Origin of the sequence: Streptomyces roseicoloratus (assembly GCF_004117935.1) — a bacterium.
Classification (GTDB): Bacteria; Actinomycetota; Actinomycetes; order Streptomycetales; family Streptomycetaceae; genus Streptomyces; species Streptomyces roseicoloratus.
The window spans coordinates 1-55,572 of sequence record NZ_SDOY01000139.1; the positions used below are offsets into that span (position 1 = coordinate 1).

A 55,572-nucleotide genomic window follows, 5' to 3' on the forward strand; every position below is an offset into this window, starting at 1 on the left:
TTCCAGGTCTCCCCGACCACGGCCCAGCGGTGGGCCAGCCGCTACCGGCAGCTCGGCGAGGCAGGCATGCGCGACCGCTCGTCCAGGCCGCACCGCAGCCCGCGTCGGACTCCGACCCGCACCGAGCGCCGGATCATCAAGGTCCGTGTCCTGCGCCGCTGGGGACCGGCCCGCATCGCCTACCTGCTGCGACTGAACCCATCCACAGTGCACCGAGTCCTGATGCGCTACAAGCTGGCTCGCCTGGCCCACCTCGACCGCGCCACCGGACGGGTCATCCGCCGCTACGAACGGTCCGAGCCAGGCGCGTTGATACACGTGGACATCAAGAAGCTCGGCAACATCCCCGACGGCGGCGGACACAAGACCCTGGGCCGCCAAGCCGGCCGCAAGACCCGCTCAGGGGCCGGCTACAGCTACCTGCACAACGCCGTCGACGACCACTCCCGCCTCGCCTACAGCGAGATCCTCACCGATGAGAAGAAGGAGACCGCGACCGCCTTCTGGACCCGGGCCCAGGCGTTCTTCGCCCAGGCCGGGGTCACGGTCCAGCGGGTGATGACCGACAACGGTTCCTGCTACCGCTCCCGCGACTGGCGCGACCTGCTCACCGCGGCCGGAATCACCCACAAGCGAACCCGGCCCTACCGGCCGCAGACCAACGGCAAGGTCGAACGCTTCAACCGCACCCTGCTCGACGAGTGGGCCTACGCCCGCCCCTACCACTCAGAGCAGGAACGACGCGACACGTTCCCCGGCTGGCTGCACACCTACAATCACCACCGCGGACACACCGCGCTGAAGGGCAAACCACCCGCCAGCCGCGTCCCCAACCTCACAGGGCAGTACAACTAGGGCGTGTGGCGAAAGGAGCGTCGCCTGCCCGAAGGGCAGGCCCGGTGGTGTCCGATGCGTGCGATCACAAGGCGGAGGGTCGCCCCGATACCTGATGTATCGGGGCGATCCCGACAACGCGGCGTGCGTGCGTGCCGGGCGCCGCCGGGCAGACGGGACTTCCGGCACACGCCCTGGGAGCGTCCGACGTCCGCCGCGCGAGCGGCAGGCCGCCTTCCCCCGGACCAGGAGCTGCTGGCACGCTTCCCCATGTCCAGTGCCCAGCCCTGACCATTCGGGCTCTCATCCCGGGGATTCCCTTTGTCTGCCACCGATCCGTACGTGGTCGCCGTCGCGCCGAACGTCCATGCCTTCGTCCAGCCCGACGGGGGCTGGTGCCTGAACAACGCCGGCTTCGTCGGCGACGGGCGCGAGTCGTTGCTCGTCGACACCGCCGCCACCGAGCGCCGGGCCGGGCTGCTGCGCGCCGCCGTCCTCGACGCGGGCCTCGCCCTGCCGCGCACGATCGTCTCGACCCACCACCACGGCGACCACACCTACGGGAACGGTGTATTCCGGCCCGAGGCCCGGATCGTCGGGCACGAGAACTGCCGCACCGAGCAGCTGGCCGCCGGGCGGCAGCTCCATCTGATCTGGCCGCAGACCGATTTCGGCGAGGTGGAGATCCTGCCGCCGGACCTCACGTACGGCGACCGCCTCACCCTGTACGTCGGGGAGATCGAGGTACGGGTCGTCCACCCGGGTCCCGCGCACACGACCGGCGACTCGATCGTCCATCTGCCCGAGCAGGGCGTGGTGTTCACCGGCGACCTGATCTTCCACGGCGGCACGCCGTTCCTACCGATGGGCTCGCTGGCCGGTTCGCTGCGCGCGCTCGACCTGCTGCGGTCGCTGGACGCGCACACGGTGGTGCCGGGGCACGGCCGGATCACTGACCCGTCCGCGTACGACGCGACCGAGCGCTACCTGCGCTGGGTGAGCGAACTGGCGGCCGAGGGCCACGCCAAGAGCGCCACGCCGCTGGAGACGGCGCGCGCGGCGGAGCTGGGCGAGTTCGCGGCGTGGCAGGAGGGCGAGCGCCTGGTCGCCAACCTGCACCGCGCGTACGCGGAGCTGGACGGTCTGCCGGAGGGTCACCCCCTGGACGCGGCGGCCGTGTTCGGAGACATGGCGGCGATGAACGGCGGCATGCCGGTGGCCTGCCACGCGTAGGCGGCGGCTCGGCGGATCGGGGCGGGGGTGGTCCCGACGCGGGACCGGGGCCCTGTCCGGGGGCCGGCCCGGGGCATGTCCGGGGCCGGCCCGGGGGGGGGGCCAGGCGGCCGGCCCACGGGCGGCGCCGGTCCGGGCAGCTGTCGGGGGCAGACGGAGCTGGCTCGGCGTGGTCGCGTCCCCCAGGCCGGCGAAGAGCCGGGACCGCCGGACGGCCGAGGGCCCGAAAGGCCGAGACCGCCGGACGGCGGAGGTGTCGGAGGACCGAGGGCTTCGGTCGGGCACAGCGCCGCCCCCGGCCCACGCCGCGCGGCCGCAGCGGCGCGCCCGCGCCCGGGTCGGCGTACACCCTGGACGACATACCGACTGGTCGGTCATCATGAGCGGGACGCCGATCCCGGAGGTACGACCGCATGACCACCGCCCCGTCCGGTTCCCCGCCGCCCGGTCTCGACCCCGAGCGGCTGCGCCGGTTCCTCGACCGCGAGCGGCCCGGCCTCGTCGCGGGTCCCCTCACCGCCCGGCTGATCGAGGGCGGGCGCTCGAACCTCACGTACGTCGTGACCGACGGCTCCGCCCGGTGGGTCGTCCGCCGCCCGCCGCTCGGTCACGTCCTGGCCACCGCGCACGACATGCGCCGCGAGCACCGCGTGATCAGCGCCCTGGGTCCCACCGCCGTACCCGTGCCGGAAGCGGTGCTGCTGTGCGAGGACGAGTCGGTGCTCGGAGCGCCGTTCTACGTGATGGACTTCGTCGAGGGCACCCCGTACCGCACCGCCGCCGAACTGGCCCCGCTCGGCCCCGAACGCACCCGCGCCGCCGTCCTCGGCCTGGTCGACACCCTGGTCGACCTGCACGCCGTCGACCCGGCCGCCGTCGGGCTCGCGGACTTCGGCCGGCCCGAGGGCTTCCTCGACCGGCAGCTGCGCCGCTGGGGCAAGCAGCTCGCCGCCTCCCGGGGCCGCGAGCTGCCCGGCATCGACGAGCTGCACGCCGCCCTCGGCCGCGCGCTGCCCGTCTCCCCCGCCGCCACCGTGATCCACGGCGACTACCGCCTCGACAACGTCCTGATCGGCGCGGACGACCGCATCAAGGCGGTCCTGGACTGGGAGATGTCCACCCTCGGCGACCCGCTCACCGACCTCGGCCTGCTGGTCATGTACAGCACGCCGCTGGACGTCCCGGACTCGCCCGTCTCCACCACCGCGACCACCGCGGGCCACCCCGGCACCACCGAGCTGATCGCCCGCTACGCCGAGCGCTCCGGCCGGGACGTCGGCGCCCTCGCCTGGTACACGGCCTTCGCGTGGTTCAAGCTCGCCGTGATCCTCGAGGGCATCCACTACCGCTACACCCTCGGGCAGACCGTCGGCGCCGGCTTCGACCGCATCGGCGAACTCGTCCCCGTCTTCATCGAGCACGGCCTCACCACCCTCCGGGGGTCCGGGGAGTCCCACGCACCGCACGAGCCGCGAGAAGGCCAGGAAGGCTGATCCTCATGCACTTCGCATTCGACGCCCGCACCGAAGAGCTGCGGGCGAAGCTCCTCGCCTTCATGGACGAGCACGTCTATCCGGCCGAGGCCGTCGCCGCGGAGCAGCGGGCCGCGCTCGCCTCGCCCTGGGACACCCCGCCGGTCGTCGAGGACCTGAAGGCGGAGGCCCGCCGCCAGGGACTGTGGAACCTCTTCCTGCCGGACGAGGAGTACGGCGCCGGACTCACCAACCTCCAGTACGCGCCGCTCGCCGAGATCACCGGCCGCAGCCCCCACCTCGCGCCCACCGCCCTCAACTGCGCGGCCCCCGACACGGGGAACATGGAGGTGCTCGCCCAGTTCGGCGACGAGGCGCAGAAGAAGCAGTGGCTCGAGCCGCTGCTCGCCGGCGAGATCCGGTCGGCCTTCGCCATGACCGAGCCCGAGGTGGCCTCCTCGGACGCCACGAACATCGAGACCCGGATCCGGCGGGACGGCGACGCGTACGTCATCAGCGGTCGCAAGTGGTACATCTCCGGCGCGATGAACCCCGACTGCCGGGTCTTCATCGTCATGGGCAAGACCGACCCCGACGGCTCCGACATCCGGCGCCAGCAGTCGATGGTCCTGGTCCCCCGCGACACCCCGGGTGTGCACGTGCGCCGCGCCATGCGGGTGTACGGCTTCAAGGACCACGACCACGGCGGGCACGCCGAGGTGGTGTTCGACGACGTCCGCGTACCGGCCGCCCACCTGATCGGCGAGGAGGGCGGCGGCTTCGCCATCGCCCAGGCCCGCCTCGGACCGGGCCGCATCCACCACTGCATGCGGCTGATCGGCATGGCCGAGCGGGCCGTGGAACTGATGTGCCGGCGCGCCGTGTCCCGGCACGCCTTCGGCAAGGCGCTCGCCCAGCAGGGCGTGGTGCAGAACTGGATCGCGGACGCCCGGGTGACGATCGAGCAGCTGAGGCTGCTCGTCCTGAAGACGGCCTGGCTGATGGACACCGTCGGCAACCGCGGCGCGCACACGGAGATCCAGGCCATCAAGATCGCCACCCCGCGCGCGGTCGTCGACATCATCGACAAGGCCGTGCAGGCGCACGGCGCCGGCGGCGTCTCGCAGGACTTCCCGCTCGCCGAACTGTGGGCCGCGGCCCGCACCCTGCGCCTCGCGGACGGCCCGGACGAGGTGCACCAGCGCTCACTCGCCCGGCGCGAGCTGAAGAAGTACCTCTGACCGCTGACCTGGCCTCTGGCCTCGGAGCGCTGACCGCTGACCTCGGACCTCGGAGCGCTGGCCTCGGAGCGCTGGCCGCCGACCTGGCGGTCAGCTCTCTCGGGTGTGGCTACTGGCAACCGGCCTACGGCAATTGACCTCTGGCAACTGACCTCTCGTGCGGATGTGTACCGGAGTCGACGGGCTACGCGTGCCGGTCGCTCAGGGCGTCGCCGCCCTCCGTGACCCGCACCGCCGCGACCGCGGGTGCCTCCGCGGCGGCGGGCTCCGGGTCGGAGCCGTCTCCCCCGCGTGGGGGAGACGACGTTCCCTTTACGGGCGCAGCGCGCGCAGCAGCAGGTCGGCGAGGTGGTCGGCGACCTGCTGCGGGGTCAGGGGGCCGTCCGGGCGGTACCAGGTCGACAGGTGGTGGACCGAGCCGAAGTGGTAGTCGACCACCAGGTCGGCGGGCGTCGCGCCGGAGAACACGCCGGACTTCTGGCCCTCCTCGATCAGCGCCCGGAACCGCTCGTGGTAGCGGCGCCGTTCGGCCCGTACCTGCTTGTTCTTCTCCGGGCTGAGGTGGTGCATGGAGCGGAAGAAGATCGCCGCGTCGTCGAGGTTCTCGATCGTGGTGACGACCACGTCGGCGGCGGCGGAGCGCAGCCGGTCCTCGACCGGCGCGTCGGCGTCCGCGAAGGCGTCGAGCCGCTCCTGCTGGAGGCGCAGCACGCGGGCGTAGACCTCCTGGAGCAGGTCCTCCTTGGAGCCGAAGTAGTGGTAGAGGGCGCCCTTGGTGACGCCCGCCGCCTCCACGATCTCCTGGACGGAGGTCCGGTCGTAGCCCTGCTCGGCGAAGAGCCGGGTGGCGGCGGCGAGGAGCCTCTGGGGGACGGGGGTGCCGTTCCCGTCCGTCGTCCTGGCCATGCTGGGCCGCCTTTCCTTCACGCTGGTGACGCTCGTGCTGCTGGTGTTCCCCTGCCGGGACCGCGGGTCCCGCCCGAGGATCTTCCCACTTGTCGCCGCGGACGGCTCCGGCAGGACCACGACCCGGTGCGGGGAACGTGCGCGGCGGGCCGCCGTCCGCGGCGGCCCGTACGCCTCGTCCGGCCCGGCCGGAAACCGGCCTCCCGGGTCACGTCATGCGCCGGCGCCTTCCCACTTCCGCTGGATGTGGTTCATGTTGCCGAGCCACCGCTCGGGGTCGGTGGCCCTGGCCCGGTAGTAGTCGGCCACCTCGGGGTGCGGCAGGACGAGGAACCGGTCGTCGGCCATGGCGTCGAAGAGGGCATCGGCGACGTCCTCGGGTTCGATGGCGGTCGGCGCGAGCACGAGCTCGCCCGCCGCTCCGGCCGCGGTGAGCATGTCCGTACGCACGCCCTGCGGGCAGATGGCGTGGACCTTGAGGCCGCGGTGGCGGTAGCTCAGCGAGAGCCACTCGGCGAAGGCGTACGCACCGTGCTTGGAGACGCTGTACGGGGCGGCGCCGACCATGGTGAGCAGTCCGGCGGCGGAGACGGTCGAGACGAAGCGGCCGCTGCCGCGTTCCAGCCAGTCGGGCAGCAGGGCGCGGGCGGCGCGGACGTGGGCCATCACGTTGACGTCCCAGGCGGCCGCCCACACGTCCTCGTCGGCGGAGGCGTCGCCGGGCGAGGCGAGTCCGGCGTTGGCGCACCAGACGTCGACGGTGCCGCCCAGCGCGTCGCGGGCCTCCTCGATGACGGCGGAGGCGTCGCCGGACACGGCGAGGGCGCCGATGTCGTCGGCGACGGCCTTGGTGCGGCCGGGGTCGAGGTCGTTGACGACGACACGCGCGCCCTCGGCGGCGAACCGCCGGGCGATCGCGGCCCCGATGCCGCCGCCCGCGCCCGTGACGACCACTCCCGCACCCCGCACCGCACTCATCCCGGCCCACCTCTCGCTCACGGTTGTGCGGGCAGACTAACCGGTCGGTATGGAGTCGGGGAAGGGTCGCGGTACCCGGGGCGGGGAGCAGGACGCGGGCGGGGTGCCGCGGTACGCCTCGTTCCGTGGGGAGCGTCGCGGCGCTAGCGTGCGTGGGCATGTCACGGAAGGCGATCAAGGAGGATTCTTCATGAGCCTGTCCAGACGGGGCCTGCTGGCCGCGAGCGGTGCGCTCGGAGCGACGGCGGTGACGGCAGCGACGGCGGGGGCCGGGCCGGCCGCCGCCGACGCGCCGCCCGGCCGGGGCCGCCGGGTGCGCACCGGCTTCGAGCGGCTCGCCGCCGAGGGTTACGCGCAGCTCGCCGGCCGGCGGGTCGGCGTGGTCACGAACCCGACCGGCGTCACCGCGGACGCCCGGCACATCGTGGACGTGATGCACGCCGACGCGCGCGTCGACCTGGTCGCCGTCTTCGGGCCGGAACACGGCTTCCGCGGCACCGCCCAGGCGGGCGGTTCGGAGGGCCGCTACGACGACCCGGCGACCGGACTTCCCGTCTACGACACGTACCTGAAGAGCGGTCAGCCGCTCGCGGACGTCTTCACCGCCTCGGGAGTGGACACGGTCGTGTTCGACATCCAGGACGTGGGCGCCCGCTTCTACACGTACATCTGGACGCTCTACGACTGCATGGTCGCCGCCTCGCTCGCGGGCAAGCGCTTCGTGGTCCTCGACCGGCCGAACCCGGTGACCGGGCGGACCGCGCTCGGCCCGGTCCTGGACCGGGCGTTCGCGACCTTCGTGGGCCGCGAACCCATCGCGCAGGCGCACGGGATGACGGTGGCCGAGCTGGCCCGGCTGTTCAACGGCGAGTTCCTGGCGAAGCCGGTGCCGCTGGAGACGGTCGCGGTGAGCGGCTGGCGGCGCCAGGACTTCTTCGACGCGACCGGGCTGCCGTGGGTACCGCCGAGCCCCAACATGCCGACGCCCGACACGGCGCTCGTGTACTCCGGCACCTGCCTCTTCGAGGGCACCAACCTGTCCGAGGGCCGCGGCACCACCCGCCCGTTCGAGCTGCTCGGCGCGGAGGGGATCGACGGCCGGTGGGCGGAGGCGGCGAACGCGCTCGGCCTGCCGGGCGTCCGCTTCCGGGAGGCGTACTTCGCGCCGACGTTCTCGAAGTTCCAGGGCAAGACCGTCGGCGGGGTGCAGCTGATGGTGCACGACCGCGACGCCTTCGACCCGGTCCGCACCGGCGTCGCGCTGCTGGTCACGGCGCGGCGCGCGTGGAGCGGCTTCGCCTGGCGCCCGGACAACTGGATCGACAAGCTGACCGGGTCGGCCCGCGTGCGCACGCTGATCGACGCGGGCGCGACGGCGGACGAGGTGGTCGCCGCCTGGGAAACGGACCTCGCGGCGTTCCGCGCGGTGCGGCGGAAGTACCTGCTCTACCGCTGAGGCGACGGGGAGCGTCCTTCTGCCGCCGGGGACCGACAGGGAGTGTTCGCCTACCGCCGGGGAGCCAACAGGGAGTGTTCACCTACCGCCGGGGGGCCAACAGGGAGGTTCCCTACCGCCTGGCAACAACAGGGAGCGCGTCCCACACCGGCCGGGGAACACCGGAGAGCGCCCCAAACCCGCCCGGGAACAACAGAGAGCGGCCCACACCGGCCGGAGAACAACAGTGAGTGCGCGTCCTACCCCTACGGGATCAAGGGGGCTGGCACCAGGGAGAGATCGGGTGGGACCCCGATGGTCCCGCCCGGTCTCCGGGGCGAAGCTGAGACCATGAAACGTCGCGCACTTCGCTTATCCGTGCCGGGCCTCGTGGCCGCGCTGTGCCTCGGCCTCATGGCGCCGGCCGCCGCGGCGGCGGGTCCCGCCCCGACACCGGCGGCGGCGAGGTCCGCTCCGGCTCCGTCGGCGGCGGGCTCGCTCCCGCCGTCGTCCACGGTCACGGACCCTGCCCGTGAACTCGCGGTCACGGCCCGTCCCTTCGAGCACACCCGCACGCTGGAGAGGATCGTCGGCGACGCCAAGGTCGTCGGCGTCGGCGAGGCCACCCACAGCTCCGCCGAGTTCTTCCGCGCCAAGCACCGGATCTTCGAACACCTCGTGGAGCACCAGGGGTTCACCACCTTCGCCCTGGAGGCGAACTGGAGCACCGGCCTGCTCGTCGACGACTACGTGCGCTTCGGCAAGGGCGACATACGGAAGATCATGCGGGACGAGTTCCGTAACGCGTACGCCTTCTGGAACACCGACGAATACCTCGACCTCTTCCTCTGGATGCGGCAGCACAACCTGCGCCACCCGGACCACCAGGTCCGGTTCATGGGCAACGACCTCGGCTACGCGGGCCCGAACCTCTTCGACGAGGTCACCGGCTACGTGGCACGGACGCGGCCCGCGCTGCTCCCCCGCTTCCACGGGCTGTACCGCGCCTCCCGGCCGTCCGGCGGCGACGTCGACGCCTGGATGAACGCCTACCTGGTCCGGCCGCTCGCCGAGCGGCGGGCGATGGCGGCCGACGTGAACCGGGCACTCGCCCTCCTGGAGCGGCAGAAGCCGCCCGCGCGGGACCGCGCCGCCCGTGAGGCGCACGCCTGGGCCGTGCAGCACGCCCGGGTGATAGCCCAGGTCGGCACGGAGTACGCGTACGACCTCACCTCGGAGGAGCACGTGGGCGAGGCCATGCTCTACCGCGACCGGGTCATGGCCGAGAACACCGTGTGGTGGCAGCGGCACACCGGCGACCGGATGGTGCTGTCCGCGCACAACGCGCACGTCGGCTACGAGACGACGATGCCCGAGCAGTACCCGCGCATGCAGGGCGCCTTCCTGCGGGACGCGCTCGGCCGGGACTACGTGACGATCGGCGCGGCGTTCGGGCGGGGCTCGTTCAACGCGCACGACACGGGGACGCCGGGCGAACCGGTCCGGGTCTTCTCCGTGGGCCCGCTGGGTCCGGACAGCAACGAACACGTCCTGGACCAGGTCGCCTCGCGCCCCTTCCTGCTCGACCTGCGCACGGCCACGCCGGCCGCGCGGGAGTGGCTGGGCGTGGCCCGGCCGACCCGGGCGGCGGGCACCGCGTATCCCTGGGTGGGCGACACGGCGCCCGTACGGCTCGCCACCGCTTACGACGCGGTCGTCTACTTCCCGGAGATATCGGCGGCGCGGCTGCGCGGCTGACGACTGGCCATCCCCCGGCCCGGGCAGAATCCCGGAGCCAACGGCGTACCTCGACGCGGAGGGACGGGCCCATGACGGTGACGAGTGTCGAGCCGTACCGCGAGGTGGACTTCGACAAGGACGGCGACGGCCCGGGCGGCCAGGCGGAGGCGCTCGCCTCCCTGGCCCGCCGGGGATGCACGGACCTGGTGCTCTTCACGCACGGCTGGAACAACTCGCGGTCGGTCGCGAGCGGCCTCTTCGACCGCTTCTTCGCCCCGTTCCCCGGGGTGACCGGCGGCGGGAGGCGGCTCGGGTACGCGGGCCTGGTGTGGCCGTCGATGATGTTCTCGGACGAGCGGACGCCGGACTACGCGGCACTGGCGGCGGTCGCCCCCGGCCGGACGGCGACGGTGTCCCGGATCGCGGAGCTGCTCGCGGAGGAGCCGGCGGACGAGGAGGCCTTCGCCGAGTTCGCGGGCCTGCTCAGGGAGCTGACGGGCATCGCTCCGGCGGGGCAGGCGGATCCGGCGGGACTGGTCGCGGCCGAGGTGCCGGCGTTCCTGGCCGCCGATCCGCTGACGGTGTACGCGATGTTCGCCGACGCCCGGGAGGCGGAGGCGGAGGCGGCGGGAACGGGGGCGGAGGCAGGAGCCCATGCGGCCACCGAGGGCATGGCCGGGGCGGCGGCGGGCCCGGGCGTGGGCGGGCCGGGGGCCGAGTCGCTGTTCGGCGGCGATCGGGTCAAGCGGCTGTGGAAGGGTGCGAAGGAGGCGCTCCGCCAGGCGACGTACTTCACGATGAAGCGCCGGGCGGGCGTCGTCGGGGAACGCGGGCTCGGTCCGCTGCTGGGTGACCTGGGCCGCCGGGCCCCAGGGCTGCGGGTCCACCTCGTGGGCCACAGCTTCGGCGCGCGGCTCGTCGCACACGCCTTACGGGGGCTGCCGGCGGACGTTCGCACCGTGAAGTCGGTGACGCTGCTTCAGGGTGCGTTCTCGCACTACGCCTTCGCGGACCGGCTGCCGCACGACCGGGGCCGGCGCGGCTCGCTCGGCGGTCTCCAGAGCCGGGTCGACGGACCGGTGGTGGCCTGCCACTCGCGCCATGACACGGCACTGAGGGTGTTCTACCCGCTGGCGTCCCGGCTCGCCCGGGACGACGAGTCGCTGCTCGGCGACGACCGGCGCTGGTGGGCCATCGGCTACGACGGCGTCCAGGCCGTCCCTGGCACGACCGTCCGCACGCTCGGGGCCGCGCTGCGGGACGGAGTGCCCGCCGCGGGCTGTGTGAGCGTGGACGCGGCACAGGTCGTGAGCGAGCACAGCGACATATGCCACGCGGACCTGGCCCGCCTGGTGGCCCGAGCGGGCCGCCTCGCCTGACCGCCGCCCCGCCCGCGACGCCCGTCCTGCCCGTCCTGCCCGTCCTGCTCACAACGCCCCTTCCCGCTCACAACGCCCCTTCCCGCTCACAACGCCCGCGTGGCCCCCGCGTCATCACGCCCGCCCGCGGCGCGCCCGGCGGTCAGCTGCCGGCCACGGTGGCCGGATGACCGGTCCTCCGTGTCCCGTGAGCGGGGGCCGGTGTCCGGATGGCCGGGTTCCGCCGGTCGATGGAACAGGAAGCGCCGCTCGTTCGTCCCTCTCATATCGCCGGAGTGCTAGCGACGGAGGTGGCAGACGATGGCCGGGTTCCGGAGTCTCGCGAGACAGGTCCGCGATCCGGGGTGCGACACGGCGTTGCGAAGGTATTCGCTGCGCAAGTGCCTGGAGCGGTTCGCGCCCTACGGTCACCGGGCGACCTGGGACCACCTGTGCCGTAGGCACGGGTTCGGTCCCGAGGACCGGGAGGCCGATCCGAGCCGCCTGGTGGCCGCGCTCGACGAGCTGGAGGCGGCCCGCTCGGTATGGCTCGCGTACGAGAGGGAGTTCGCCGAGCGGCGGCGGCGCGAGAAACACGGCGGACTGCGCCGGCCCGGCGGGCTCGACGAGTGGCACCGCAGGATCTGGGGCGGCAACGGGGTGGCCCGCTGCGACGACCCGGCGCGCCATCCGTCACAGCCACTGCCGGAGGTGGTGCGCCGGCTGGTGGACGCGTTGCGGAACGGGCCGGGCGAGCACTGCCCGGTGTGCGCGGGCCCGCGCATCGAGTGGCGGTCGGAGCTGCGGGACGAGCCGTGGTTCGGGCCGGTGTGCGAGGACTGCGGGGTGCTGATACCGCGGGGTCTGCTGACGGCCCGGGCCCTGGCCAGGACCCGTGGTGACGTGTCGGTCCGGCTGGCCTCGGTGGCCTGATGCTCCAGGTGTGTCTCAACGGGGGCCGCGGGCCCGGGGACGCGGCCGGGGTGCCGATGTCGCCGGTCGCGATGGCCGAGGCGGCGGCCGCGTCGGTCGCCGCGGGCGCGGACGAGGTGCACGTCCACCCGAGGACGCCCTGTGGTGGCGACACGCTGTCGCCCCGGGTGCTCGCCGACACGCTGGCCGCGGTCCGCGCGGCCGTGCCCGCCGGCGTGCCGGTGAGTGTGACGACCGGCGCCCGCGCGGAGCCCGACCCGGTGCGCAGGCTCGCCCGGGTGCGGTCCTGGACGGTGCTGCCGGACCGCGCGACGGTGATCTGGCACGAGCCCGGCGCCGAGGCCCTCGCGACGGCGCTGCTCGACAGGGGTGTGGCCGTGGACGCGGTGCTGCGGCAGGGCACCGACGGCCCGGCGCGCTTCCTGCGTTCCTCCCTGGCCCCGCGTGTGCCGCGGATCGTGGCCGCGGCCGGGTCGGAGGAGGCGGCGCTCGCCCTCCTCGCGATGTTCGCCCGCTCGCCGCACACCCGCCCGGTCCTGCTCCACGGACGCGACGGCGCGGCCTGGCCGCTCTTCCGGCTGGCGCGCCGGCTCGGGCTGGCCGCCCGCACCGGCCTGGAGGACACCCTGCTCCTCCCGGACGGCACACCGGCCCGCTCCAACGCTCAGCTGGTCTCGGCGGCCCTCGGCGAGTCCGCCGCCGCGGCGACCGTCTCGTCGTAGGCGAGCCGGCGCTTCTCGTACGGGGGTGCGCGCAGCGGGAGCTGGGGGTCGAGGTGGGAGGCGTGCCGGAGGAACCGGGTCCGGATCTCGGCGAGCGGGTCCGGGACGCGCATCACGGCCGGACGTTCTCTCGCCTATTCCGAGTTGTTGCCGAACATCAATCGATCACGGGTCGTCTGTAGCTCCCCACGCCAAGCCGGTTCAGGGACGTGCGACCGTGCACTGCATCTGTCCAATGAGCACGGGACTTGTCGCGCTGGGTATTCGAGCTGGCGGGCGGGTTGGCCCTCGTCGAGGCTGAGCGGGTGGGGTCAGAGACGGCGTGAGCGCTGGACCGAAAGGGTTTGGCACGGGGGCGTCACATCGACGATGATCACCTCATGACCACCAGAAAGGGCCATGCCTTCTAAGCGCCCCGCTTCGCTCTCCACCGCTCGCGCACCGCCACCGCTCACCGCAGCGCCCGAACGCCGTGACCGCCCACCCAGGAGAGCCCGCCCGTGCAGAAGACTGCCCTCGTTCCCTACGCCCACCTTCCCCGAGCGCACCACGCCCACCACGTCCTGACCAGCACCGTCGACGTCTTCGGCACCGCCCACTGGCTGCTTGCCGACCGCGCTCCGCAGCCCGGCGGCGATGCCCTGCCCTTCGACGCGCTGGTCGTCTCCGTCCATCCGGGCGGCGAGGTCGAACTCACCGAGCTGAGCGCCGTGCGTGCCCGCTGGCCGCACCTGGACCGCCTGCCTGACGGCGGGTTCGTCGTCGCAGCATCCCGCACCCGCCGGTACGAGGACGCGGACCAGGTCCAGGCCTTCAACGCGCTCGGCCGCGAGGCCTCCTCCTTCTCCGTCGGGGACGCCATCGAGCACCTGCTCGTGGACGAGGCCGGCCACATCTGGGTCGGGCACTTCGACGAAAACCCGGTCGGAATCCGCCGCTGGAGCCCCACAGGCCACATCTACTGGACGTCCGACAGCGCAAGCATCCCTGGCCTCTTCGACTGCTACGCCCTGAACGTGTCGGGCACCACCGCCTGGGCGTGCACGTACACAGACTTCCCGCTCGTCGAGATACGCCCCGACCGGCCCGTGAGGGTGTGGCCGAACCAGGTACGGGGCGCCAAGGCCGTGGCCATCCACGGCGAGCGGGTCGCCTTCTACGGCGGCTACGGCGAAGAGGTGGACCGGCTCACCCGCGGAGAGCTCACCGAAGCATCCGTCGAGCCAACGGACGTCGGCCTGCTCACCCTGCCCGACGGCCACCTGCCCGGCCGCCGCCGTGCCGTCAGCCGAGGAAGCAGGATCTACGTCCAGGCCGAGCCGTTCACCGCGTGGGGCGTGGTTGACCTCAGCAGCTGAGCCCCGAAAGAGGAGACATGCGGCAAGATGCGGACGCATGTCCCTCTCATCGCGTTTCACCATGCCGGGTCAGGTCCGGGCTGTGGCCACATCCGACCCCTCTGGGCCACTGACCGTGACCGGCTACGGCCCGAATCCGCTGGCGACCGTCATCACGAGGGTCGACCTTTCAGGCAACGTGGAGTGGCAGCGGACCTACCCCGGGACAGGCAAGCCGCAATCCCGTCTGGCCACGGACGGCACGCTGTGGCTCGCCTACCCAGACCGCGACGGTCAGCTCCTGGAAGGTATTCTGCCGGACGGTTCCACTGGGCCCACCGCCCGCCCGGAGTGCCGCGCCAATGAGGAGGTCGGCGCATTCGTCCTCCTCGACGACGGGTTCGTCATTTCCTGGGTCAGCGGCTCCCGCATGGTCCGTAGGGAACGAAGCCGACCCACCTCTGTACCGGAGCCTCGCGTGGCCCGGTACACGAGAGAGGGGGAGTGCCTCTGGTCCACGCCGATTGCGCTCGGTGCGGTCTCGTTCCCGGGTGTGGTGGAGATGGGAGACCGGACCGGATGGGAGATCCGGCCGCGTAGACCTTGGGTCTCGGAGGAGATCGGTGTTGATCACTGGCAGCCACTGCTCGTATCGGCCGACCGGATCGCAGCCAGTTTCACCGACACACGGAGTGGCATCGGAAGGACGTTCTTCCTCGACCTGGGCAGTGGCGCGACCATCTCGGTCACCGCTCCCGCTCCCGCAGGCCGAAAGGCGATAGCTGGCCCTGGCCAGTTCCTGCTCGGATCCCAGGGTTACGGTGCCTTCACGACCGGCCGCTTCGGCCGGGACGGTGTCGAAACCGCGCGCTGGGCTAGCCATGGGGCAATGCTCGTCGGCAAGAACGGCGGCGTCTGCGGCCCGGAGCTCCGAAACGGCCGGCCTTCGCGATCACGCTTCCGGCGGCTCGCACCGGACAACAGCCTTGTGGGCGGACCGCCCCTGACGGGTTACTACACGTCCTACCCTGCGATGGACTGCGAGGGAACCGCGGTGTTCTGGCGAGACGGCAAGCTGCTCGCTGTGGACACGGATCTCGCCGGACACGAGCTGTTCGCCATGGATGACAGCAGAGCGGTTATCGGTCGTGCGCTACTGCTGAGCGAAGGCAGTGTCGTCGTCTCCCTGGACAACGAGGTCCTGGTCTTCCGTACACCGCTGGGGTCCCTGGCCGAGGGTCCCTGGCCGTGCGGGGAAGCGAACCTCAGGGGCAATCCTCTCCTGAGTTGAAACTGCCTGCGTGACGGCGGAGGAGACTGAAGCTGAGCATGGAGCTGGCAGGACGGGTCGACTACAAGACTCGTTCGCAGGACGCGCTCAACAGCCATGTCGCCTCGCCCTTCAGGCCCTGGTGGGCAGGCTCCGGACGGGGCTGCGGTGGGTGGTGCTGTCGGTGCGCCTGTCCAGCTCGGTCCGGAGTTCGTGGATGACCTGGGCATAGACGGCGACGCGCTCGCGAAGCCGGTCGTTGTCCTCCCGCAGGGCCTGGGCGGCGGCTTCGGCGTCGATGGCGCGGGCGTGCAGGTGTTGGAACGCGGGCGGGATGCCGTTCGCCTCGGACTTTCGGCGGACGAATTCTTCTTTCAGGTCGACGTGCTTGTGGGTGAGGACCCAGCGCTTGACGCCTGCCTCGGCGGCGAGTTGCAGCGTGGTGAGCGCGCTCCGGTGGACCGGGTGGGACGTCCGTCGAGCAGCCGCTGGATCGCTGCTGTGATGGCGTCGCGGTCAGTGGCCATCGTGGGGTTCTCCGGTGCGGTCGTGGGCGGTGACGATGTGCTCCAGGCGGTCGAGCTCGTGCTGTTCGCGTGCGTGTCGGAACGCGGGGGCTAGCGGGTCGTCGACGAGCGGCCGTAGCTGCTCGATCTGGACGAGGACTTGTTCGATGTCGCGGTCGGTGCGTGCGATGTTGACGCGGTTCGGGCGGCAGTCGTCGAGGTCGGGTGTGCGGCGGGTGCTGTCCTCCTCGCTGCGCAGGCGGCAGGCTGCTCGCTTGGGGTCCAGGACGCAGGTCATGCCCTTGCCGGGGAAGATCTGGAGGTCGGGGTTGGCGAGCATGGTGGTGGCGTGCCGCTTGGTGCGCAGGACTCGGCCGGCGAAGCGAGTGGCGGCTTGGACGCGGTGCCGGTAGGTCTCGGCTGCTGGGGCCTTGTGGTGGCTGGGTCTGCGCGTCTCAAGGGGAGTGAACGTGGCAGGGCCCGGGGAAATCGGGTGCCGCGTGAAGGGCGGACCGCCAGGATGAGGATCATGACTGGCGAGACGCGCGTGGGGAGCCGGCAGGACGTGGGAGAGGCGGGGCGCCCGCTTGCCTTGGTCACGGGGGCGGGACGTTCGGCGGGGATCGCGGCGTGCGTGGTACTGAATCTGGCCCGGGCCGGTTGGGACGTGGCCTTCACGTTCTGGACTCCGTATGACGCGCGGATGCAGTGGGGCATGGAGCCGGGTGCGCCCGAAGAGCTGCGGAAGAAGGTGGCGTCCCATGGGGCGAGAACGCTTGCGGTCGAGGCGGACCTGAGCGACCCGGCGGTGCCGGCTCAGCTTTTCGACAGCGTCGAGCGGGAGCTGGGGAACGTCACGGCGCTGGTGCTCTGTCATTGCGAGTCGGTTGACTCCGGCTTGCTGGACACCACGGTGGAGAGCTTCGACCGACATTTTGCGGTCAACGCGCGGGCAACGTGGCTGCTGATCCGGGAGTACGGGCTGCGATTCCGCGGGCAGCACGGAAGCGGGCGGATCGTCAGCCTGACCAGCGACCACACCGCTGGCAACCTGCCCTACGGGGCGAGCAAGGGGGCTATGGACCGGATCACGCTGGCCGCCGCCCGTGAGCTTGCCCATCTGGGAGTGACCTGTAACGCGATCAATCCCGGGCCGACTGACACCGGGTGGATGCCCGAAGAGCAAAAGGTGGACATGATCCGCTTCACGCCCCTGGGACGCCTCGGTGTGCCGCAGGACTGCGCGAATCTGGTCACGTTCCTCTGCTCGGCAGAGGGCGGATGGATCAACGCCCAGCTTCTCCGGAGCAATGGCGGTCTCGGGTAGCTGAGCGCACGAGGCAAGACTCACGGGCAATTCCGGCTGGCGACGTCGGCGGCGTAGGCGGCCCAGTCCCCGGCCGATGCTTTCTGCCACTGGACGGCAACCTTGATGTGGACGCCGAGCATCCGGGCGAGGATCGCGGCGGGAAGCTCGGTCGCGACTGTGAACAGCGCGGTGGACCGGTCCTGTTTGGGCCGTATCCCGATGCTGTGGAGGCGCTTGCCGATCTGGCTGTCGGTGAGAGGGCGTCCTGGATGGCCGCCCGGGAACAGCCAGGGGGCATCGTCCGGAGTGCCGATCTTGGCCTTGCCGCGGCGGGTCGCAACGAGCTCGCGGACCAGGCTGGCCAGCGGCGCGGGGAGGACGACCGGCGAGCTGCCGAATGTGATCGTGACGGTGTCGCCGTCGATGTGGACGTCGGCAACGGTGAGTTGACTGATGGTGGCGATCTTCTGTGCGTAGAGGATCAGCAGCAGTCCGGCGACGCGGTCCGGGGTCGGCAGTGAGTCGTCGTTGAGAAGGCGCCGTGCATCGTCCCAGCGCTTCTCGCTGTCGATGGTGCTGAGCGGGCCCTTCCAGCGGACGGTGCCGTAGGTCAGGCCGCGGGCGTGCCGGTGCTGTACTGACCAGCGGACGAAGTGGCCCGTCTCGTCCCGGTAGCTGACGGTGGAGTCCGCCATCCATCGTTCCAGATCCGGTTGAGCGCAGGTTCCCAGCGTCAGTTCTTCGCCGGTGAGCCAGGTGAGGAAGTTGTCGGCGGCGTTGACGTGGCAGCGCACCTTCAGATCCTGCAGGCGGGTGGCGTGATGGCGGCGGTCCGGCGGAACAGCCTCTCGCGGGCGGCGGGGTCCAGCGAGTCCAGCGACGCGGTGATCCGCCGGCCGCCTGTGTCCCGCATCTCCAGCCGCTTGCGGGTCCTGCGTTCGACCAGCAGCAGCCCCGGCAACCGCTCGTAGCGGCAAGCGCGCTGAGCCCGGCGGACTGCTGCGGAGCGTTCGCCTTCCTCGTAGGCCAGGACGTCGGCCAGGACGCTGCGCGGCATCCAGAACCGGCGCCCACGGCCGCCCTTGGCGCATGCCTCCGCCAGCCGACAGGTGTAGTAGGTGCGGGTCTCGTCGTCGGCGGGCAGCTCCAGGCGCAGGACGCTGGCCCACTCACTCAGCCGCAGCCCGGTGCCGTAGAGCCCGTCGACGAATGCGCAGTCGCGCTGGCTGTTGCGCCCCCGCCACCCGTCGATCTCCCGACCGCGCAGGTCCAGTCCGCGCAGCCCGACGTCGACCCAGCGGGCGTAGCCGGCCGGGCCCAGCCACTTCACGTCCTTGCTGCGTACGAGATGCGGGCCTGCCTCGAACGATTCCGTCACCGGGCCCGGGTCAGGGCCGGGAACCTGCCGTCGGGCCACCGGATCGCTCACTCCGAACCGGACTCCGGCCCAGCGGTAGAGCGCGCTGATCGCGACCAGGTCGTCCAGCACCGTCCCGCCGGCCACGCGCCGGACGTTAGCCTCGGCGGTCATCCGCCAGAACGTGAAGCCGGCGACGTCCTCTTCGTCGGCGTCGCGCCAGGCCCGGCCCACCGCGTCAAGGAACCCCAGCCAGACGGCTACCGCGAAGGCGTCCTCCTCCGCGTGCCTGCCCTCGCGTTACGCATACGCGCCGAGGCGAAGAACCCGTTGACCTCCGGCACCGACCACCCATCGGCCCGCAGCAGCACCGGCTGCCCCGGCTGCGTACCGTGCATGTGCGCCCACTCCGCCGGCGTCGGCAGGCCCGTCAGCACCGGATCGGCCGCGTACCACGACACCCCCCGCCACGGGTGGCACCAATGCACCTGCCACCGCGCTAACGGCCCGGCTTGCACCTCAAGTTCATCGATCATCAATGAGTGACCACACACCCACTCACAGTCACTGAAATCCCGGCAACAGTTTCTTGTGGCTAGAGACCTCCCGGTCACCGAAGACGCCGGGCGTCTCCCGGCGCATGATCCCCGGACGCCCTCCCCGACGCGGCGGAGACCGGCGGCAAGGGGCGGGAAGGAGCGGCGCGTCGGGCGCGGCCGGGGTCCCCGGACGGGACTCCACCGGGTCGACGGGCGGCGAAGAGAGCGACGCTACCAGGCGATAAACCGTTCGCCCAGCGGAATGAGGAACCGTCAGAGTGGGCGCCGATGAACACCCACGGGAAACCCACCGAGCTGCCGGAGTCCTGAATGTCCACGCTGCGCGTCACCGCCGAGACCCTGACCGTCCACGACCATCCGAACGCCGACGCGCTCGAGCTCGCGCAGGTCGGCCTCTACCGGGCGGTCGTCGCGAAGGGTCGTTTCCGGACGGGTGACGTGGCGGTCTACATCCCGGAACAGGCCGTGCTGCCCGCCCCGCTGATCGAGGAGCTGGGGCTGACCGGACGGCTCGCCGGAAAGGCCTCCGACCGGGTCAAGGCGGTACGGCTGCGCGGGGAGTTGTCGCAGGGTCTAGTGTGCCTGCCGGCGGCGCTCGACGGGGTGGACCTGAAGCAGGCGGCACAGGACGGCACGGACTTCGCGGAGTTGCTCGGGATCACCAAGTGGGTACCGCCGATCCCGCCGACGATGAGCGGGGACGTGGAGGCGGCGCCGGATCTGCTGCCGTGGGTGGACATCGAGAACCTGCACCGCTTCCCGGAGATGTTCGAGCCGGGCGAGCCGGTGGTCCTCACCGAGAAGCTGCACGGCACGGCCTGCCTCGTCACGTATCTCGCCGAGGAGGAGCGGACCGTCGTCTCGTCCAAGGGTTTCGGCGCGAAGGGCCTGGCGCTGAAGGAGGATCCGCGCAACCTGTACTGGCGCGCGGTGCACGGCCACGGCCTGTCCGCGGTCGCGGCCCGGCTCGCCGCCCGGCTCGGCGCCCGGCGGGTCGGGCTGTTCGGCGAGGTGTACGGCGCCGGGGTGCAGGACCTGGCGTACGGGGCGAACGCCCGCTCCGACGGCGGCGTCGGCTTCGCGTTGTTCGACCTGTCCGCCGAGATCGACGGGCAGGTGCGCTGGCTCGATCCGGCCGAGGTGCTGGAACCGGGCGAACTCCCGCTCGTCCCACGGCTGTTCACCGGGCCGTACGACCTGGACACCGTCCTGGCGCTGGCGAGCGGCCGGGAGACGGTGTCCGGGACCGAGCTGCATCTGCGCGAGGGCGTGGTGATCCGGCCGGTCGCCGAGCGGTACAGCCCCGTCACCGGCGGACGCGCGATAGCGAAGGCGGTCAGCCCCGCCTATCTGACCCGCAAGGGCGGCACCGAGTACGAGTGACGCCCGCTTCCCGGACCGAGCGGGGGCCCGCCCACGGGGGTGGCGGGCCCCTGCTCCGTTTTCACCCCGCCGCGCCTTCTCCCGTGCTCCTCCACCCCGTACTCCCCCGCGCCGCACGCCTCCCACCTCGTACTCCTCCACCCCGTACTCCCCCCGCCCCGTACCCCTCCCACCCCGTGCTCCTCCGCCGGCCCGCCCCTACGCGTCCCGGCGTTCCGGCATCAGCCGCGAGCCGGTGAGGCGCTCGCCGAAGACGTCGTCGGGGTTGGACAGCACGCAGTTCTCCAGGGACAGACAGCCGCAGCCGATGCAGTCGCTCAGGTGGTCGCGCAGCCGCCCGAGCTGCGTGATCCGCTCGTCGAGCTCGGCGCGCCAGGTTCCGGAGAGCCGGGCCCAGTCCTCGCGGGTCGGGGTGCGCTCCTCGGGGAGCTGGGCCAGCGCGTCGCGGACCGTGGCGAGCGGGATGCCGACCCGCTGGGCGGCGCGGATGAAGGCGACCCTGCGGAGGGTGTCGCGGCCGTAGCGGCGCTGGTTCCCGCTCGTGCGGCGGCTGCTGATCAGGCCCTTGGTCTCGTAGAAGTGCAGGGCCGAGACGGCCGCGCCGCTGCGCGCGGACAGCTGGCCGACGGTGAGTTCGTGGATCTTCTCGGGAATCTGCGGCACCCGTCCGAGCCTACGTGAGGGAGCCGGTCTTCCCGGCGGCCGGTTCCGTTGACAGGAGCCCGCCCGCCGCACATGCTGAGCAAGCGCTTAGACACGTCCACCTGAGAGGGAGCGGGAACATGGCCGAGCCGAGGATCTTCACGTCCGCCGAGGAGCTGCGCGCCGGGATCGGCGAGCAGCTCGGCCCCAGCGAATGGCTGGAGATCGAGCAGAAGCGGATCGACCTGTTCGCCGAGGCCACGGGCGACCACCAGTGGATCCACGTCGACCCGGAGCGCGCCGCGGCCGGCCCGTTCGGCAGGACGATCGCGCACGGCTATCTGACGCTGTCCCTGCTGCCCGTCCTGGTGCCGCAGATCATGCGGGTCGAGGGCATGAAGATGGGCCTCAACTACGGCACGAACAAGGTCCGTTTCCCCGCTCCCGTGCCGGTGGGTTCACGGCTGCGCGCCACCGCCGTGCTCACCGAGGTGACCGAGGCCGGCGGCGGCGTGCAGGTCACGGCGACGGTGACGGTGGAACGGGAGGGCGGCGACAAGCCGGTCTGCGTCGCGGAGTCGGTCTCCCGCTACTACTTCTGAGCGCCGACCATCCGCAGCACGAGGTCCGCGTAGAGCGCGCCGACCTCGTCGGCGGTGTGGCGGCCCTGGGTGTTGAACCAGCGCGAGACGTCGATGCACAGGGAGAGCACCGCGACGGTGGTGCCGGCCACGTCGGGAACGTCGAACTCGCCCGCCGCCACGCCTTCGTTGAGGATCCGCCGCACGGTCGCCTCGGACTCGCGGCGCAGCGCCACGATCTCGGTGCGGTGCTCGGGGCCGAGGGCGTCGAGCTCGTACTGCACGACCCGGGCGGTGGTGTGCCGCTCGGCGTGCCAGCGGACGAAGGAGCGCACGGCGTCGGCGAGCCGCTCGGCGGCCGTGCCGGGGCCGTCGGCGGCGGCCCGCAGGATGTCCAGGGCCTTGTCGTGACCGATCCGGCTGATCCGGTGGAGCAGCTCTTCCTTGGTCTTGTAGTGGATGTAGAGCGCGGCCGGGCTCATGCCGGCCCGGCCCGCGATGTCCCGGGTCGTCGTGGCGTGGTAGCCGCGCTCGGCGAACGCGTCGACGGCCGCGACCAGCAGACGCCGGGCGGCCTCGGGCGTGACCTCACCCCACGGGATGTCCTCGCCGCCGGGCGTCTCCTCCGCCGCGCTCATCGCACACTCCTCTTCGGGCCGTCCAGGGACGAACACCATACAACGACGGTGAGCAAGCGCTTAGAGACCGCGGAGAGGCAGCGCCCGGGGGACGCTCGGAGAGGGCGCCCCGGGGGACGCTCAGAGAGGGCGGGTGCCGGAGTCCTGCCGGTCGCGGACGACCTTGGCGAGGGTGAAGGCGGACGTGGTGAGGTAGAGGACCGCCACGGCGAGGAAGGCGCGCACCCAGGCGCTGGCATCGAGCTTGTAGATCCCGACGGTCACGGCCAGCAGGGCGAGACCGAAGGAGACCACGGCCTGCACGTAGTAGGCGGCGGTGTTCTGCTGCTGCTTGACGAATGGATCGCTCATGGGGAACACCATCGGGCGGGTGTGGCCCTCGCCACATCCGCCCTCGTACTCAGGGGGTACTCAGAACGCCGACACACCCGTCAGCGCCCGGCCGATGATGAGCTTCTGGATCTGGCTGGTGCCCTCGTAGAGCGTCATGACGCGGGCGTCCCGGAGCAGCTTGCCGACCGGGTACTCGTCGATGTAGCCGTAGCCGCCGAAGACCTGGAGGGCGTTGTTCGCCGCACGCACGGCGGCCTCGGAGGCGTACAGCTTGGCCTGGGACGCGGCGGTGGCGAACTCCTGGCCGCGGTCGACGAGGTCGGCGACCCGCCAGGTGAGCAGCCGGGCCGCGTCCACGTCCACGGCGATGTCGCTGATGAGCTCCTGGACCAGCTGGTACGAGGCGATGGGCCGGCCGAACTGCTCGCGCTCCCCCGCGTAGCGCACGGCCGCGTCGAGGGCGGCCTGGGCGATGCCGACGCAGCCCGCCGCGACCGACATCCGGCCCTTGGCGAGGGCGGACATGGCGACGGAGAAGCCCTTGCCCTCCGGGCCGAGCATCGCGCTCGCCGGCACCCGGACGCCCTCCAGGACCAGCTCGGCGGTGGCCTGGCCGCGCAGGCCGAGCTTGCCGTGGATGGTGCGGCGGGTGAGGCCGGGGGTGTCGGCGGGGACGAGGAAGGCGGAGACGCCCTTGTGGCCGGGCGCGGCGCCGGTGCGGGCGAAGAGCAGCACGACGTCGGCCCAGGTGCCGTTGGTGATGAACATCTTGCCGCCGTCGATCACGTACGCGTCGCCGTCGCGGACCGCCCTGGTGGTCAGGTTCCCGGCGTCGGAGCCGGTGCCGGGCTCGGTGAGGCCGAAGCAGCCGACGGCCTCGCCGGAGGTGAGACGGGGCAGCCAGGCGCGCTTCTGCTCCTCGGTTCCCCAGGCGGCGACGGTCTTGGCGACGAGACCGAGGGAGACGGAGACGATGCCGCGGACCGAGGAGTCGCCGCGGCCGAGCTCCTCGGTGACGAGGCAGTAGGAGAGGTGGTCGCCGCCGGAGCCGCCGTACTCCTCGGGGACGGTCAGGCCGAGGAAGCCGACGGCGCCGAGCTTCCCCACGATCGCCCGGTCGACGCTCTCCGCGCGGTCCCAGGCGACGGCGTGCGGGGTGACCTCGCTGGCGACGAAGTCCCGCGCGAGCCGCCGTACGGCCTCCTGCTCCTCGCTGAGCTCCAGGTTCATCGCGCCGCCTCCCGCCGCTGCCCGGCGGCCGCCCGCCGACGGGTCGCCGTCCGGGCTGTGCCCGCACTTTAATTACCACTGCTAGTTTTATGGCTCCCGCCTACTATGTGCGCCATGGCCCGACCGCGCAAGCCCCTGCTCAGCCGAGACCGCATCGTCGAGACGGCGGGAGCGCTCGTGGACGCCGAGGGGCTCGCCGCCCTCTCCACCCGGCGTCTCGCGGCCGAACTGGGCGTCAGCGGCCCCTCGCTCTACAACCACTTCCGCACCAAGGACGAGATCCTGGACGCCGTCGCCGACGGCGTCAGCGCCAGGATCGACCTGTCGATGTTCGCGCCGGAGGACTCCCGCGACTGGCGAACCGCCCTGCACGACTGGGCCGTCTCCTACCGCGCCGCGCTCACCGACCACCCGAACCTCGTTCCGCTGCTCGCCCAGGGACCGGGCCGCCGCCCGGCCGGCCTCAGGGTCGCCGACGCCGTCTTCGGCGCGATGGTGCGGGCCGGCTGGCCGCCCGCCCAGGCCACCCGCATCGGCGCCCTGATGCGCTACTTCATCACCGGCTCCGCCCTCGGCTCCTTCGCCCGCGGCTTCGTCGACGACGAGGCCGCCTACGACCCCGCCGACTATCCGCACCTCGGCCAGGCCCACCTGCTCGCGGAGCGCCGCGAACAGGTCGACGAGAGCGCCTTCGAGGCGGGGCTGCGGGCACTGCTCGACGGCCTCGCCCTGCAGTACGAGACCCGTGGCCAGGCCGCCGGCCACGACGTCCTCCAGGACGGCGACCGGAACGCCGGCCGAGGCGCCGGCGAGGACCTCGCCCACGATGCCGACCAGCGCACCGGTCAGGACGCTTCGGCCACGACCGAAGCATGAGCGCGGCGCCCTGACGGCATGGCTCCCCGACACCTCGCCGCCCTCGCCGCCCTGTTCGCCGACGAGACCCGCGCCTCCTTCCCGCTCGCCCTCCTCGACGGCCGGGCCTGGACCGCCGGGGAGCGGGCGCTGCACGGGGAACTGGGCATCGAGGCCGCGACGCTCCGCTGACCGGCGCCGACGCGCCACGCGACGCCGCGGGCGACCGTGCGGTGACCGGGCCGGTGCCGCCAGGCGACGCCTCGGGCGACACCGCGGTGACCGCCGAACCGTCCGCGCCCCACGGTCGTGCCATGCCGAACCAGCCGCCCTCCGCCCCCTCTTCCGGTTCCTCCTCCGCCTCCGGACCGTCCTCTTCCGGGTCTGCTCCCGGCCCGTCGGCGAGTCCCCCACGGTGTCCCGGTCCCGGCCGCGCGCCGTCGCCGGATCCCCGGACGCCGCCGGCTGACCCGTACGGTCAGAAGACGACGAGCGCGCGGCCGCCCTTGCCCGCGAGCATGTTCTCGAAGGCGCCGGGGATGCCCTCCAGGGTGATCCGCTCGGTGACCAGGGCGCCGAGGTCGAGCCGGCCGGCCCGGATGTGCTCGGCCAGGACCGGGAGGTCCGCCGCCGGGTCGGAGTTTCCGTACACGCAGCCGGACAGGGTGCGGCCCCAGTGGAAGAGCTCCAGCGCGTTGAAGGTGACCTGCTGGTCCTTGCCGCCGATGCCGACGACCGTGGTGCGGCCGCCGCGCCGCGTGGCGTCCCAGGCCGTGCGGATGGTGGCGGCGCGGCCGACGCACTCGACGGACACGTCGGCGCCGTGGCCTCCGGTCAGCCGCCGGATCTCCTTGGCGGTGGTCTCGGAGGCGAGGACGTAGTCGGTGGCTCCGGCGGCCCGGGCCAGGGCCTCCTTCGCGGGCGAGACGTCGACCGCGACGACGGTCGAGGCCCCGGCGATCCGCGCGGCCTGGAGAGTGGCGAGGCCGACGCCGCCGACGCCGAAGACGGCGACGGACTCGCCGGCCCGCACCCGCGCGGAGTGGTGCACGGCGCCCCAGCCGGTGAGGACGGCGCAGCCGAGGAGGGCGGCGTCGGTGAGCGGTACGCCGTCGGGGACGGGCAGCACGCAGTTCGCCGCGACGACGGTCTCCTCGGCGAAGGCGGCGACGTTGAGCCCGGGGTGGAGCCCGGTGCCGTCCTCGGTGCGGGCGTACACGTTCGCCGCGCCGGTCAGCGCGTTCGCGCAGAGCCAGACCTCGCCGAGGCCGCAGTGGTGGCAGGCGCCGCAGGACGGCGCCCAGTTGAGGACGACGCCGTCTCCGGGCGCGACGTGGGTGACGCCCTCGCCGACGGAGACGACCGTGCCGGCGCCCTCGTGGCCGAGGACGGCGGGCACCGGCACCCGCATGGTGCCGTCGGACAGCGACAGGTCGGAGTGGCAGACCCCCGCTGCGGCGAGCCGGACCCGGACCTGCCCGGGGCCGGGCTCGGGCAGGTGGATGCCGGTGATCTCCAGGGGAGATCCGACGGCGGGCAGGACGGCGGCGCGGATCACGCGTGGGCTCCTTCGGTGCGTACGCGGTCGGGAACGTGCGGTCGGTCGGAACGTCCTCAGAACTGCAGGGACTTGGTCTGGAGGTACTCGGCGAGGCCGTGCGCGCCGAGCTCGCGGCCGACTCCTGACTGCTTCCAGCCGCCGAACGGCGCCAGCGGGTTGAAGCGGCCGCCGTTGATGTCGACCTGGCCGGTCTCCATGCGGCGGGCGAAGGCGACGGCCTCCTCGGGTTCGCCCCACACGGCGCCGGCGAGCCCGTACACGGTGCCGTTGGCGATGGCGAGGGCGTCGGCCTCGTCCTCGTAGCGGATGAGCGAGACGACCGGCCCGAAGATCTCCTCCTGGGCGATGGTCATGTCCGGGGTGACGTCGGCGAAGACGGTCGGCGAGACGTAGTAGCCGGTGTCGCGCGGGGCGTCGGGGCCGCCGGCGACGAGCCGGGCGCCCTCCGCGAGGCCCTTCTCGATGTAGCCGCGGACCCGGTCGCGCTGCCCGGCGCTGACGAGCGGGCCGACGCGCTCGCCGGGGACGTACTTGGCGACGGCCGCGGCGGCGAGACCGACCGCCTCCTCGTACCGGTCGGCGTGCACCAGCATCCGGGTCCAGGCACTGCACGTCTGGCCGGAGTTGGACATGACGTTGGCGATGCCGACGGCGACGGCCTTGCCGAGGTCGGCGCTGGGCAGGATGACGTTGGCGGACTTGCCCCCGAGTTCGAGGGCGACGCGCTTGACGGCGCCGCCGGCCAGCGCGCCGATCTTCCTGCCGACGGCGGTGGAGCCGGTGAAGGAGACCAGGTCGACGCCGGGGTGCTCGGCGAGGGCCTGTCCGGCGACCGTGCCCAGCCCGGTGACCAGATTGAAGACTCCGGCCGGTACGCCCGCCTCGTGGACGACCTCGGCGAACAGCTGGGCGGTGAGCGGAGTGTCCTCGGCGGGCTTGAGGACGATCGCGCAGCCGGCGGCGAGCGCCGGGGCGACCTTGGCGACGATCTGGTGGAGCGGGTAGTTCCAGGGCGTGATCGCGGCGACCACGCCGACCGGCTCGGAGTAGACGGTGGAGTTGCCGACCTTCTCCTCGAAGGCGTGGGTGGCGGCGAGTTCGGCGTACGAGCCGGCCACGGCGATCGGCAGTCCGGTGTGCACGGCGGCGGCGAGCTGCGGCGGGGCGCCGAGCTCGGTGGTGACGGTGGCGGCGATCTCCTCGGCGCGCGCGGCGAGCGCGTCGCGCAGGGCGGCGAGCCGGGCGGCCCGCTCGGCGGGCGGAGTGGCCGCCCAGCCGGGGAGGGCTGCGCGGGCGGCGCGCACGGCGGCGTCGACGTCCTCGGCGGTACCGGCCGGGACCCGGGCGACGACCTGCTCGGTGGCAGGGTCGATCACGGGAACGGTCTCCGTGGAGGCGGCGGGGCGCCACTCCCCGCCGATGTACATCGCGTCGTGGGCCTTCATCCGCCGTCTCTCCTCGCGTGTCGGGCACGGGTACGGGTACGCGCGCGGCCGTGCGGCGCGCACGCCGACCGGCCGGCCGGCCGGGCCGGAGCGCCGGCGCCGGGCGGCCGTTCACGGCTGCCGGGACCGCGCACCGAAGACCCAAACTAGCGCTGTTAGTTTTCCGGCGCCAGGGGGTCCTGCCCTGAGCGTGCTCCCACCCCCGCGTTCCCGATCCCGCACGGCGCTGGACACCGCACGATCCTTGCACCGCACGGTCCTCGGCACCGCACGATCCTCGCCACCGCACGGTCCTCGGCACCGCACGATCCTCGGCACCGCACGGTCCTCGCCACCGCACGGCTCCGGGTACGGCGAAGACCTCCTGCGCGGCGGAGCTCTGCGGCTCCGTCGCGCACGGAGGTCTTCATGACCCGCCGGCCCGGGTCAGATCTGCCGGTCGACGCCCGTGAGGTGGGCGAAGACCACGATGTTGGAGGCGTAGCCCTCCTTGCGGTCGAAGGCTCCGCCGCAGGTGAGGACGCGGAGTTCGGGACGCTTGGCGGGTCCGTACACCTCGTCGCTGGGGAAGGCCGACTTGGCGTACGTACGGACCCGGTCGACGGTGAAGACGGCGACGCGTCCGTCGGCTCGGGCGACCCGGATCGTGTTGCCGGGGTTGAGCGCGTTGAGGTTGATGAAGATCGCCGGTCCGGTGCGGGTGTCGCGGTGGCCGACGACGACGGCGGTGCCGCGTTCCCCCGGCGAGACGCCGTTGGCGTACCAGCCGACGACCCGGGGGTTGTCGACGGGCGGGGTGGCGAGCCGGCCGGAGCCGTCGAGGCCGAGGTCGACGACGGGCGCCTCGACGGTGATCGCGGGAACGGCGAGCGTGGTGGGCCGCGATCGGTTCAGGGGCGCGGGCGGGCGCTGGGGCTTCGGCGCGACGGCCGCGCCACGGGCCCCGGGCCCGGCGGCGGCCGGGGCGGCGCCCGGATGACCGGACGCCCCCTTGCCGTTGCCGCCGTTGCCGTCGGCGGCCTTTCCGTTGGCCGCCTTTCCGTTGGCGGCGCTGCCGCCGGCACCGGGTCCGTCGCCGTTCGCGCCGCCGTTCGTCGTGACGCCGTGGGCGGCGAGCGCCGGGCCCGCCGGCTCCTCGCCCTGGGCCCACCAGACGCCGCCGACGACCAGGGTGACGGTCACGGCGACGGTTCTGGCGAGCCGGAGGAGCCGGCGCTGCCGCCGGGTGGTGCGCCCGCGCCGGGCGGACCCGCGCGGGTGGGGCCGGCGCGGGCTCCGCCCGTACGGGGACGGGGCCGTGGCCCGGCCGGCGGGCGCCGCCGCGCGCGGGAGGTCGGACCTACGCGGCGCCATCGTTGCGGCGGCGCGAACGGCGGATGAGGATCAGGCCGGCGGTGCCCGCGAGACCCGCGGCGATGGCCGATCCGACGCCGAAGGCGGAGCCGTCAGTGGTGGAGGAGGCCGGGTCGGCCGCTCCGCCGCCACCGGCACCGACCGGCCCGTGCGGCGGCTTGTGGTGCGGCGGCTTGCTGGTCGGCGGCGTGGTGGTCGGCGGCGTGGTGGGCGGGGTCACGCACTCGACCCGGAACACCTTGCTCTTCTTGGCGCCCTGCTGGCCCTCCCAGGTCCACTCGACCTTGTACATGCCGTCGGGCAGCGACATGTCGGCGGTGTAGCCGTCGCCGTTCTGGTCGAGGACGATGCTGCCCGTCTTCACGGGCGTGTTGTTGCCTGGCTGGTTGAAGATCTGCCAGTCGACGTCCTGGAGGCCGTCGAAGTTGAAGGCGGCGATGTGGAACTCGCAGACCTTGGGGTCGTTGCTCGGGTCGGGCTCGACCGTGCCCTTCTCGTGGATCTTGATGTCACCGTTGTCGCCGGGCGCGGCGAACGCCGAGGGTGCGGCCACGAGGGCGGTGGAGCTGATCACGAGCGCGGTGGCGGCGGTGGTGAGCAGGGGACGGAGCGCCGGAACGGTCATGCGGGAATCCTCCAGTCGGTCAGGTATCGGATCTCTCGGGCCGATAATCTGACTATTGGTCACCGCATGGCCGCGGAGGGCGACACCGTGCCGTGGCACCCTCCGACTTCCACCCGTCCGGCCCCCGGCGCCCCCCGTCCGGCCCTCTCCTCCGGCTCCGCCCGACCGCGCCCGACCCCGGTCCGACTCCTGTCCGACTCCTGCCCGGCCCTGGTCCAGCCCTTGGTCCGGCCGGTCCCGGCCCGGCCCGCGGGCTCAGATGATCCCGAACAGGATGCCCGCCGCGAGCACCACCAGCGAGGTCAGCGCGGCCCACTTCACCGTGAACCGGGTGTGGTCGCCGAACTCCACCTTCGCCATGCCGACGAGCACGTACACCGCCGGGACGAGCGGGCTCGACATGTGCAGCGCCTGGCCGACCAGGGAGGCGCGGGCGATCTCCAGCGGGGACACGCCGTGCGCCGCTCCCGCCTCGGCGAGCACCGGCAGGACGCCGAAGTAGAAGCCGTCGTTGGACATGAAGTACGTGAGCGGCAGGCTGAGCACGCCCGTGACCAGGGCCATGTGCGGGCCCATGCCCTCGGGGACGGCTCCGACCAGCCAGTCGGCCATGTGCTTCACCATGCCCGTACCGGTGAGCACGCCCGTGAACACGGCGGCGGCGAAGACCATGCCGGCGACGTTGAGGACGTTGTCGGCGTGGGCGGCGAGCCGGGCCTTCTGAGCGGCCGGCCGGGGGAAGTTCACGGTGAGCGCGAGCGCGGCGCCGATCAGGAACAGCACCGGGATCGGCAGCAGTTCCGTGATCATCGCGGTGAGCAGGGCGACGGTCAGGCCGGCGTTGAACCAGTACAGCCGGGGGCGGAGCGTCTCGCGGCGCGGGTCGAGCCCCTGAAAGCCGGCCTCGGTCCCGGCGTCCGCGTCCACGTCCACGTCCGCATCCGCATCCGCGGCCGTGTCCGGGGCACCGGGCCCGCCGCCCGTGCAGCCCCCGCCGCTGCCCGTACCAGCACCGCCAGCGCGGCCCTTGCCCGCGCCCTCGCCACCGTCGGCCGTGCCGCCCTCGGCCGTGCCGGCGCCGGCCGCGACCAGCACGGTCTCGCTCCGCGGCGCGAGGACCTCGTCCAGGCTGAGGTGGCCGATGCGCCTGCGCTCGCGCCGGCCCAGGACGTACGCGAGGACGAAGACGAAGAGCAGTCCGACGCCGAGCGCCGGGATCATCGGGACGAAGACGTCACCCGCGTCGAGCTTGAGCGCGGTGGCCGCGCGGGCCGTCGGGCCGCCCCACGGAAGGGTGTTCATGACGCCGTTGGCGGTGGCGGCGACACCGGTCATGACGACCAGGCTCATCCCGAGCCGCTTGTAGAGCGGATACATCGCCGAGACCGTGATCATGAAGGTGGTCGAGCCGTCGCCGTCCAGCGAGACGATCGCGGCGAGCAGCGCCGTACCGACCACCACGCGTACCGGGTCGGCCTTGCAGAAGCGCAGGATGGCGCGGACGATCGGGTCGAAGAGACCGACGTCGATCATCACGCCGAAGTAGACGATCGCGAACATCAGCATCGCGGCCGTGGGCGCCAGCTTGCCGACGCCCTCGACGACGTAGTCGCCCAGCTGGGCGCCTTGGCCGACGGCGACGCAGAACAACGCGGGAATCAGCACGAGCGCCGCGATCGGCGACATCTTCTTCATCATGATCAGGACCAGGAAGGTCGCGATCATGGCGAAGCCGAGGATGGTCAGCATGGGAGGGACACCTCACGTTCACCCTTGAACTCCCGCCAGAGCGGCGGTGCGGATGACGGTAGGTGCCGCCGTCATCCGTGAACAAGACGTCGACGCGTGAGCAATACGAGCAAAACCCCAGGTCACAGCATGGGTGACGGCCAGGTCACGGTGTGGGCGACGGAACGGGGCCGACCCGCACGGGGAAGCCGTTGAGGACGGCGGTGCCCGACAGGGGGTCGAGCCGCGAGCCGTCGAGCAGCTGGTTGACGTTGACTCCGGGGTCGCCCGCGGCGACGCCGAGCCGGGTGCCGGGACGGTCGTGGCCCCAGCCGTGCGGCAGGCTCACCACACCGGGGCGCACGGCGTCGGTGATCTCCACCTCGGCCTCCAGCTCGCCGCCCTCGCCCCTGACGAGCGCGGGGGCACCGGCCGTGAGCCCGAGCCTGGCCGCGTCGTCCGGATGGACCTGGAGGGTGCAGCGGTTCGAACCGCCGGTCAGCGCCGGGATGTTGTGCAGCCAGCTGTTGTTGGAGCGCAGGTGGCGCCGGCCGACGAGCCGAAGGGTGCCGGACGCGCCGTGGGATCCGGCACGGGGCTCGGCATCGGCGTCCGCGACGGCGTCCGCGACGGCGTCCGCGACGGCGTCCGCGACGGCATCCGCGTCGGCGTCCGCGTCGAGGGCCGCGCGCAGCCTCGGCAGGTCGGCGGCGATCGGCGCGGGCAACAGCTCGATCCGGCCGCTGCGGGTCTTCAGCAGTCCGGGCAGCCGCGGCCGGAGCGGCCCGAGGTCGATGCCGTGCGGAGCGGCGCGCAGCACGTCGAGGGTGAGCCCGTGGGAGCGTGCGTACGGGCCGAGGCGCAGCATCAGGTCGAGGCGCCGCTCGGGCCCGGTGGCTCCGGCGAGACGCGCGGCCACTTCCTTGGGGTCCTCTCCGTACACGGGCGAGTGCTCCTGTGCGACGGCCTTGGCGAGCATGGTGTCGACGGCCAGGTCGTCCACGGCGGACGGCGGGGCACCGTGCATCCCCGAGACGGCGAGGATCAGCCGGGCGTGGATCTCGCACTCGTCCATGCGGCCGTCGGCGAGCGGCAGGGCGGCCGGCGTGTACCGGACCTGGTTGCGTACGGCGAACTGGTTGAAGGCGAAGTCGAAGTGCGCACTCTGCGAGGGCGGCGGCGGGGGCAGCAGGACGTCGGCGTGCCGGGTCGTCTCGTTGAGGTACGGGTCGACGGCGACCATGAAGTCGAGGGACTCCAGGGCGGCGTCGAGGCGGCGGCCGTCGGGCGCGGACAGGACGGGGTTGGCGGCGACGCTGATCACCGCCCGGATCCGCCCCTCCCCCGGTGTGTCGATCTCCTCGGCGAGGGCAGCCAGCGGCAGTTCGCCCTTGGCCTCGGGCCGGCCGGAGACCCGGCTGGTCCAGCGACCGAGCGCGAAACCCTTGCCGGGGCCGGCGGGCCGGGGCGCGGGAGCGGTCGCGGACAGCGGGAAGAGGGCGCCGCCGGGCCGGTCGAGGTTGCCGGTGAGGACGTTGAGGACGTCGACGAGCCAGTTCCCGAGCGTGCCGTACGCGACGGTGGACGCGCCCATCCGCCCGTACACGGCGGCGGTGGGTGCGGCGGCGAGTTCGCGGGCGGTGGTACGGATGGCGTCCGCGTCGAGGTCGCACGCGGCGGCCACCGCCTCGGGGCTGAACTCCCGTACGGCGTCCCGGACGTCGTCGATGCCTTCGACGTGGTCGGCGAGCGCACCCGGGTCCGTGAGGCCCTCGGCGAAGAGGGTGTGGACGAGGGCCGCGAGGAAGAGCGCGTCGGCGCCGGGGCGGATGGCGAGGTGGCGGTCGGCGAGCCGGGCGGTGCGGGTGCGCCGCGGGTCGACGACGGTGAGGGTGCCGCCACGGCGGCGCAGCGCCTTGAGCCGGCCCGGGAAGTCGGGTGCGGTGCACAGACTGCCGTTGGAGTCCAGCGGGTTGGCGCCGAGCATCAGGAGGTGGTCGGTGCGGTCGAGATCGGGCACGGCGATGGCGAAGGCGTCGCCGAAGAGCAGTCCGCTGGAGACGTGCTTGGGCATCTGGTCCAGCGTGGAGGCGGTGAAGAGGCTGCGGCTGCGCAGGGCGCCGACAAGGAGCGGCGGATAGAGGGCGCCGGCGACGGTGTGGGCGTTGGGGTTGCCGAGGACGATGCCGACGGCGTGCGGCCCGTGTTCCTCGACCAGCGGGCGGATCCGGGCGGCGACGACGTCGAACGCCTCGGCCCAGTCGGCCTCGCGGAGGGTTCCGTTCTCGCGGACGAGCGGCCGGGTGAGCCGGTCGGGGTCGGCGTCGATGGCGGGGAACGAGGCTCCCTTCGGGCAGACGAAGCCCTGGCTGAAGACGTCGTCCCGGTCGCCGCGCGCACCGGTGACCCGGTCGCCGTCGAGCGTGAGGGTCAGCCCGCAGGTCGCTTCGCACAGGGGACAGATGCGCAGGGCGGTGGACATGGTGGTCTCCCTGGGGCGGCGGCGACGACGGTGACGCGCGGGCAAGCGCGAGCATACCGACCAGTAGGGACGCCCGACAGACCCCGCGGCGCACCGCTCGGGACCGGACCGACAGGCCGCCGGGGGCGGAGGCGCCGGGCGTCAGACCCCAGGCATCGGGCACGGGCATCGGGCATCGGGCATCGGGCATCGGGCATCGGGCATCCAACGACAGGCGACAGGCGACAGGCGACAGGCGACAGGCGACAGGCGACAGGCAACAGGCAACAGGCGACAGGGACTCCGGCGTCCGCCCGTCAGGCGAGGACCGGGCCGAGATACGCGTGGAGCAGCGCGCGGGCCTCGGCGACGAGGGCGGGATCGCCGGCCGGGTCGGTGCGGAAGGCGAGCCGGAGCAGGGCGTCGGTGGCCTCGACGCAGACGAGGACCTTGCGCGACAGGGTCTCGTCGACGGGGCGGCCGAGCGCCGCGGCGATCAGTCCGCAGATCCGGTCGGCGACACGGAGGTTGGGGTCCTCGTCCCCGGCCGCTTCGCCGGGCGCCGCGGCCGGGATCCCGAAGTCGACCAGTCCGAATCCGGGCACGGTCCGCTTCATCCCGATGTACGCGTCGAGGACGGTGTCGATGACGGCGAGGGCGTCGCCGTCCGGCAGTTCGGCGAGCCCGGCGGTGATGCGGGTGGCGTAGCTGTCGAGGTTGCGGTGTGCGAGGGCGGCGGCCATGGCCCGCTTGTTGCCGAAGAAGCGGTAGACGGAGCCGATCGGGACACCGGCCCGGACCGCGACGGCCCGGGTGCTCAGCTGCTCGTAGCCGGTCTCGTCGAGGAGTTCGGCGCAGGCGTCGAGGATGCGGGCGAGGCGTTCGGCGCTGCGCTGCTGGACGGGGGCGCGGCGCAGCGCCGGCGCCGGGCCCGCGGCGGGCGAGGCGGGTTTCCGGGTGGGCTGGGGCACGGGGACCATCATGCCGCTCCGGACCGCGCGCGGGTGAGGGCGGACGGCATCCGTCGTTTTTGACCCCTCGTTCAGGAACCCGTCGCCCCCGCGGCGCGTCCAAGGGGCCCGGCGCGCGTCCGGAGAAGGGCCAGGAGGGCGGGAAGGACCCGGAAAGTCCCCGTTGACGCGAGCGGGAGCGGAATCCTACGGTCATGCATAGGATTGTTGTGAGCGTCAGGACAGGAGCACGCGATGAGCGCGGAGAGCAACGCGGAACAGGCCAGGAAGACCGCCGCAGCGCTGACCTACAGCACGGGTTTCGGCAACGAGCACAGCTCCGAGGCCGTCCCCGGCGCCCTCCCGGAGGGCCGGAACTCGCCGCAGCGGGCGCCGCTCGGGCTGTACGCGGAGCAGCTGAGCGGGAGCGCGTTCACCGAGCCCCGGGCGCACAACCGGCGCTCGTGGCTGTACCGGATCCGGCCCTCGGCCGCGCATCCGCCGTTCACCCGGATCGACAACGGCGCGGTGCGTTCCGCGCCCTTCACCGAGGCGGCGCCGGACCCCAACCGGCTGCGCTGGAACCCGCTGCCCGACCCGGCACCGGGTACGGACTGGCTGGCGGGCCTGTGGACGCTCGGCGGCAACGGCGACGCGACCCAGCGGGCCGGCATGGCCGTGCACCTCTACCACGCGAACGCGCCGATGGAGCGGGTCTTCAGCGACGCCGACGGCGAGCTGCTGATCGTCCCCGAGCACGGCGGTCTGCTGCTGCGCACCGAGCTGGGCAACCTCGCGGCCCGGCCCGGCGAGGTCGCCCTGATCCCGCGCGGCGTCCGGTTCCGGGTCGAGCTCCTCGACGAGACGGCCCGCGGCTACGTCTGCGAGAACTACGGCGCCCCGTTCCAGCTGCCCGACCTCGGCCCGATCGGTGCCAACGGCCTGGCCAACGCCCGCGACTTCCGGGCGCCGGTCGCCGCGTACGAGGACACCGACGGCCCGGTCGAGGTGGTCAACAAGTACTGCGGCAACCTGTGGTCGGCGACGTACACCCACTCGCCGCTGGACGTCGTCGCCTGGCACGGCAACCACACCCCGTACGTCTACGACCTGCGCCGTTTCAACGTCATCGGGACGATCTCGTACGACCACCCGGACCCGTCGATCTTCACGGTGCTGACGTCGCCGTCCGACACCCCCGGTCTCGCGGGCGTCGACTTCGTCGTCTTCGCGCCGCGCTGGCTGGTCGGCGAGGACACGTTCCGGCCGCCGTACTTCCACCGCAACGTGATGAGCGAGTACATGGGCCTGATCGAGGGCGCGTACGACGCGAAGGCGGAGGGCTTCGTGCCGGGCGGCGGCTCGCTGCACAACATGATGTCCGCGCACGGCCCTGACCGGGACACCTTCGACAAGGCCAGCGCCGCCGAGCTGAAGCCGCAGAAGATCGACGACGGCCTCGCCTTCATGTTCGAGACGCGCTGGCCGATCACCGCCACCTCCCAGGCAGCCGGTGCCGACCACCTGCAGCGCGGTTACGACGACGTGTGGCAGGGTCTGGAGCGCCACTTCCGACCGTGAACACCCGTAGCATCCGGCCGGGTGTCCCGTAGTCGCCGTACGGAGAGAACCGTGACCGCCTTCGCTCCCGACTCGCTGGTCCTGAACCGGAAGCTTCCGCTCTGGTACCAGGTCTCGCAGTCGCTGCGCGCCTCCATACTGGGCCGCACCCCCGACGCCTCGCTGCGGCTGCCCACCGAGGAGCAGCTCGCGGCGCACTACGGGGTGAGCGTGCTCACCATGCGCCAGGCCCTCAAGGAGCTGGAGGAGGAGGGCCTGATCAGCAGGCACCGGCGGCGCGGCACCTTCATCGAACCGGGCGCCCGGCGCTCGAGTCCACGCCGGCTGCTCGGCTCGATCGACGCGATCGTGGCCCAGCAGTCCGGCGAGCGGACCACCGTGCTCGGCCACGGCACCGAGCCGGTCCCCGGCGAGCTCGCCGAGCACTTCCCCGGCACCCCGGAGGTGGCGGTCTTCCGCCGCCTCCGCGCGGACGGCGAGAGCGGCGAGCCCACGAACTGGGCGGAGAACGCGGTGCTGCCGGAGATCGGCGCGGGCATCGACCCGGCGGATCTGGAGCGCTGGCCGATGACGAAGGTGCTCCGTGACGTCGTCGGCGTCCGGATCAGCCGGATCACCGACACCGTCGAGGCCCGCCTCGCGGACCCGGAGACCGCCCACCTCCTCCAGGTCCCGCTGCTCTCGCCGATCCTCCACTACACGGGCGTGACGTACGACGAGGACGGCCGGGTCGTCGACGTGGCCCGCATCCGCTACCGGGGCGACCGCTTCTCCTTCACGGTGACGGTGGAGGCGCAGTAGAGGCCGGTCGGGCCGAGGAAGGGCGCCACGACGCCCACGGACCCGTGAAGCGGACCAGTGAAGCGGACCCGTGGACCGGACCCGTGAAGCGGACCCGTGGACCGGACCCGTGAAGCGGACCCGTGGACCGGACCCGTGGACCGGACCCGTGGACCGGACCCGTGAAGCGGACCCGTGGACCGGACCCGAAGCAGACCCGTGAAGCCGACCCGAAGCGGACCCGTGGACCGGACCCGAAGCGGACCCGTGGAGCGCACGGAGGGCCCTCGTTAGCATGCGGGGCGTGACGGAAGACGCGGCGCTGGTGGACCTGCCCCTGCTCGACGACCTCATGCCGTGGTCCGTGGCGCCGTTGCGGCTCGGGCGTGCCTGGATCGTCGCGCCGGATCCACGGACGCTGCGGGCCCGCTGGGCGCGGCTCGCGGCTGCCGAGGGCGCGGAGCGCGAGGCGCTGTTCCGGCCGAGCCGGGCGCGGACGCCGGAGAGTTCGGTGGCCGCGCTGCCCGGGCAGCGGACCGGGACGGTGCGGCTGTCGCGGGAGCCGGGCCCCTGTCCCGAGCCGGTGCGGTTCGCGCACGGGCCGTTCGACGAGCAGTGGCTGCTGCCCGACCACCGGCTGATCGACACGGCGCGGCCCGAGCTCTGGCGGGTGGCCGACGGGCACCAGCTGTTCGCCGTCGAGCAGGGTCGCGTGCCGGGCGCGGCGGGTCCCGCGCTGCTGGTGAGCGCCGTCCTGCCCGGCGGCCGCTCCCCCGCGGGCCGTCCCGGCCGGATCCGGCCGCTCTTCCGCCGTCCCGGCGGCCTGGAGCCCAACCTGGCACCGGGGCTGCGGGAGTTCCTCGGCGAGTGCTACGGCGGCGAGGTGACCGCGGCCGACGTGTTCGCGTGGGCCGTGGCGGCGGCGCTGCCCTCCGCCGCCGGCTGCCGGGTGCCGCTGCCCGCGGACCCGGAGGTGTGGGCGGCGGGCGTGGCGCTCGGCCGGGAGCTGGTCGAGGTGCAGGTGCGCGGGGCCCGCGGCGGGGCGCGGCCGCGGCTTCCGGGCGGGCGCAGGCCCTACGTACGGGCGGCGCTGCCGGCCCGGCCGTCCGGGCTCGCGTACGACCCGGTGGAGGAGGTGCTGTCCCTGGGCGAGGGCCGGATCTCCCCCGTGCCGGCCGAGGCGTGGGAGTTCGAGGTCGGCGGGGTGCGGATGCTCGAGCAGTGGTTCGCGCACCGGACGGCGCCGGCCGAGCCGGGGAGCCTGGAGGCGATCGGTCCCGCCGCGTGGCCGCAGGAGTGGACCTCGGAGCTGCTGGAGCTCGTCACGGTCCTGGCCCTGCTCGCCGGCCGCGAGCCGGAGCGCGCGGCGCCCGCCGCGCGTGCGGTGGCGGACGGGGTGACCAGGACGGCGCTGCGGGCGGCCGGGGTGCTGCCGGTGCCGGACGGGGCGCGTCGCCCGGCGTCCGTGTTCGACCACCAGGAGGAGGGCCCGGAGGGCCAGTTCGCCCTGCTGTGACGGGGTGCGGCCCGCCTCCCGCACCCGCGGCGGAGCCCGCCCGCCCCGCCGCGCCCGCTCCCGGTCAGTCCTTCACGAACGAGTTCAGGACCCGGTCCAGGGTCCGGGTGAAGACCTCCTCCGCGTCGGGCGGCGGGACCGCGCCGGTCAAGACCGCGGTCAGGTGCGGATAGTCGCCGGTGGCGAGACGGCTCGCCAGATAGGCCTGGCGGACGGCCTGTTCCTCCTCCTCGGACCACGGCAGGGAGCGGGCACGCTCGGCGAGGGCGAGTTCGTTGGCCACGATCGTCATCACGGTGCCGTTGACCGTGGCGATCAGCTCCATCTTGGTGCCGCCGGGCAGGTCGAGCCCGTCCAGGCAGGTCATGCAGTGCTCGAGGAACCGGAGGGCGTGCGGTCCGAAGGCGTACCCGGTGGTCATCAGCCGGATCACCCACGGGTGGCGGCGCAGGATGCCGCGGGCGTCGCGGGCGACGGCCGTCATGTCGGCGCGCCAGTCGCCGCTGGGCCCGTCGAGCGCGTACTCGCCGCTGACCCGGTCGACCATCAGCTCGTACAGGTCCTCCTTGCGCGGCACGTAGTTGTAGAGCGACATGGTGCCGCAGCCGAGTTCGGCGGCGACGCGCCGCATGGAGACCGCGTCGATGCCGTCGGCGTCGGCGATGCGGACGGCGGCGTCCGTGACGTCGTCCCGGCTGTAGGCCGGTTTCGGGCCGCGGCCGGTGCGCTCGGGGCGCGCCCAGATCACTTCGGGTCGGGCCGCTCGGCCTGTCATCACTCATCACCTCGCCGCTCATCGTAGTGACGCCCGCACCGCCCACCCGCTTACGTACACCGTACGTAATGCGCTAGGGTCGCCGCATGACAACAACTACGTACGCTGTACTTAGTGAGGGCCTGTGCAAGCGCTACGGCGACGTCCACGCGCTGAGCGGGCTCGACCTCGCCGTGCCCGAAGGCACCGTCTGCGGGGTGCTCGGGCCCAACGGCGCGGGGAAGACCACGGCGGTCCGGGTCCTCACCACGCTCACCTCGCCCGACTCCGGCAGCGCCCGGGTCGCCGGGCGGGACGTGGTCCGCGACCCGGCCGGCGTCCGTGAGCGGATCGCGGTCACGGGCCAGTACGCCTCCGTCGACGGCGACCTCACCGGCGCCGAGAACCTGCGGCTCTTCGCCGGGCTGCTGCGCGCCCCGCGTTCCCGCGCCGACGAGCTGCTCGAGCGCTTCGGCCTCGCCGAGGCCGCCGGCCGCCCCGCCCGCACCTACTCCGGCGGCATGCGGCGGCGCCTCGACCTGGCCGCGAGCCTGATCGTCCCGCCGAGCGTGCTGTTCCTCGACGAGCCGACCACCGGACTCGACCCGCACAGCCGGAACGGGATCTGGGACGCCGTACGGGGGTTGGCGTCCCAGGGCACGACCGTGCTGCTCACCACGCAGTACCTGGAGGAGGCCGACCGGCTCGCCGACGAGGTCGTCCTCGTCGACGGGGGCCGCGCCGCCCACCGGGGCACGCCGGCCGAACTCAAGGCGCGGATCGGCAGCTACGCCGAGGTGGTGGTCGCCGAGCCCGCGCGGCTGGAGGCGGCCGCGGCCGTGCTCGACCGGCTCACCGGCTCGCTGCCGGCCCTGGACGCCGAGCGCCGCACGGTCGGCGCGGTCACCACCGATCCGACGCTGACCCTGCCCCGGCTCGTCCGGGAGATCGACGCGGCGGGCGTGCCGATCCTCGACGCCTCGCTGCGCCCGCCCACCCTCGACGAGGTGTTCCTGCGCCTCACCGACCGCAAGGAGCTCGCCGCATGAGCAGCCTCGTCCACGACGGCACCGCGATCCTCGGCCGTCATCTGCTGCGGATCCGGCACGCCCCGGCGATCACGGTCATGACCCAGACCATGCCGATCGTGTTCCTGCTCTTCTTCGGTTACGTGTTCGGTGGCGCGCTCGCCATGCCGGGCGCCGACTACCGCGCCTTCCTGGTGCCGGGAATGCTGGTGGCGACGGCCGCGAACGGCGTCATGACCGGGATGTTCCAGGCCGCGCAGGACACCCACCGCGGTGTCACGGACCGGCTGCGCACGATGCCGGTGAGCCGGGCCGCGGTGCCGCTGGGGCAGGCGCTCGCCGACCTGGTCACCAGCACGGTCGGCATGGTCCCGGTGCTGCTGGTCGGCCTGGCGATGGGCTGGCGGATCGAGGGAACGGCCGTCGAGGCCCTGGGCGCCCTCGGACTGCTGGTGCTCTTCCGCTTCGCGGCGACCTGGGTGGGCATCCTGCTCGGTCTCGCGTCGGAAAGCGAGGAAGCCGCCGGGCAGCTGGGCAGCGCGACCTTCATGCTGCCGCTGCTGTCCAACGCCTACATCCCGACCGACGGGATGCCGGGCTGGCTGCGCACGGTCGCGGAGTGGAATCCGATCTCCGCGGTGACGACCGCCGTACGGGACCTGTTCGGCAACGCACCCGTGCCGGCGGACGGCGCCTGGCCCGTGACGCACCCGGTGGCGGGGGCGCTGCTCTGGTCACTGGCGCTGATCGCGCTGTGCGCCCCGGCGGCCGTCAGGCGCTACGCCCGCGGCTGAGGAGCCGCACGCCCGCGAGGCCCCGCGTCCGCCGGGGCCTCGCGTCTGCGCGGGGTCTCGCGTCTGCGTGGGGTCTCGCGTCTGCGCAGGGCCTCGCCGCTGCCGGGCTTCCTCGCGTCCGCCCGCGCGTCCACCGGGTCTCGCGCGTACGGGCCTTGCCGGGCACCTGTCTCGCGGAGTGCGGGTCGCGGTCGCGGGGGCGTCGCGCGGGTAGGGAAAGACGCCGGACGGGCGGGGACACGTCCGGCGGTCGGTCAGGGACGGGCCGCGGGCCGAGCGGGTTCGGGCGGGAGCGGCGCCTCGGGGTGCGCGGGTGCCCGGCCCGGACGGCCCGTCAGCTGTGGTTGCCGAAGAGCGAGCGGCGCAGTCGGCGCAGCGGGGCGAAGAGCGAGACCCGCGCACTGCGGCTGCGGTGGCCCTGCACCGGCACCTCGCGCGTACGCGTCGTCAGTTCCCGCATGAGCAGCGTCGCCTCGGCCGCCTCGCGCTGCGGCACGGCGGGACCGCCGAGCACCGCGAGATGGCGGTCGAGCCGCGAACTGGTCGCGCTGCTCCCGCAGGTGATGGCAGGCACACGCGGCCTGCTGCGCATCGTTATCTGTTCCATGTCACTCCCCACCCGTACGAGGGCACCCGGCCCGGGCAGGTTAACCCTATCGCCCCGCTACGACACCCGTGTATTCCGGCCGCAGGATTCACCGCTCGTGTACGGGGGTTGACGATCACTGTCCGAATCCGTCTGATTCCAGGGTGAGTTGGACAGCGATCGAACACCTGTCGAACCGTCACGAACCATCCTGCACGCGCGGCCCCCGCCGACGGGGCCGTGAGCGGGTGTGATCTCCGCCACCAAAAGCCGGAGCCCTCCGCTACCGTGGAGTGATGACGGTCATCGCGGGTCGTTATCGGCTGCTCGACGTGCTCGGCGAAGGCGGGATGGGCACCGTCTGGCGCGCCCGGGACGAGGTCCTGGGACGCGAGGTGGCGGTCAAGGAGGTCCGGGCGGGAGCCGGGCTGCCGGCCGCCGACCGCGAGCGCCTCCACGCCCGGCTGGAGCGGGAGGCGAGGTCCGCCGCCCGGATCACCCATCGCAACGTCGTCACCGTCTACGACGTGGCCCTGGACGACGACCGCCCGTGGATCGTGATGGAGCTGGTCCCGGGGCTCACGCTGGCCGAGACCCTGGAGGCCGAGGGCCCGCTGCCGCCGCGGCGGGCGGCGCACGTCGGAGCCGAGGTGTGCGCGGCGCTGCGGGCCGCGCACGAGGCGGGCGTGCTGCACCGGGACGTCAAGCCGGCCAACGTGCAGCTGGCCAACGACGGGCGGGTGGTGCTCACCGACTTCGGGATCGCCGCCGTCGAGGGCGTCTCGCCGCTCACCATGACCGGTGAGCTGATCGGCTCGCCGGAGTACCTCGCGCCCGAGCGGGCCCTGGGCCGCACGCCGGGCCCGGCGGCCGACCTGTGGTCGCTGGGCATCCTCTTGTACGCGGCGGTGGAGGGCGTCTCGCCGTTCCGCCGCGAGACGGCGCTCGACACGCTGCGCACGGTGGTGGACGAGGAGCCCGCGCCGCCCGCGCACGCGGGCCCGCTGGCACCGGTGATCGAGGGGCTGCTGCGCAAGGACCCGGAGCAGCGGCCGTCGGCGGCGGCCGTGGAGGAACAGCTGCGGCTGATCGGCGCGGGCGGCACGCCGCGTACGGAGCCACTGCGGGCGGGACCCTACGCGCCCGTCCCGCCGCGCGGCACCGGCGGCGGAAGCCGTGCGGCCGGTCCGATGGGCGCGGGCGCGCCGGGCGGTCCCGGCGGTCCGGTGGGGCCGGGGGCGACCGCTCCCCTGCCGGCACCGGGTGCGGGCGGCGGGTCCGGGTCCCGGCCGCGCGGGCGCTGGGGACTCGTCGCCGGGATCGCGGCGCTGCTGCTGGTGGCGGGCGGGCTGACGTACGCGGCGCTGCGGGACACCGACGCGGACGGGACGCCCACGGTGCCGCCGACCACGACGAGCGCGCCCACGACGGCGCCGACGGCCGCGCCGACGACGTCCGCGGAGACCACGAGTGCCACGCCGAGCGAGGCGACGACTCCGCCGGTGTCCGTCCTGGTGAACGTACGGGCGGTGCGCGACTCCTACAGCGGGGCGTGCCCGCCGCCGGAGGACGCGGCCCCGTCGTTCACGGCGGCGGTCACGGTGGACCGGACGCCGGCGACCGTGTCGTACCGCTGGGTGACGGAGAGCGGCGAGGTCCAGGACGCGCAGTGGCGGACGCTGGAGTTCGCGGAGGGCGGGCCCACCGAACAGCTGCTGAACCGCACCCAGGCGGGGTACGGGGCGGGCTCGCAGGTGAGCGACCGGATCCGGGTCGAGGTCCGTGAGCCGGTCGCGCGGCAGTCGAACTGGGTGGAGTTCTCGGTGACCTGTGAGGAGACGGTCCCGCCGTCGGCTCCGCCGACGACGGCGACGCCTTCGGGCGGGACCGCCTCCCCCGGTGGAGCCCCGGCCGGTGCCTCCGGCGGCGCGCCGGGAGGTTCCGTTACGCCACGGCCCTGAACGTCGGCAGGTAGCCGCCGGACTGGCCGGACGCGGTGGGGTGGTACGACTCGCCGATGTTGAGCCAGTTGACGCTGTGCAGCCACGCCGAGCCCGAGCAGATCTCGTGACCGGTGAAGGCGGGTACGACGCTGGCGAAGGTGAAGCCGTGGTTGGCGGCGCGCTTGGCGGTGGCCGCGTTGAGGTAGTCGGCGGCGCCGTTGATGGCGCGGCGCTCGTTCTCGCTGAGGCCGGCGATGCAGCTGCCGCCCAGCTGGTAGAAGCGCGGGTAGCCGAGGACGACGACGCGGGCGTTGGGGGCCTTGTTTCTGACGGCCGTGTAGACCGAGTCGAGTTTGCCGGGCAGCGTCGAGTCGACGTAGGCCTTGGCCTGATTCACTCGGTTGATACAGGTCGACTCGGACTGCAGGACGCAGGTGGTCATGACGTCGGCGAAACCGGCGTCGTTGCCGCCGATGGTGAGGGAGACCAGGTCGGTGCCGCTGTTGAGGGGTCCGAGCTGATTGGCCGTGACATCACCCGTTCGGGCGCCCGAGCAAGCGGTGAAGGCGAAGGACGAGGGGGCGTTGGCGTTCTTCCAGAGGACCGGATAGGCCTTGGTGGAGCGCTTGCAGGCGCCGCTGGCGCTGTCGTAGCTCCCCGCGCCGACACCGGAGGAGTACGAGTCGCCCAGGGCCACGTAGTCCACCGCGGCGGTTTCCGCGGCGGCGGCGACGCCGGCCCCGGTGAGGGCGAGGACGGCACCGAGGAGCAGCGAGGACGAGAAAGCCGTAAAACGGGACAGTTTCATGGAACCTCCCTGTAGCAGGATCTCTGCGTTACCAGGTAGTAGCAGCGGATCCGGCGTGGTGGAAGTGTTCATGTCAAAACTGGGGTCGCACGCCTCCCGTCACCCCTTCACAAACCGTCGATATCAAGCCACTTCGGCCTCGCCCGTCACCCGACGGACCGCCCGCCGCAAAACCCGGTGCGCGCAGCGCGCGAGTGACAGATCATGACCGCATGTCAGGCACCCCGGACGCACTGCCCGATCCGCTCCACACCCTTCCCCTGCGACTCAACCTCGACGACGGCGACTCGCCGTCCGACGTCGTCGACGCCCTGTTCCTCGGCCGCTTCACCAACGGCGCGCAGCCCTACGCGCACGGCGCCCGGCTGGAACGGGTCAAGCCGTCCTCGTCCCTGCTCCCCGCGGACGCCCGGATCCTGCGCGCCGCGAAGGACGGCGACCGCGGAGCCGTCCTCGCCGAGGGCGAGGGCTGGACGCTGCTCGCCTCCCGCTTCAACTGGGGCGCCCACGTCACCGTCACCGCGACCGAGCCCGAACTCGCCAGGCGCGTCCTCAAGGAGGCCACCGACGGCGCCGTGGAGGAGCCGGAACCGAGCCCGGACAACGTCACCATGGGCTTCTGGCACCTGTCGCCCCGACGCGGCCCCGACCGGACCACCCGCCAGATCGGCGCCGCCACCTGGGAGGATGTCCGCCCCAACTACACCGCGCCGGCCGCCGAGCGGATGGACCGGCTGATGGCCCTCACCCCGGACGACATCACCGGCAGGCTGCTGCTGCTCCACGGCCCGCCCGGCACCGGCAAGACCTCAGCGCTGCGCACCCTCGCCCGCTCCTGGCGCGACTGGTGCCAGGTCGACTGCGTCCTCGACCCCGAGCAGCTCTTCGGGGACGTCGGCTACCTCATGGACATCGCGATCGGCGAGGACGACGGGACCGAGGAGGGCCGCTGGCGGCTGCTCCTCCTGGAGGACTGCGACGAGCTGATCCGCGGCGAGGCCAAGCACGCGGCGGGCCAGGCGCTCTCCCGGCTGCTCAACCTCACCGACGGCCTGCTCGGCCAGGGCCGCAACGTGCTCGTCGCCGTCACCACCAACGAGGACCTGGAACGGCTCCACCCCGCCGTGGTGCGGCCCGGCCGCTGCCTGGCCCGGATCGAGGTGGGTCCGCTCAGCCACGCCGAGGCGGTCACCTGGCTCGGCCGCGAGGAGGGCGTCGGACGGGACGGCGCCACCCTCGCCGAACTGTTCGCCCTGCGCCGCGGGACGCCCGCGCCGGGCATGCCGGAGCAGCGCACGCCGAGCCAGGGGCTGTACCTGTGAGGACGCGGCCGCCGCGGAGGCGCCGGCGGCGGCCCGTTCAGTCGTCGTACGCCGCCCGCAGCGCGTCCCGCACCGCCGCCTCGGCCTCCTCGCGGCTCAGGCCCAGCCGGTGGGCCTCGGTCGCGTAGGCCGCGGCGGCCGTGGCGGCGAGGCGGGAGGCGGCGTCCGAAGCGGCGGCGACGAAGGTGCCGTTGCGGCCCCTGGTCTCGATCACCCCGTCCGACTCCAGGGCCTTGTACGCCTTGGCGACCGTGTTCGCCGCGAGCCCCAGGTCCTCCGCGAGACCCCGCACCGTCGGCAGCTTGTAGCCGACCGGCAGCTCGCCCGAGCGGGCACTCTCCGAGATCTGGGCGCGCAGTTGTTCGTACGGAGCGGTGGTGGAACGGGCATCCACGCTGATTCGAAGCGTCACCGCCCGATTGTGCACCGGGCCCGCCGGAAAAGGGGAGGCGGCCGGACGCGGACCGCGCCTAGCGTGCGGTCACATGACTGTGATCGTCCGTGATGTACGGCCCGGAGTCCCCGAGGACGCCGAGGCGTTCGCCCGGGTCCGGCGCGCCGCGCTGCCCTACATGCTCGCGACCGGCCCGCAGGTGGCCCACGACCTGGCACACGCCCATCCCGGCGCCCGCAGCCGGCCGCTGATCGCCGAGATCGACGGCGAGGCCGTCGGCACCGCGGAGGTCTCCCTCGCCCACGAGTCCCCCGTCCCGGGGATCGGCGAGGCCAACGTCTTCGTCCACCCCGACCGCACGCGGCGCGGCGCCGGCGCGCTCCTGCTGCGCACGGCGGAGGAGCACCTGGCGGAGGCGGGGGCGACGACGCTGTACGGCTGGGCCTTCGATCAGCCCTCGTCCCGCGCGTTCGCCGCGAAGCACGGCTACCGGCCGAGCCGTTCGGCGTACTTCCTGCGGCTCGACCTCGCCACGACCGAGCTGCCGCCGCTCCAGGCACCGCCCGCGGGCGTCGAACTGCGCACGGCGGCCGACTTCGCCGCCGACCCGCGGCCGCTGTTCGAGCTGGACGCGCTGACCACGGCCGACGAGCCGGGTGACGTGGCCACCGAGCTGGACGACTACGAGCACTGGCTGGCGGCCGTCTGGAACCATCCGCTGCTCGACCGGGAGCTCACCACGGTGGCCGTGGCCGGGGGACGTCCGGTGGCGTTCAGCGCGGCCCGCACCGACGGCCTGGGCCGCTACGGCTCCGCGATGACCGGCACCCATCCGGGTCACCGGGGCCTGGGACTCGCCAAGCTGGCGAAGAACGACTCGCTGCACCGGGCCCGCGCGGCCGGCTGCACGGAGGCGTTCACCGGGAACGACGCGGAGAACGGCCCGATGCTGGCGATCAACACGTGGTTCGGCTACGAGATCCGCGCGAAGGAGACCCGGTATGTCCGCGAGCTCGGCTGAGCCCGCCGGCACGGTCGAGGTCGTCCTGGTGAAGGCCGGCCGGACGAAGATCCGCTACCCGGCGGAGCGGGTGTCCGACGACGGCGTCCGGCTCACCGTCCGCGCGCCGTGGGCGGGCGACGGGGTACGGGACTTCGGCTTCGTGCGCTTCGAGCCGGGCGACGTCTTCACGGAGCACTACTGGCGCGACCGGTGGTACGCGGTGAAGGAGGTCCGTTCCGGCGACGGCACGCCGAAGGGCTGGTACTGCGACGTGACCCGGCCCGCCGCCGTCGGCGCCGCGGAGGTGGTGGTCGAGGACCTGGACCTGGACCTGTGGGTGCCGGCGGACGGCGGCGAGGTGCTGCGGCTCGACGAGGACGAGTTCGCGGCGAGCGGCCTGGCCGCCGCCGACCCGGAGGCCGCCCGGAACGCGGTGCTCGCCCTCGACGAACTGGCCGCCCTGGGCCGGGACGGACTGCTCGGGCTGCTCAGCCGAGCGTGACGGCCGACTCCTCGGCGGCGAGGAAGCCGGGCAGCGGCAGACCCAGCGGGCCCTGGGTGGTGAGCTGCATCAGCGTGGCCTCCACCCGGGCCGCGCCCGGGCGGTAGCCCGGCTCCTTCACGACGGCGCTGTTGGTCCAGGCGTGGACCCGGCCGTCGCAGACGGCCCGGGTGCCGCCGATGCCGGCGGAGCGGTCGTCCTGGACCAGCGTGGAGCTGACGAAGACGGGACCGGCGGTGTCGTCCAGGCAGCGGTACGACCCGGAGAGGGTGACCGTGCCGTCCTCGGCGAGGGTCCCGCGCGGGGTGACGGACAGGCCGTCGCCCGCACCGGCGTGGGCGGTCGGGGCGGTGGCGGCGGCGGTGGCCAGCAGGGCGCCTGCGAGGACGAGGCGAGCACGCATGAGCGGGGATCCCTTCGGGGTGCGGCGAATGCCGCTGTCGTTACGGATGCTGCGGATTCTGCGGATGCTGCCCGCCAGGGATACCGAATCCGGCCTCGACGTGTCCGAAACTCACTCTATCGGCGGCGAGTTGAGCACGTTGCGGCCAGGAATGCGGTCGTACGGGCCGGTCCGGCGGCGCTGGGCGACCTCGTGGCCGCACCGCGGGTACACGGCGGCACGTCGACCCCGGCGCCGGGTCGGCGCGCCGGTGTCTGTGGTGCTGCTTAGAGGCTCCTTAACGCGACCATAAGGATCGGCTTCCGGGCCTCCGGAGGGCCGGAACGGCGCATCCCGAGGGCTAGTTTGCTGGGCGTCCCCCCACCGGCCCACCCTCGTGAAGGAGTTGTCCCCCCATGACCTCACGCCGTACCACCGCAGTCTCCGCCACCGCCGCCGCGCTGGTCCTGTCCGGACTCGCCGCCGCGCCCGGCGCGCTCGCGCACGGCTCGATGACCGATCCGGTGAGCCGGGTCGCGGGCTGCTACGCGGAGGGGCCGGAGAGCCCGGACTCGGCGGCGTGCAAGGCGGCCGTGGCGGCCGGCGGGACCCAGGCGCTCTACGACTGGAACGAGGTGAACATCGGGGACGCGGCCGGCCGGCACCGGGAACTGATCCCGGACGGCAGGCTGTGCAGCGCCGGGAAGGAGAAGTACCGCGGGTTCGACCAGGCGCGCGCGGACTGGCCGGCGACTCCGATGAACGCCGGTGCGCACACCTTCCGCTACAAGGCGACCGCTCCGCACAGGGGCACCTTCGCGCTGTACGTGACGAAGGACGGCTACGACCCGTCGAAGCCGCTCGCGTGGTCGGACCTGGAGGCGAAGCCGTTCGCCACGGCGACCGACCCCGGCATGCGGGACGGCGCCTATGTGTTCACCGGCACCGTGCCGAAGAAGTCGGGCCGTCACCTGATCTACTCGATCTGGCAGCGCTCCGACTCCCCGGAGGCCTTCTACACCTGCTCGGACGTGGTGTTCGGGAAGGACAACGGAGGCGGCGCCCCGGCGCCGGCGCCGGGCGTTCCCTCCGAGAAGCCCGCCCAGTCCGGGCCCGGGCACGGCGACCAGGGCAACCAGGACAACCTGGGCAACCACGGTGACCACGGCGGTCACACCGCCCCGGCCACCACGCCCCCCGCCACCACCGGCCCCGCCACCGCCCCCGCCCCGGACACGACCGCCCCGGGCGCCGCGGCTCCCGCGCCCGCCGCCCACGGTTCCGGCGAGGAACTCGCCGAGACCGGGGGCGACGTCTCCGCCGGGTACCTCGCGGCGGGCGGCGCCGCCGTGCTCGCCCTGGGCGCGGGCCTGCTGTTCGCGACCGCCCGCCGCAGGGCGTCCCGCTGACCGTGCGCGGGCGCGGGCGCGGCTAACCCACGACCGACAGGCAGGTGGTCGGGGTCGCGCGGGCCGGGTCGAGGGCGTTGTTCACCTCGTGGAAGACGACCCGGTCCAGCGTTCCGATCGCCACGTGCTCGGACAGGTCGAGCACGCAGAGGTCCTGGAGCAGGACGTTGCGGACGTTCGGTCCGGACAGCCAGCCCGACTGGTACGGGGTGACGACCTCGTCGTACTTGGTGGCGATCACCGTGTACCGGACGCCGGGCACGGTGTCGCCGCCCGCGTTCAGCTTGGTGAGGAACGCCGAGCCGGCGATCTGGTCGGCGAGCGCGGGTGTGTGGGTGCCGATCAGGTCCTCGACGCCGGGGAAGTACGGCAGGAGCCGGGTGAGGCCGTTGAGGGTGGTGCCGTGGTTGTCGGGGGCGATGGCGACGAGGGCGTTCACCTTGGCGGCGCCGCCGAGGAACTTGAGGTAGTAGCGGGGCATCATGCCGCCCTGGGAGTGTCCGACCAGGTCGACCTCGGCGGCCCCGGTCGAGGCGAGGACCCGGTCGACGTAGGAGGCGAGCTGGCCCGCCGACTTGTCGATCGGGCCGAGGCCGTTGAAGAACGGCACTCCGGGCAGCTGCCCGTAGTCGAGCGAGAAGACGCAGTAGCCCCGGTTGACGAGGTAGGGCGCGAGGCCCAGCCAGTTGTCGACGGAGTTGCCGAAGGTGCCGTGGACGAGGACGACCGGACGGGGGTGGGCGGCGGACGGCTTGCAGGTGAAGTCGTTCCAGCCACGGCTGGTGACGGTGGCCTGGGTGGTGGCGGCCTGGGCGGCGGCGGTCGGTGCGAGGGTGGCGGCGGCGGTCAGGAGCAGTACGGACAGCGCTCTGACGGCCCGCTTCCAGGGCTTCCTGGGCAGCATCGGGCGATCTCCTTGCGGCTCAAGGGGAATGAGGGGTGCTCTACGCCCTGCGGTCCGGACCACAAGTGGGGATGTGCGCTTTCCGCCAAGTTACGTACGGGTAGCCGCAGGGGGAAGTTACGCGTCGGTAAAAAGTCCCCGTGTCCCGTACACCGTGGTGTAAAGCGCCTCAGGCGTGCCCTCGCGCCTCACGTGTCACTCACGCCCTCGCGCCCCACCGGTGCTCACGCCGTCCCGTACGGGCGTCGGTGCGCCCGCACGCCGCCCGGAGCCGGGTCGCTCACGCCTCCAGGGAGCCCGGCACGATCGCCCGCGGGCCGTACTTCGCGCGGGCCCGGTCCGCCGCCTCCTCGATGCGGCGGGCCTTGTCGTCGGCCGGGTCGAAGGTGAGCTGGTGGGCGGCGCCCTCGGCCGGGGCCAGGCCCTCGGCGCGCAGCGCGATGCCCCGGACCCGGGCGCGCTGGAGGCCGAAGGAGGCGTGGATCGCGTACGCGAGCGCGGTGAGGTCCGCCGAGTGGGCGGTGGGTTCGCGCAGGGTGCGGGTGCGGCTCGTCGTGGTGCGGTCCGCGTAGCGCACGGTCACGGTCAGGGAGCGGCACACCTGGTCCTCCGTGCGCATCCGGGCGCCCAGTTCGCCGGTGAGCGAGAGCAGCGCCCTGCGGTGTTCGGCGGTGTCCAGCTCGTCGTGCGGGAAGGAGCGTTCGGCGGCGAGCGAGCGGGAGACCTCGCCGGGGACGACCGGGGTGCGGTCGATGCCGCGGGCCCGTTCCCACAGTTCGCGGCCGGTCCTGGCGCCGACCAGCCGCTGGAGCACGGCGAGCGGTGCGTCCGCGACCCGGCCGGCGGAGTCGAGGCCGTAGCCGCAGAGGGTGCGGGCGGTGGCGCGGCCCACGCCGTCGAGGGCGGCGACCGGCTTGCCCCGCAGGAAGGCCGCCGGGTCCTCGACGACCACGGTGGCGCCGGGCCTGGCCTCGCGGGCCGCCATCCGGGCCAGCATCGGGTTGGGGCCCGCGCCGATGACGCAGTCGATCCCGTACAGGGCGAGTGCCCTGACCCGGATCACGGAGGCGAGTTCGACCGGGCTCCAGCCGAAGTAGCGCAGCGCGCCGCGCACGTCGGCGAGCGCCTCGGCGGGCGGGGCGGCTTCGACGACGGGGGTGAACTCGCCGAGCAGGTCGAGCAGCCGAGGGAGCATCACCTCCCCCAGGGGCTCCAGTCGGAACCGTACGCAAAGGATCATCCCGCGCTCCCCGGACTGCTGTGCCACAGCTTCCGCGACGGCGTCGCGGCGCCTTCCCCGGCGGGCCGGAGGTCGGCCCAGGGGTTCATCTCGTAGCCGGTGGGCAGGGTGATGCGCCTGCCGGTGTCGCCGGTCCCCTCGGGGGTCTGCCCCGGCTGTTCGGAGAGCCGTTCGCCCACCGCCTCCAGGCCGCCGCTCTCCCGCAGTTCGGCGAGTTCGGCGAGGTTCCAGGCGGCGGCGCCGACCACGCTGAGGCTGCGCGGGCCGCGCCGCTGCACCACGCCGCGGACGAGCAGCAGCCAGGAGTGGAAGACGGTGTGGGCGCAGCGCTCGTGGGAGTCGTCGAAGAAGGCGAGGTCGACCAGGCCGGTGCCGTCGTCGAGGGTGGTGAAGATGACCCGCTTGCCGGAGCGGATCGGCGGGGTCTGGGTGGCCGCCTTGGCGCCGGCGACCAGGACGGTCTGTCCGTGGGCGGCCGAGCGCAGCCGGCGGGCGGAGACCACGCCGAGTTCGCGCAGGAAGGCCTGGTGGTCGCCCATGAGGTGGCGGGAGGCGTCCATGCCGAGGATGCCGAGTTCGGCGCTGAGCCGTTCGCTCTCGTCGAGGTCGGGCAGGCCGACGGGGGCCGTCCTGCGGCCCTGGGCGAGCGGGAGTTGTCCGCCGTAGGAGGCGGCGCCCCGCTGGGTGCGGTGGAGTTCGGTGAGGTGCAGCAGCAGGTCGCGGCGGTTGGCGCCGAAGGCGTCGAGCGCGCCGACCTGGGCGAGCCGTTCGGCGACGGGTTTGCGCGGGCGGGCCCGCTCCCAGAAGTCGAGCAGCGAGGCGTAGGGCTGTCCGGCCTCGATGCGGGCGCTCTCGGCCTCGCTGATGCCGTGCACGTCGGCGAGGCCGAGCCGGAGGCCGAACACCGGCGCCGCACCAGGCTCTTCGGATACCAGTTCGATGCGATGGGCGGCCGCCGACCGGTTCACGTCGAGCGGCAGCACGGGCACCCCGCGCCGCCGGGCGTCCGCGAGCAGCAGCCGCTTCGGGTACATGCCGGGGTCGTGGGTGAGCAGCCCGGCGTAGAAGGCGGCCGGGTGGTGCGCCTTGAGCCAGGCGGACTGGTAGGTCGGCACGGCGAAGGCCACCGCGTGCGCCTTGCAGAAGCCGTACGAGCCGAAGGCCTCGACGATCTCCCAGGTACGGGCGACGACCTCGTCCGCGTAGCCCTTCGACCGCGCCCGCTCGGCGAACCAGTTCCTGATCCTGCCCTGCGACTCGGGGTGGGAGAGGCCGCGGCGCACCTGGTCGGCCTCGTCGCGGCCGCAGCCGGTCATGACGGAGACGATCTCGATGATCTGCTCGTGGAAGACGACGACGCCGTACGTCTCCTTCAGCGCGTCCTCCAGGTCGGGGTGCGGGTAGCGGACCGGCGCGCGGCCGTGCCGGGCGGCGATGAACGGGCGGACCATGTCGGCGGCGACCGGTCCCGGGCGGAAGAGGGAGATGTCCACGACCAGGTCGTGGAAGGTCTCCGGCTGGAGCCGGCCCACCAGGTCGCGCTGGCCGGGCGACTCGATCTGGAAGCAGCCGAGGGTCTCGGTGGAGCGGATCAGCCGGTACGTGTCGGGGTCGCCGGGCGGGATCGCGTCGACGTCCGGGCGGGTGCCGGTGGCCCGTTCGACCTCGGCGACCGCGTGCGCCATCGCCGACTGCATCCGTACGCCGAGGACGTCGAGCTTGAGCAGGCCGAGGTCCTCCACGTCCTCCTTGTCGAACTGCGACATGGGCAGCCCCTCGCCGCTGGTCGGCACGACGGGGGTGCGGGCGAGCAGCGAGGCGTCGGAGAGGAGCACGCCGCAGGGGTGCATGGCGATGCCGCGGGGCAGCGCGTCGAGGGCCTCGACCAGCTCCCAGAAGCGCTCGCGTCCTTCCGTCTCCGCCTTCAGCCCGCGCAGTTCGGGCAGTTCGCCGAGGGCGGCGCGGGCGTCCCGGGCGCGGATGTGCGGGAAGGCCTTGGCGATCCGGTCGATCTCGGCCGGGTCCATGGACAGGGCGGCGCCGACGTCGCGTACCGCGTGGCGGACCCGGTAGGTCTCGGGCATGGCGACGGTGACGACCCGCTCGGCGCCGAAGCGGTCGAGGATCGCCCGGTAGACCTCGATGCGGCGGGCGGACTCCACGTCGACGTCGATGTCGGGCAGTGCGGTGCGGCGCTTGGACAGGAAGCGCTCCATCAGCAGTCCGTGCTCGACCGGGTCGGCGTGGGCGATGCCGAGGAGGTGGTTGACGAGGGAGCCGGCGCCGGAGCCGCGGGCGGCCACCCGGATGCCCATGTCCCGTACGTCGTCCACGACCTGGGCGACCGTCAGGAAGTAGCTGGCGAAGCCGTGGTGGGCGATGATGTCCAGCTCGTGGTGCATCCGGTCCCAGTAGACGCGCCGGTCGGGGCGCCGGTCGTAGCCCTTGAGGACCATGCCGGCGGCGGCCCGGGAGGCCAGCACGCGCTGGGCGGTGCGGTGGGCGGCGCCGACCAGGTACGGCTCGGGGAAGTGCGCGGAGCCCATGCCGAGGTCGTCCTGGGGGTCGACGAGGCAGGCCGCGGCGACGGCCTCGGTCCGCTCCAGGAGCCGGTGCGCGGCGTCCCGGCGGAAGCCCGCGGCCTCCACCACCCGCTCGGCCGTGGCCAGCATGGCGGCGGCGTCCTTGAGCCAGGCCTCGCCGCTGTCGAGCCCGGCGCGCGGGTCGACCGGGACGAGCCGGCGGGCCGCGTCGAGGACGTCGGCGATCGGGCCCTGGCCAGGGTCGGCGTACCGCACCTCGTTGGCGAGCACGGGGCGGACGCCCTGCTCGGCGGCGAAGCCGACGGTACGGGCGGCGAGCCGCAGCGAGCCGGGGCCGGTGCCGGAGCGTCCGTGGTGCACGACCTCCAGGCACAGGGCGTCGCCGTACCGCTCGCGCCAGGGCACGAGCAGCCGCGCGGCCCGGTCGGGGCGGCCCGCGGCGAGGGCCCGGCCGACGTCGGAGCCCGGGCCGAGCAGGACGAAGAGGTCCTCGCCCTGGTTGGCCGCCCAGGGCAGCACGGGCGGCCCCTCCCCCGCGTGGGCGTGGGCGGCGGTGACGAGCGCGCAGAGCCCGGCCCAGCCGGCCCGGGACCGGGCGAGGAAGACGGCGCGGGGTGCGGACTCGTCCACGAAGGCGCCGCCGCGCACGGGCGCGCGCCGCGCGGAGGTGACCCCCGCGCCCGTACCCGCCCGGCCCGTCCCGGCGCCGCCCGTCCGGGCTCCGTCGTGCCCGGCGCCGTGCGGAGGGACGGCGGTCAGGAAGGGCTCACAGGCGAGGTCCACGCCGAAGAGCGGACGGACGCCCGCCTGCTCGCAGGCCTTGGCGAAGCGGACCACGCCCGCGACCGTGTCGCGGTCGGTCAGGGCGAGGGCGTCCATGCCGCGCTCGACGGCGCGCTCGGCCAGCCGGGCGGGGTGCGAGGCGCCGTGGCGCAGGGAGAAGCCCGACGCGGTGTGCAGATGCGTGAACCCCGGCATGCGCCGTCCCACCTCCCACAGCGAAATCGTACATACGTTCCCACCCCCTCGGTCTCACCCTAACCCATTTTCGAACGCTCGTACGATAACCGGGTGCGGCGGACGTTCCGCTCGGCGTCCGGCCGCCGC

The 55,572-nt window shown here is 73.3% G+C and carries 50 protein-coding genes and 2 pseudogenes; 27 read left to right on the top strand and 25 right to left on the bottom strand.

Annotated features, from left to right (window positions below):
* From ESG85_RS21525 to ESG85_RS21540, 4 genes are all read left to right on the top strand, one after another.
* Positions 1 to 855, top strand: an 855-nt coding sequence (locus ESG85_RS21525; protein WP_128981691.1) for an IS481 family transposase, incomplete at its 5' end; no start/stop codon positions are given.
* 300 nt (positions 856 to 1,155) lie between these two features.
* A complete protein-coding gene (locus ESG85_RS21530) occupies positions 1,156 to 2,067 on the top strand; it encodes an MBL fold metallo-hydrolase (RefSeq protein WP_128981715.1) in 912 nt (303 codons plus the stop codon).
* Between the two features lie 413 nt (positions 2,068 to 2,480).
* Positions 2,481 to 3,560 (top strand): phosphotransferase family protein, encoded by a 1,080-nt coding sequence (locus ESG85_RS21535; RefSeq protein ID WP_128981717.1) that lies wholly within the window; start codon positions 2,481 to 2,483, stop codon positions 3,558 to 3,560.
* 5 nt (positions 3,561 to 3,565) lie between these two features.
* Complete coding sequence (locus tag ESG85_RS21540; RefSeq protein WP_128981719.1) at positions 3,566 to 4,780, top strand: acyl-CoA dehydrogenase family protein; 1,215 nt, start codon at positions 3,566 to 3,568, stop codon at positions 4,778 to 4,780.
* Positions 4,781 to 5,092: 312 nt separating this feature from the next.
* Here ESG85_RS21540 and ESG85_RS21545 read toward each other — a convergent pair whose 3' ends face one another.
* Together ESG85_RS21545 and ESG85_RS21550 are read right to left on the bottom strand one after the other, a co-directional pair.
* A complete protein-coding gene (locus ESG85_RS21545; RefSeq protein WP_128981721.1) occupies positions 5,093 to 5,686 on the bottom strand; it encodes a TetR/AcrR family transcriptional regulator in 594 nt (197 codons plus the stop codon).
* Between the two features lie 213 nt (positions 5,687 to 5,899).
* Positions 5,900 to 6,664, bottom strand: coding sequence for an SDR family oxidoreductase (locus tag ESG85_RS21550; protein WP_128981723.1), 765 nt, complete (start codon positions 6,662 to 6,664; stop codon positions 5,900 to 5,902).
* Positions 6,665 to 6,854: 190 nt separating this feature from the next.
* Here ESG85_RS21550 and ESG85_RS21555 point away from each other — a divergent pair, with 190 nt between their 5' ends.
* The 5 genes from ESG85_RS21555 to ESG85_RS21575 all read left to right on the top strand — a co-directional run bounded on the left by ESG85_RS21555 (position 6,855) and on the right by ESG85_RS21575 (position 12,852).
* Positions 6,855 to 8,120, top strand: a complete 1,266-nt coding sequence (locus ESG85_RS21555; protein WP_128981725.1) for an exo-beta-N-acetylmuramidase NamZ family protein — start codon at positions 6,855 to 6,857, stop codon at positions 8,118 to 8,120.
* Between the two features lie 330 nt (positions 8,121 to 8,450).
* Positions 8,451 to 9,857 carry an erythromycin esterase family protein gene (locus ESG85_RS21560; protein WP_128981727.1) on the top strand — a complete coding sequence of 469 codons (1,407 nt, stop codon included), beginning with the start codon at positions 8,451 to 8,453 and terminating at the stop codon, positions 9,855 to 9,857.
* A 71-nt stretch (positions 9,858 to 9,928) separates the two neighbouring features.
* Positions 9,929 to 11,218, top strand: coding sequence for a serine-threonine protein kinase (locus ESG85_RS21565; RefSeq protein WP_128981729.1), 1,290 nt, complete (start codon positions 9,929 to 9,931; stop codon positions 11,216 to 11,218).
* Positions 11,219 to 11,518: 300 nt separating this feature from the next.
* The gene (locus ESG85_RS21570; RefSeq protein WP_128981732.1) at positions 11,519 to 12,130 is read left to right on the top strand and encodes a hypothetical protein; all 612 of its coding nucleotides are present in this window, start codon (positions 11,519 to 11,521) and stop codon (positions 12,128 to 12,130) included.
* Entirely contained in the window at positions 12,130 to 12,852 is a 723-nt protein-coding gene (locus ESG85_RS21575; protein WP_128981734.1) for a 3-keto-5-aminohexanoate cleavage protein, read from the top strand. The genes ESG85_RS21570 and ESG85_RS21575 overlap by 1 nt, the downstream gene beginning before the upstream one ends.
* Here ESG85_RS21575 and ESG85_RS35080 read toward each other — a convergent pair.
* A complete protein-coding gene (locus tag ESG85_RS35080; RefSeq protein ID WP_164986289.1) occupies positions 12,795 to 12,968 on the bottom strand; it encodes a hypothetical protein in 174 nt (57 codons plus the stop codon). The genes ESG85_RS21575 and ESG85_RS35080 overlap by 58 nt on opposite strands.
* Before the next feature lie 384 nt (positions 12,969 to 13,352).
* Here ESG85_RS35080 and ESG85_RS21580 point away from each other — a divergent pair, with 384 nt between their 5' ends.
* From ESG85_RS21580 to ESG85_RS35330, 3 genes are all read left to right on the top strand, one after another.
* Positions 13,353 to 14,210 (top strand): hypothetical protein, encoded by an 858-nt coding sequence (locus ESG85_RS21580; protein ID WP_128981735.1) that lies wholly within the window; start codon positions 13,353 to 13,355, stop codon positions 14,208 to 14,210.
* Between the two features lie 37 nt (positions 14,211 to 14,247).
* Complete coding sequence (locus tag ESG85_RS21585; protein WP_128981737.1) at positions 14,248 to 15,480, top strand: hypothetical protein; 1,233 nt, start codon at positions 14,248 to 14,250, stop codon at positions 15,478 to 15,480.
* Positions 15,481 to 15,672: 192 nt separating this feature from the next.
* The gene (locus ESG85_RS35330; protein WP_181019082.1) at positions 15,673 to 16,080 is read left to right on the top strand and encodes a hypothetical protein; all 408 of its coding nucleotides are present in this window, start codon (positions 15,673 to 15,675) and stop codon (positions 16,078 to 16,080) included.
* Here ESG85_RS35330 and ESG85_RS21595 read toward each other — a convergent pair.
* On the bottom strand, positions 15,976 to 16,305 hold the full coding sequence (locus ESG85_RS21595; RefSeq protein ID WP_246095211.1) for a hypothetical protein: 330 nt from the start codon (positions 16,303 to 16,305) through the stop codon (positions 15,976 to 15,978). The two genes, ESG85_RS35330 and ESG85_RS21595, sit on opposite strands and share 105 nt — an antisense overlap.
* Before the next feature lie 189 nt (positions 16,306 to 16,494).
* Between ESG85_RS21595 and ESG85_RS21600 the strand changes: the two genes are divergently transcribed.
* On the top strand, positions 16,495 to 17,292 hold the full coding sequence (locus tag ESG85_RS21600) for an SDR family oxidoreductase (protein WP_128981739.1): 798 nt from the start codon (positions 16,495 to 16,497) through the stop codon (positions 17,290 to 17,292).
* Between the two features lie 20 nt (positions 17,293 to 17,312).
* Here ESG85_RS21600 and ESG85_RS21605 read toward each other — a convergent pair whose 3' ends face one another.
* Positions 17,313 to 18,068, bottom strand: a complete 756-nt coding sequence (locus ESG85_RS21605; RefSeq protein WP_246095212.1) for a site-specific integrase — start codon at positions 18,066 to 18,068, stop codon at positions 17,313 to 17,315.
* A 2-nt stretch (positions 18,069 to 18,070) separates the two neighbouring features.
* Positions 18,071 to 18,805 (bottom strand): hypothetical protein, encoded by a 735-nt coding sequence (locus tag ESG85_RS21610; protein ID WP_128981742.1) that lies wholly within the window; start codon positions 18,803 to 18,805, stop codon positions 18,071 to 18,073.
* Between the two features lie 695 nt (positions 18,806 to 19,500).
* Here ESG85_RS21610 and ESG85_RS21615 point away from each other — a divergent pair.
* Entirely contained in the window at positions 19,501 to 20,574 is a 1,074-nt protein-coding gene (locus ESG85_RS21615) for an RNA ligase (ATP) (RefSeq protein WP_128981744.1), read from the top strand.
* Between the two features lie 198 nt (positions 20,575 to 20,772).
* On the opposite strand, the gene soxR is transcribed toward ESG85_RS21615, so the two are convergent.
* Positions 20,773 to 21,237, bottom strand: coding sequence for a redox-sensitive transcriptional activator SoxR (gene soxR, locus ESG85_RS21620; protein ID WP_128981746.1), 465 nt, complete (start codon positions 21,235 to 21,237; stop codon positions 20,773 to 20,775).
* Between the two features lie 119 nt (positions 21,238 to 21,356).
* On the opposite strand from soxR, the gene ESG85_RS21625 reads away from it, so the two are divergent.
* Positions 21,357 to 21,818, top strand: a complete 462-nt coding sequence (locus ESG85_RS21625; RefSeq protein WP_128981748.1) for a MaoC family dehydratase — start codon at positions 21,357 to 21,359, stop codon at positions 21,816 to 21,818.
* On the opposite strand, the gene ESG85_RS21630 is transcribed toward ESG85_RS21625, so the two are convergent.
* The 3 genes and pseudogenes from ESG85_RS21630 to ESG85_RS21640 form a co-directional block, all read right to left on the bottom strand.
* Positions 21,809 to 22,435 carry a TetR/AcrR family transcriptional regulator gene (locus ESG85_RS21630; protein WP_128981750.1) on the bottom strand — a complete coding sequence of 209 codons (627 nt, stop codon included), beginning with the start codon at positions 22,433 to 22,435 and terminating at the stop codon, positions 21,809 to 21,811. The two genes, ESG85_RS21625 and ESG85_RS21630, sit on opposite strands and share 10 nt — an antisense overlap.
* Before the next feature lie 135 nt (positions 22,436 to 22,570).
* Positions 22,571 to 22,786: pseudogene (locus tag ESG85_RS21635) on the bottom strand (YiaA/YiaB family inner membrane protein); the annotation flags it as partial.
* A gap of 60 nt (positions 22,787 to 22,846) precedes the next feature.
* Positions 22,847 to 23,998 (bottom strand): acyl-CoA dehydrogenase family protein, encoded by a 1,152-nt coding sequence (locus ESG85_RS21640; RefSeq protein ID WP_128981754.1) that lies wholly within the window; start codon positions 23,996 to 23,998, stop codon positions 22,847 to 22,849.
* Positions 23,999 to 24,103: 105 nt separating this feature from the next.
* Here ESG85_RS21640 and ESG85_RS21645 point away from each other — a divergent pair, with 105 nt between their 5' ends.
* Positions 24,104 to 24,874, top strand: a complete 771-nt coding sequence (locus ESG85_RS21645) for a TetR/AcrR family transcriptional regulator (RefSeq protein ID WP_128981756.1) — start codon at positions 24,104 to 24,106, stop codon at positions 24,872 to 24,874.
* Positions 24,875 to 24,892: 18 nt separating this feature from the next.
* Positions 24,893 to 25,036, top strand: a pseudogene (locus tag ESG85_RS21650) (transcriptional regulator); the annotation flags it as partial.
* Positions 25,037 to 25,331: 295 nt separating this feature from the next.
* Here ESG85_RS21650 and ESG85_RS21655 read toward each other — a convergent pair.
* The 7 genes from ESG85_RS21655 to ESG85_RS21685 all read right to left on the bottom strand — a co-directional run bounded on the left by ESG85_RS21655 (position 25,332) and on the right by ESG85_RS21685 (position 35,006).
* Positions 25,332 to 26,411, bottom strand: a complete 1,080-nt coding sequence (locus ESG85_RS21655; protein ID WP_128981758.1) for a Zn-dependent alcohol dehydrogenase — start codon at positions 26,409 to 26,411, stop codon at positions 25,332 to 25,334.
* Between the two features lie 56 nt (positions 26,412 to 26,467).
* Positions 26,468 to 27,859: an aldehyde dehydrogenase family protein gene (locus ESG85_RS21660; protein WP_128981760.1), complete on the bottom strand. Its 1,392-nt coding sequence runs from the start codon at positions 27,857 to 27,859 to the stop codon at positions 26,468 to 26,470.
* Between the two features lie 426 nt (positions 27,860 to 28,285).
* Positions 28,286 to 29,041 carry a class F sortase gene (locus tag ESG85_RS21665; RefSeq protein ID WP_128981762.1) on the bottom strand — a complete coding sequence of 252 codons (756 nt, stop codon included), beginning with the start codon at positions 29,039 to 29,041 and terminating at the stop codon, positions 28,286 to 28,288.
* A 157-nt stretch (positions 29,042 to 29,198) separates the two neighbouring features.
* Positions 29,199 to 29,837 (bottom strand): hypothetical protein, encoded by a 639-nt coding sequence (locus ESG85_RS21670; RefSeq protein ID WP_128981764.1) that lies wholly within the window; start codon positions 29,835 to 29,837, stop codon positions 29,199 to 29,201.
* Positions 29,838 to 30,092: 255 nt separating this feature from the next.
* On the bottom strand, positions 30,093 to 31,586 hold the full coding sequence (locus tag ESG85_RS21675; protein WP_128981766.1) for a CitMHS family transporter: 1,494 nt from the start codon (positions 31,584 to 31,586) through the stop codon (positions 30,093 to 30,095).
* Positions 31,587 to 31,731: 145 nt separating this feature from the next.
* On the bottom strand, positions 31,732 to 34,047 hold the full coding sequence (locus ESG85_RS21680; RefSeq protein WP_128981768.1) for a molybdopterin oxidoreductase family protein: 2,316 nt from the start codon (positions 34,045 to 34,047) through the stop codon (positions 31,732 to 31,734).
* Between the two features lie 296 nt (positions 34,048 to 34,343).
* Positions 34,344 to 35,006: a TetR/AcrR family transcriptional regulator gene (locus ESG85_RS21685; RefSeq protein WP_128981835.1), complete on the bottom strand. Its 663-nt coding sequence runs from the start codon at positions 35,004 to 35,006 to the stop codon at positions 34,344 to 34,346.
* Positions 35,007 to 35,231: 225 nt separating this feature from the next.
* Here ESG85_RS21685 and hmgA point away from each other — a divergent pair, with 225 nt between their 5' ends.
* From hmgA to ESG85_RS21700, 3 genes are all read left to right on the top strand, one after another.
* The gene (gene hmgA / locus ESG85_RS21690; protein WP_128981770.1) at positions 35,232 to 36,557 is read left to right on the top strand and encodes a homogentisate 1,2-dioxygenase; all 1,326 of its coding nucleotides are present in this window, start codon (positions 35,232 to 35,234) and stop codon (positions 36,555 to 36,557) included.
* A gap of 51 nt (positions 36,558 to 36,608) precedes the next feature.
* Positions 36,609 to 37,358 (top strand): GntR family transcriptional regulator, encoded by a 750-nt coding sequence (locus tag ESG85_RS21695; protein WP_128981772.1) that lies wholly within the window; start codon positions 36,609 to 36,611, stop codon positions 37,356 to 37,358.
* A gap of 274 nt (positions 37,359 to 37,632) precedes the next feature.
* Complete coding sequence (locus ESG85_RS21700; protein ID WP_128981774.1) at positions 37,633 to 38,853, top strand: type ISP restriction/modification enzyme; 1,221 nt, start codon at positions 37,633 to 37,635, stop codon at positions 38,851 to 38,853.
* Positions 38,854 to 38,917: 64 nt separating this feature from the next.
* Here ESG85_RS21700 and ESG85_RS21705 read toward each other — a convergent pair whose 3' ends face one another.
* Positions 38,918 to 39,628 (bottom strand): TetR/AcrR family transcriptional regulator, encoded by a 711-nt coding sequence (locus tag ESG85_RS21705; RefSeq protein WP_128981776.1) that lies wholly within the window; start codon positions 39,626 to 39,628, stop codon positions 38,918 to 38,920.
* Between the two features lie 86 nt (positions 39,629 to 39,714).
* Here ESG85_RS21705 and ESG85_RS21710 point away from each other — a divergent pair, with 86 nt between their 5' ends.
* Both ESG85_RS21710 and ESG85_RS21715 read left to right on the top strand, forming a co-directional pair.
* The gene (locus ESG85_RS21710) at positions 39,715 to 40,656 is read left to right on the top strand and encodes an ATP-binding cassette domain-containing protein (RefSeq protein WP_128981778.1); all 942 of its coding nucleotides are present in this window, start codon (positions 39,715 to 39,717) and stop codon (positions 40,654 to 40,656) included.
* Entirely contained in the window at positions 40,653 to 41,429 is a 777-nt protein-coding gene (locus ESG85_RS21715; protein ID WP_128981780.1) for an ABC transporter permease, read from the top strand. The genes ESG85_RS21710 and ESG85_RS21715 overlap by 4 nt, the downstream gene beginning before the upstream one ends.
* 334 nt (positions 41,430 to 41,763) lie before the next feature.
* On the opposite strand, the gene ESG85_RS21720 is transcribed toward ESG85_RS21715, so the two are convergent.
* A complete protein-coding gene (locus tag ESG85_RS21720) occupies positions 41,764 to 42,036 on the bottom strand; it encodes a hypothetical protein (protein ID WP_128981782.1) in 273 nt (90 codons plus the stop codon).
* A gap of 275 nt (positions 42,037 to 42,311) precedes the next feature.
* Here ESG85_RS21720 and ESG85_RS21725 point away from each other — a divergent pair, with 275 nt between their 5' ends.
* Entirely contained in the window at positions 42,312 to 43,976 is a 1,665-nt protein-coding gene (locus ESG85_RS21725; RefSeq protein ID WP_128981784.1) for a serine/threonine-protein kinase, read from the top strand.
* Here ESG85_RS21725 and ESG85_RS21730 read toward each other — a convergent pair.
* Positions 43,960 to 44,766 (bottom strand): SGNH/GDSL hydrolase family protein, encoded by an 807-nt coding sequence (locus ESG85_RS21730; protein WP_128981786.1) that lies wholly within the window; start codon positions 44,764 to 44,766, stop codon positions 43,960 to 43,962. The genes ESG85_RS21725 and ESG85_RS21730 overlap by 17 nt on opposite strands.
* A 212-nt stretch (positions 44,767 to 44,978) precedes the next feature.
* Between ESG85_RS21730 and ESG85_RS21735 the strand changes: the two genes are divergently transcribed.
* Complete coding sequence (locus ESG85_RS21735) at positions 44,979 to 46,088, top strand: DUF5925 domain-containing protein (protein ID WP_128981788.1); 1,110 nt, start codon at positions 44,979 to 44,981, stop codon at positions 46,086 to 46,088.
* A gap of 37 nt (positions 46,089 to 46,125) precedes the next feature.
* Here the strand turns inward: ESG85_RS21735 and ESG85_RS21740 are convergent, their stop codons facing one another.
* Positions 46,126 to 46,500: a GntR family transcriptional regulator gene (locus tag ESG85_RS21740; protein WP_128981790.1), complete on the bottom strand. Its 375-nt coding sequence runs from the start codon at positions 46,498 to 46,500 to the stop codon at positions 46,126 to 46,128.
* Between the two features lie 73 nt (positions 46,501 to 46,573).
* Here ESG85_RS21740 and ESG85_RS21745 point away from each other — a divergent pair, with 73 nt between their 5' ends.
* The gene (locus ESG85_RS21745; RefSeq protein WP_128981792.1) at positions 46,574 to 47,503 is read left to right on the top strand and encodes a GNAT family N-acetyltransferase; all 930 of its coding nucleotides are present in this window, start codon (positions 46,574 to 46,576) and stop codon (positions 47,501 to 47,503) included.
* Complete coding sequence (locus ESG85_RS21750) at positions 47,484 to 47,987, top strand: ribonuclease FAU-1 family protein (RefSeq protein WP_128981794.1); 504 nt, start codon at positions 47,484 to 47,486, stop codon at positions 47,985 to 47,987. The genes ESG85_RS21745 and ESG85_RS21750 overlap by 20 nt, the downstream gene beginning before the upstream one ends.
* Here the strand turns inward: ESG85_RS21750 and ESG85_RS21755 are convergent.
* Positions 47,974 to 48,390 carry a DUF6299 family protein gene (locus ESG85_RS21755; protein ID WP_128981796.1) on the bottom strand — a complete coding sequence of 139 codons (417 nt, stop codon included), beginning with the start codon at positions 48,388 to 48,390 and terminating at the stop codon, positions 47,974 to 47,976. The genes ESG85_RS21750 and ESG85_RS21755 overlap by 14 nt on opposite strands.
* Before the next feature lie 395 nt (positions 48,391 to 48,785).
* Between ESG85_RS21755 and ESG85_RS21760 the strand changes: the two genes are divergently transcribed.
* Positions 48,786 to 49,778 carry a lytic polysaccharide monooxygenase auxiliary activity family 9 protein gene (locus ESG85_RS21760; protein WP_128981798.1) on the top strand — a complete coding sequence of 331 codons (993 nt, stop codon included), beginning with the start codon at positions 48,786 to 48,788 and terminating at the stop codon, positions 49,776 to 49,778.
* Between the two features lie 22 nt (positions 49,779 to 49,800).
* Here ESG85_RS21760 and ESG85_RS21765 read toward each other — a convergent pair whose 3' ends face one another.
* The 3 genes from ESG85_RS21765 to ESG85_RS21775 all read right to left on the bottom strand — a co-directional run bounded on the left by ESG85_RS21765 (position 49,801) and on the right by ESG85_RS21775 (position 55,443).
* A complete protein-coding gene (locus ESG85_RS21765; RefSeq protein ID WP_128981800.1) occupies positions 49,801 to 50,682 on the bottom strand; it encodes an esterase/lipase family protein in 882 nt (293 codons plus the stop codon).
* 280 nt (positions 50,683 to 50,962) lie between these two features.
* The gene (locus ESG85_RS21770; RefSeq protein ID WP_128981801.1) at positions 50,963 to 51,922 is read right to left on the bottom strand and encodes a DNA polymerase Y family protein; all 960 of its coding nucleotides are present in this window, start codon (positions 51,920 to 51,922) and stop codon (positions 50,963 to 50,965) included.
* Positions 51,919 to 55,443 carry a DNA polymerase III subunit alpha gene (locus ESG85_RS21775; protein WP_128981803.1) on the bottom strand — a complete coding sequence of 1,175 codons (3,525 nt, stop codon included), beginning with the start codon at positions 55,441 to 55,443 and terminating at the stop codon, positions 51,919 to 51,921. The genes ESG85_RS21770 and ESG85_RS21775 overlap by 4 nt, the downstream gene beginning before the upstream one ends.
* Between the last annotated feature and the right edge of the window lie 129 nt (positions 55,444 to 55,572).

Excerpts from the sequence above, each read along its gene's own strand:
- ESG85_RS21535 (WP_128981717.1), top strand. The coding sequence starts at position 2,481 with ATGACCACCGCCCCGTCCGGTTCCCCGCCGCCCGGTCTCGACCCCGAG.
- ESG85_RS21540 (WP_128981719.1), top strand. The coding sequence starts at position 3,566 with ATGCACTTCGCATTCGACGCCCGCACCGAAGAGCTGCGGGCGAAGCTC.
- ESG85_RS21545 (WP_128981721.1), bottom strand. The coding sequence starts at position 5,686 with ATGGCCAGGACGACGGACGGGAACGGCACCCCCGTCCCCCAGAGGCTC.
- ESG85_RS21550 (WP_128981723.1), bottom strand. The coding sequence starts at position 6,664 with ATGAGTGCGGTGCGGGGTGCGGGAGTGGTCGTCACGGGCGCGGGCGGC.
- ESG85_RS21555 (WP_128981725.1), top strand. The coding sequence starts at position 6,855 with ATGAGCCTGTCCAGACGGGGCCTGCTGGCCGCGAGCGGTGCGCTCGGA.
- ESG85_RS21560 (WP_128981727.1), top strand. The coding sequence starts at position 8,451 with ATGAAACGTCGCGCACTTCGCTTATCCGTGCCGGGCCTCGTGGCCGCG.
- ESG85_RS21565 (WP_128981729.1), top strand. The coding sequence starts at position 9,929 with ATGACGGTGACGAGTGTCGAGCCGTACCGCGAGGTGGACTTCGACAAG.
- ESG85_RS21570 (WP_128981732.1), top strand. The coding sequence starts at position 11,519 with ATGGCCGGGTTCCGGAGTCTCGCGAGACAGGTCCGCGATCCGGGGTGC.
- ESG85_RS21575 (WP_128981734.1), top strand. The coding sequence starts at position 12,130 with ATGCTCCAGGTGTGTCTCAACGGGGGCCGCGGGCCCGGGGACGCGGCC.
- ESG85_RS21585 (WP_128981737.1), top strand. The coding sequence starts at position 14,248 with ATGTCCCTCTCATCGCGTTTCACCATGCCGGGTCAGGTCCGGGCTGTG.
- ESG85_RS21595 (WP_246095211.1), bottom strand. The coding sequence starts at position 16,305 with ATGCTCGCCAACCCCGACCTCCAGATCTTCCCCGGCAAGGGCATGACC.
- ESG85_RS21600 (WP_128981739.1), top strand. The coding sequence starts at position 16,495 with ATGACTGGCGAGACGCGCGTGGGGAGCCGGCAGGACGTGGGAGAGGCG.
- ESG85_RS21610 (WP_128981742.1), bottom strand. The coding sequence starts at position 18,805 with ATGACCGCCGAGGCTAACGTCCGGCGCGTGGCCGGCGGGACGGTGCTG.
- ESG85_RS21615 (WP_128981744.1), top strand. The coding sequence starts at position 19,501 with ATGTCCACGCTGCGCGTCACCGCCGAGACCCTGACCGTCCACGACCAT.
- ESG85_RS21625 (WP_128981748.1), top strand. The coding sequence starts at position 21,357 with ATGGCCGAGCCGAGGATCTTCACGTCCGCCGAGGAGCTGCGCGCCGGG.
- ESG85_RS21630 (WP_128981750.1), bottom strand. The coding sequence starts at position 22,435 with ATGAGCGCGGCGGAGGAGACGCCCGGCGGCGAGGACATCCCGTGGGGT.
- ESG85_RS21640 (WP_128981754.1), bottom strand. The coding sequence starts at position 23,998 with ATGAACCTGGAGCTCAGCGAGGAGCAGGAGGCCGTACGGCGGCTCGCG.
- ESG85_RS21645 (WP_128981756.1), top strand. The coding sequence starts at position 24,104 with ATGTGCGCCATGGCCCGACCGCGCAAGCCCCTGCTCAGCCGAGACCGC.
- ESG85_RS21660 (WP_128981760.1), bottom strand. The coding sequence starts at position 27,859 with ATGAAGGCCCACGACGCGATGTACATCGGCGGGGAGTGGCGCCCCGCC.
- ESG85_RS21670 (WP_128981764.1), bottom strand. The coding sequence starts at position 29,837 with ATGACCGTTCCGGCGCTCCGTCCCCTGCTCACCACCGCCGCCACCGCG.
- ESG85_RS21675 (WP_128981766.1), bottom strand. The coding sequence starts at position 31,586 with ATGCTGACCATCCTCGGCTTCGCCATGATCGCGACCTTCCTGGTCCTG.
- ESG85_RS21680 (WP_128981768.1), bottom strand. The coding sequence starts at position 34,047 with ATGTCCACCGCCCTGCGCATCTGTCCCCTGTGCGAAGCGACCTGCGGG.
- ESG85_RS21685 (WP_128981835.1), bottom strand. The coding sequence starts at position 35,006 with ATGGTCCCCGTGCCCCAGCCCACCCGGAAACCCGCCTCGCCCGCCGCG.
- hmgA (WP_128981770.1), top strand. The coding sequence starts at position 35,232 with ATGAGCGCGGAGAGCAACGCGGAACAGGCCAGGAAGACCGCCGCAGCG.
- ESG85_RS21700 (WP_128981774.1), top strand. The coding sequence starts at position 37,633 with ATGCGGGGCGTGACGGAAGACGCGGCGCTGGTGGACCTGCCCCTGCTC.
- ESG85_RS21705 (WP_128981776.1), bottom strand. The coding sequence starts at position 39,628 with ATGACAGGCCGAGCGGCCCGACCCGAAGTGATCTGGGCGCGCCCCGAG.
- ESG85_RS21710 (WP_128981778.1), top strand. The coding sequence starts at position 39,715 with ATGACAACAACTACGTACGCTGTACTTAGTGAGGGCCTGTGCAAGCGC.
- ESG85_RS21715 (WP_128981780.1), top strand. The coding sequence starts at position 40,653 with ATGAGCAGCCTCGTCCACGACGGCACCGCGATCCTCGGCCGTCATCTG.
- ESG85_RS21720 (WP_128981782.1), bottom strand. The coding sequence starts at position 42,036 with ATGGAACAGATAACGATGCGCAGCAGGCCGCGTGTGCCTGCCATCACC.
- ESG85_RS21725 (WP_128981784.1), top strand. The coding sequence starts at position 42,312 with ATGACGGTCATCGCGGGTCGTTATCGGCTGCTCGACGTGCTCGGCGAA.
- ESG85_RS21730 (WP_128981786.1), bottom strand. The coding sequence starts at position 44,766 with ATGAAACTGTCCCGTTTTACGGCTTTCTCGTCCTCGCTGCTCCTCGGT.
- ESG85_RS21735 (WP_128981788.1), top strand. The coding sequence starts at position 44,979 with ATGTCAGGCACCCCGGACGCACTGCCCGATCCGCTCCACACCCTTCCC.
- ESG85_RS21745 (WP_128981792.1), top strand. The coding sequence starts at position 46,574 with ATGACTGTGATCGTCCGTGATGTACGGCCCGGAGTCCCCGAGGACGCC.
- ESG85_RS21750 (WP_128981794.1), top strand. The coding sequence starts at position 47,484 with ATGTCCGCGAGCTCGGCTGAGCCCGCCGGCACGGTCGAGGTCGTCCTG.
- ESG85_RS21755 (WP_128981796.1), bottom strand. The coding sequence starts at position 48,390 with ATGCGTGCTCGCCTCGTCCTCGCAGGCGCCCTGCTGGCCACCGCCGCC.
- ESG85_RS21760 (WP_128981798.1), top strand. The coding sequence starts at position 48,786 with ATGACCTCACGCCGTACCACCGCAGTCTCCGCCACCGCCGCCGCGCTG.
- ESG85_RS21765 (WP_128981800.1), bottom strand. The coding sequence starts at position 50,682 with ATGCTGCCCAGGAAGCCCTGGAAGCGGGCCGTCAGAGCGCTGTCCGTA.
- ESG85_RS21770 (WP_128981801.1), bottom strand. The coding sequence starts at position 51,922 with ATGATCCTTTGCGTACGGTTCCGACTGGAGCCCCTGGGGGAGGTGATG.
- ESG85_RS21775 (WP_128981803.1), bottom strand. The coding sequence starts at position 55,443 with ATGCCGGGGTTCACGCATCTGCACACCGCGTCGGGCTTCTCCCTGCGC.